The organism is Achromobacter sp. LC458 (assembly GCF_001005835.2).
GTDB classification, from domain to species: Bacteria; Pseudomonadota; Gammaproteobacteria; order Burkholderiales; family Burkholderiaceae_B; genus Achromobacter; species Achromobacter spanius_B.
The window spans coordinates 1-57,671 of sequence record NZ_LBHW02000006.1; the positions used below are offsets into that span (position 1 = coordinate 1).

Here is a 57,671-nt window from a genome sequence, read left to right on the forward strand (position 1 = left end):
CCCCCCAGGAAAAAAGTAAAAGGGTTGGGCCCACCCGCCCCAACCGTCGCCACCCGGGCCAAACCAAAAAAAGCCTTGGGTTACAAAACCCCCCCCCCCCCCCGCCAGCGCCGACCAACCCGCCGCCGCCCCTCCGACAACTCCCGCAATTACTGCCGCTGCGAGCCCCATGGCGCCCTGCGCCGCCAATGCCAACAGGAGACCTCGGCTTGCTTGAGCATTCAGCGCGGCGCGATCCGCGTCGCTAAGCACCAGAACTTTTACTTCGTCATCCTGGTCCAACAAATCTCGCTGCTGGCGCAGTTGCGGTTTTTCACCTGGCTTTTCACCGGTTTTTTCGCCGGTTTTTTCACCATACAACGCGCCTTGCATCGAGCCTTGTGCTGAGCTTTGCGCTGCCTCTACTTCCGACCCGCGCATCTTTTGCATCAAGCATCCCCGCTGCACTACTACCCTGTCAGAACCGGCTTGCCCATGCATGTCAGTGCTTTTCAGCCCCGCTTTTGCATACCCGGCCGCCACGTGTTCTTATCCCGCAAGCGTCAAACCCGCAGAGTATAGCGTGAATCTTTTTGCCCAAGCAAATGAACTTTCGGCCGTTTGTAAGGTGGATGCAACGGCCGCGCAACGCTGAAATTAGGGACGCGAGCAATGCTTGCTCAACGGCCCCGCAAGCCTTGCCCCACGCGGCCCGCGATAAAAAATCGGCCCTTGTTCAAAGGGCCGATTTTAGTTTCGACAAGCGGTGCTAATACACCGACACCGCGCAGATCAATCTTCCTTGACCGGCGGCGGCGCCCACAGGCCGTCCAGCGCGGTGTCCTGCGGCCAGTACAAACGCATGCTCAACAGGAACGGGCCGTCGGCGGCGGGCGAGCTGATCCAGTTGGAACGCTTCTTCTCACCCGGGTCGCGGCGCTGGATGTAGATGTCCAGCGAACCGTCCGCGTTGTACTTCAGGCCGTCGGTGCTGCGCAGCGCGTAGCGGTTGGCCGGGTTCTCGCCAAAGCCGTGCTTGTCGTTATAGACGTGCAGCGACCAGAACGCATTGGCCGGCGGCAGCTGGCCCTTGTCGAAGTGCAGCACGTAGTCTTCATCGGACTTGAGCTGGCGGCCCTTCGAGTCAGACACGGTCACCGGATACAGCACGTCTTCCGGCGTCGGCGCGCCCAAGCCTGCGTAGGCGATGGCGGCGCGGCGCGAATAGTCGGTTCCATAGGTGCCGATGCCGGACAGCACGGTATTCCAGCCGTTGATCGGCGTACCCAGGCGCGCCACGCCATCGGCGATACGGCGACCCGCCAGCGGTTGCGCGTCGGCCAGCGCCTGTTGCACCGTCGGGCTCAGGCGACCATACGAGAACGGTTGACGGCTATCCAGGCCGATGCGGCGCATGCGATCCAGGATGGGCGTGTCGTTGGCGTGCGGCGGGTTGTTGCGCAGCACGTCGAAGAACACCGTGAAGAACGACGCGGCGTCCATGCTGGCGGCTTGTTCGGCGGGCGTGCCGTCCGGAACATTCACCGGCGTCGGCATAGGCAAGCCGCTGCCAATTGGCGCCGAGCCCACGCGCGAACCGGTTTGCGGATACGCGTTGCCGGCGTTGCGGTTGCGGGACGGGGTGGTGGCGGACGCTGCCGGGGCGAGCAGCGGCGACGCGGTCATGCCGGCCTGGATCTGATTCACGGCAGCATAGTCTTGCGGGCCACCGGTTTGGGTCCAGCCGATCAGCCAACCCGTCGAGGTCGGGCTGTGGATGACGTCCATGCCCGTGGGCAGGGTCCCTTGCCAGTTCGGGCCGACGATCGCAAACGACTGCGCGCCGCGACCGTTGGTGCGCGTGCCGCGCGAGGCGAACACGTCGCTCCACATGTCCAGGGCCGACAGCACCGAGTAACGGCCGCCGGTATCGGGCAGGTTCACGATCAGCGGCGCTTGCGACACGTCGAACCACAGGCTGGAGTACAGCGCATCGGCGCTGGGCCACGGCGTATCGGCGGCGCGCGGGTCCGGGAACGCGGTCTTGTGGCCGAACTGGTTGACGGGCGCGCGGCCGTCCAGCGGCGTCTGTACGGCGGTAGCCTTGCGACGCGCCAACTCCATCAGCACCATCGGGTAGGCGTAGACATAGGCGTCGATCGCGGTGTCACGCAATTCCGCTTCGCTCATCTGCGGCGCGGGCGCGGACGAGGCCGGATAAGGCGTTTCGGAAACCAGGCGCAGCGAGGGCTGCGGCGATTGAGCCTGGGTGGCGGTCATGAAGCAGACGCTCAACGCGCCGGCGAGTACCGCGGTCGACCACCGGCGGTTAGCGATAAATGTACGCATGCAAGGCTCCTTCTTGATTTTGTTTGCTAGCGAGCCGCCGCGCGGGACTTGCCAGTGGGGCAAGCCGCTCTGGCGCGGCACCTCTTGATGACGCTTAACCAGCATAGGGAAGAACCCTGCAACAAGGTGCTGCCCAGACGTTTCAAGGCGCAACGTGCCTGCACGCCCTTCGCGCCCATGAAAAAGCGCGCCGGTGCGGGCGCGCTGGGCATCCCGCGACATTGGCGCGGGCGTTTTACTGTCGTAACAAGCCTTAACGGTGTTTAAAGTCCGGTTTGCGCTTTTCGGTGAACGCCGCCATGCCTTCCTTCTGGTCTTCGGTGGCGAACAACGAATGGAACACGCGGCGCTCGAACAACAAGCCTTCGTTCAACGAGCCTTCGAACGCGCGGTTCACGCATTCCTTGGCCATCATCACGGATGGCAGCGACATCGAGGCGATCACGGTGGCCGCATCCAGCGCTTCTTCCATCAGCTTGTCGGCGGCCACCACGCGGGACACCAGGCCGGCGCGCTCGGCTTCTTCAGCGCCCATCATGCGTGCGGTCAATGCCAGGTCCATGGCCTTGGCCTTGCCCACCGCGCGCGGCAGACGCTGCGTGCCGCCCGCGCCGGGGATCACGCCCAGCTTGATTTCGGGCTGGCCGAACTTGGCGGTGTCGGCGGCGATGATGATGTCGCACATCATCGCCAGCTCGCAACCGCCGCCCAAGGCATAGCCGGCCACGGCGGCGATCACGGGTTTGCGAATGCGCTTCAGGGTTTCCCAGTTGCGGGTGATGTATTCGCTGCCATACACGTCCATGTACGACCAGTCTTTCATGGCGCCGATGTCCGCGCCCGCGGCAAACGCTTTCTCGCTGCCGGTGATGACCACGCAGCCGATGTCGGCGTTGGCCTCGAACGCCAGCAGCGCCGCGCCGAGCTCATCCATCAGTTGATCGTTCAGCGCGTTCAGCGCCTTGGGGCGGTTCAGCGTCAACAGACCGACGCGGCCCCGGGTTTCGACCAGCACAAACGACTCGCTCATTGAATGTCTCCAGTAGGAAGTATGAAATAAGATACGAGCATGAAAAAAGACAACGCTTGCCCCGTACTTTACCGCCTGACGCCCTATGACCCGGCCGGACACCGCTACCGGATAACCCTAACGATCGACGCCCCCTCGCCCGACGGCCAGCGCTTGTCGTTGCCGGCCTGGATTCCGGGTAGCTATCTGATCCGCGACTTTTCCCGCCAGATTGAATCCGTGGCGGCGTACTCGGGTTCGCGCCGGGTGATTGTCGACAAAATCGATAACCACACCTGGCAGGCCGCGCCCGTCGACGGCCCCCTGCGCGTGGAATACGTGGTCTATGCCTGGGACTTGTCGGTACGCGGCGCGCACCTGGATGAAACGCATGGCTTTTTCAATGGCACCAGCGTCTTCCTGCGCGTACACGGGCAAGACCACCTGCCTTGCCTGCTTGACCTGGCGCCCCCGCGCGGCATCGACGGCTGGAAGGTCTACACCAGCCTGCCGGAAGCCTCCGGCCAACGGGGCGCGGCACGGCGCCACGGCTTTGGGCTGTACCTGGCGCCCGACTACGATGCGCTGATCGACCACCCGGTGGAAATGGGCCGGCCGCAGGCGGTCAGCTTTACCTCGCATGGCGCCGAGCACGAACTGGTGTTCACGGGCGTGGCGCCCAACCTGGATTTGGCGCGCATCGCGTCCGACGTGAAAAAGATCTGCGACACGCAGATTGAATTCTTCGAGCCGCGCACCAAACGCGCGCCCTTCCTGGACAGCTCGAACCGCTACGTGTTCATGACCATGATCACGGGCGACGGCTACGGCGGCCTGGAGCACCGCGCCAGCACCGCGCTGATGACGGCCCGCAAAGACCTGCCGGTGCTGGGCCAGCAAGGCCAGGGGGAAGGCTATCGCGGCTTTCTCGGTCTGGTCAGCCATGAGTACTTCCACACCTGGAACGTCAAGCGCATCAAGCCGCAGGCGTTTGCCCCCTACCATCTAGAGCAGCCCGACCTGACGCGTTTGTTGTGGGTGTTTGAGGGCTTCACGTCTTACTACGACGACCTGCTGCTGCTGCGTTCCGGCGCAATCACGCAAACGGAATATCTGCGCCTGCTGGCCAAGACCATCACCAGCGTCGCCCGCACCCCGGGCCGCGCCAAACAGTCGGTGGCGGAAAGTTCGTTCGACGCGTGGACGCGGTATTACAAGCAGGACGAAAACTCGCCCAATGCGCTGGTCAGCTACTACACCAAGGGCGCGCTGGTGGCGCTGGGGCTGGACTTGCTGATCCGCCGTGAAAGCGGCGACGCGCGCTCGCTGGACGACGTGATGCGTTTGCTATGGGACCGCTACGGCCGCGACTTCTATCAGGGCAAGCCGCAAGGCCTGCCGGAAGACGCACTGCCGGGGCTGATCCTGGAAGCCACCGGCGTGGACACCCGGCGCTTCATCGCACGCCACGCCTACGGCACGGCCGACGTGCCGCTGGCCGAACTGCTTGCCGATCAAGGCATCACGCTGCACTGGAAAACGTCGGTCAATATACCTACGCTGGACGTGCGCACGCGCAAGCAAGGCGACGCGCTGACGCTTGCCACGGTGCTGGAGGGCGGCGCGGCCCACAAGGGCGGGCTGTCGGCGGGTGACGTACTGGTGGCGCTGGACGGACTGCGGGTGGAAGCGCCGGCGGGCCTGGACATGCTGCTGTCGCAATACCTGCCGGGCGACCGCGTGACGGTGCACGTGTTCCGGCGGGACGAACTGCGCGCCTTCCGCGTCAAGCTCAATGCGCCCGAAGCGCTGGACTGCGTGTTGACGGTGTAGGAAACACGGGCGGGCGCGCTATCGGCCCGCCCCGTCATTTCCCTGGCCACTGATCCCTATTCGTAAAACAGCGTCACGGTGGCGGTGGCATTGATGAGTCCCGCCACCAGCGTGTCGTCCGTCTGGTAATAGCGCGCCACCAGCGGGATAGACAGCCTTTCCTTGTCAACCGTCGTCACGGCGGTTGTCAATGCCGTGCGCGTGCCCAGCGGTTGGACGACGTTGCTGCCCAGATCGCCCTGCAGCAGTTGCACGCCGACGCCGCGCGCCATACCGTCCCCTTGGGCGTTCTTGATGACGTGTTCCGGCGTGCCATCCGCATCGATCCGATAGGCCACCTTGACGCCTTGATCGCATTCAAGATTAATGCCAAACGCCTTCTCCCCGGCCGTGGCGCCGCGATGACCCAGGTGACGGTTGTTGATCGTCAGCAGATCCACCTTTACCGTTTGCCCGTCACGGACCGTGCAACCCATGCTGTTGACCTCGTACGCCACATTGCTGAAGTCCACCATATTGCTGCGCAACGCACCGTAATAAACATCCGCGCGATGCGCGAAGGACACACCGGACTTGATCGGGCCGGTCTTGATGAGTGTGAAGGTGAATTTCTGCGGCGGGTAATACTGCCAGTTCCGGAGCTGAAACCGAATTCTGGGGTAGTTCATGTACACCCCGCCCTCGTGCGTCCAGAATATCCGCATGCCGATGCCTGGAATGCCGCTTTCGTAGACGTCTTTATAGCCAGGCACGGGCTTGGCGCCCGCCTGCAATCCATACGAAAACCACTCGCCGTTGGTGGTGCAGCGCAGATAGCCGTCGCCTTGGTCGATATTCTTGCTGTAAATGATGCTGCCCACGGCCGCGTCACGTGGCGGCTTCATTTCTTTCAAGTCCTGCGCGGTAATGTACGTCGACAGAGATTCACCAGTACATGCTGCCCAAGCCGGGCCTACCGCGCACAACAACAGGGAGATTCCAAAAACTGCGCGTCGCAACCATGTATTCATGACACCGAATCCTGTAGCGCAGCGGGGTGGGCGGACGTGCACGACAGCTCCAGCTGCGGGTAGTAATGCACGTCTTCGGACGCCGCCTGCTCGTCCACCTGATAGATGGCCTGACATTGCTGATCGGCGGCGGCTCCCCACTTGACCGCCAACTCCCCTTGGCCCTGCAAGCCGCGCACAAAGGCCCGGCCGCCCTGGCCCACCAGCGTGACGGCATCGATGCCCGGGATGATGACTTCCGCACCCATCGGGATCGTTGCGCCGTGCTCACGCACCAGCTTCAGCAAGATCGGCCGGCCCGCCACGGTGGGGTAGCGCAGCAACACGACTGCCCCCGCGCGCGGCGCCACCTGCTGCGAGGTAATTTCCAATTCGACGTCACGCGACGTGCCTTTAGGGTCCAGCGCAACCTCGTTGCGGCGGTAGGGCATCAACCCCGCCAAGGCACCATAGCCGTTCGCGCCGATGTACCCGCGCGAGCCCGAGACGATGGCCGCGCCATAGGCGTCGGGCGCCTCAAGCACCGCCATCGTTTCGCCCTGCGCCTGGGTCGCGTTGATGCCGCCGGCGTGGGCGATCAAGGTGCCGCGCATGCCCGCGCCGTATTGGCGATAGCCGTCGCCGCCGCTACCCGACAAGCTGTAGTTGGCGTGCGCCGTGTCGTAGCGCACGCTGCCGCCCTGGTTGCGGCTGCCTTGACCGTTGGTGTGGTTATACGAACCGTATACGTTGTAGCCGAACTGCCCTGACTCGCCGGCAGATCCGCTGACAGACGCATTGGCGCTGCGCTTGCCATTGCCTTCAAGGTTCATGGACGTACTGAGATACGGCGCATTCGATCCGCGTCCCAAGGGCAGGCTGAGGCTGAGCAGATACTGGTTGCCAGCGCGGCCGCGTTCGTCGCGGGCCCGCACCAGGCTGATATTCACGCTGCCCCAAGAATAGCCATTGGCGTAGCTGGCGTAATAGCTTGTGTCGCGGCGCTGGTGTCGGTTCCAGTAGTTTTGCGAAACGCCGGACAGCGTCACGCTGCCCAAGTCATTGCCCAGAGGCTGGCTGATATTGAATTGAAGGCGGCTGCGCTCTTTGCCGCCATACACCGACGGCCGACGCGCTTCGCGGATGCGTGCAAATTCGCCAAGGCTCAAGTAATTTTCACTGGAAAAGCGATACGCCACCACGCTGAAGTTGGTGGAAGTAGGCTCCAGCAGCTTGCTGTAACTGAGCCGCACGCTGCGCCCGCTGGCCGTATCGCGGGTAGAGCCCATCGCGGCGTGAGACTGCGTCAGGTCCGCCGCCAATGCGCCCAGCGGGGTGCTGACCGCCACGCCGCCAAGAATTGCCCGATACTGCTGCGCCACGATGGCGCCGCCATAGCCCGTCACCGTATCGGACAAGCCGCGTTGATAGGTGCCCTGCATGAACGAGGGCGGAGCGTTCAGGGTGTCGTCACGATACCGCCCACCCGTTACGCTGAAGCGCGAACTGCCGGGACGCAGCAACTGGGCCACCGACGCGTAGGGCACCACGAACCGCTTGGTGCGCCCGTCGGCTTCGGTCACCGTCACGTCAAGATCACCGGCGTAGCCTGTGTTGTAAAGGTCGTCGATGGCGAAAGGCCCTGGCGATACGGTGGTTTCGTACAGCAGGTTGTTGCCCTGGCGCACGCTGACCTTGGCCGTGGTGTCGGCCACGCCGCGCACCACCGGCGCAAAACCGCGCATGGAGTCCGGCAGCATGCGTTCGTCGCTGCTGAGCTGGAGGCCCGTGTACGGAACACTGTCAAAAAGATTGCCGGGCGTATAGAACTGCCCAAGCGTCAGTTGGGCACTGGCGGCGGTCACATCACGCTGCGCGTAGGTGCTTAACGCCTGATAACGGCTGCGCTGGCCCGGGCTGGAGCGATCGGTGTAGCTGAACGACCCGTTGTGCCGGAAGCGCCAGTCGCCCAGGTTCAGGCCCGCGTTCGCGCTGCTGTAGAAGGTGCGATCGGTGCGGTTGCCAAAGCGATTGGACGACAGGTTGATGCCGTACCCCAGGAAGCCGGCGTTTATGCCCGCGTCCCATTCTTCAGGTGGAACGTAGCCACGCGCCACCGACTTCAGGTAGATCTGAGGAATGGAAAGGTCGGCGCGCAGATCGGCTATATCCACCTCGAACTGGCTGGCCGCAGGCAGGTCATCGACACCCAGGCAGTCGGTGTCCGGGGCACGCGGGTCGGCAGCGGTGTTCGCGCCGGACAGGTCGACGCCGATGCGCTCAAGCACTGTGGCCGGCAGGCACGGCTGCATGCCGGCATGGACGGTGGCCGAAGAAGACGGCAAGGGCGAGGAGTCGGGCAAGAATGGCGACGTCGTTTTGATCTGGATGCGCTCGCGACCAATGCGGTTGCCGTTCAAATACAAGTCCAGCTGATAGACACCCGCTTCCAGGGCGTTGCCCTGCTGAAATCGGGATAGATCCACCGTTTGCCCTCGACGGCTGGCAAAGAAGGCGGGGTTGAATTCAACCGGTTCGGTCGCTTGAGCCGTGGCGCATGCCAAGCTGGACCAAAGCAGAAGCCAACGGTTGATGGGGGTACGGCGGGCCATGACGCCGCTTAAGGATCAAGACGACTTTCGCGCCGCACCGTTGCGCCGTAGTCGTTGACCGATTCGAATACCACGGCGCCTTTGGCGCCCGCCGCATTCGGCAGCTTTCCACTGCCCAGTTCTGTGACGGACCGGGGGGCCAGCATGCGGCTGGGCACTGATATTGCCCTGCCGTCCTGTAGCGTCAACGACACGGACGTCAACGACACGTGAAACGCGCTGTCGTTGCGCACCCGCAGCGCCGGGCCATTACCTGCCTGCACGATTTGCCAGCGCAATTGCGCGGCCGCGTCGGCGGCGGTACCGGGCAGGCCGACGGGTCGAAAGAACAATTTGATGCGGCTGCGAAAAGCCAGCTGCATGTGGTTTGCCACCTGCGCGGACGGCAGCGGCGGAACGTCCAGCACGTTAAGCCAGAAGACGGACTCGCGGTCGGCGGGCAAGGCGGATGACGGCGCATAAGCGATGCGCAGCGTCTGCCCCTTGCCGGGATTGATGCGAGCAAGCGGCGGCATGATCACGAACGGCGCGTTCACTTCATCAGGCGTGGCGTCCAGGTCGCCATCGTCGATCCAGGCTTGCACCAGCGCCGGCTGGCCGCCGTCATTGGTTAGCCGCAACGTGACTTCGCGTTCTTGGGCGGGATAGACGACGCGCGTGCCACCGATCACCACGTTGGATTGGGCGGAAGGGGGCAGCAGGGTTGCACAAGCCAGGCACAGCAACGCGCAGAAATGGCGAAGCGTGGCCCGGCTTGCGTAGTCCGGAAGCCCCCTGAGCTTGCGCTCAAGGGGAACCGGCTTCATTCGTAGATCAGGTCCAGCAGGACTTCGGTCTGGACCGGGCCGGGCGTGGTGCTGGCGGTGGCCGCCAGGTACTGCGCGTAGAACTCGATCGTTGCGGCATTGCCCGCGATGTTGACCGATTCAGCGCCGTCGTTGGTGAACAGATTGATGGGCTGGTACTTGCTGTTCAGCAGCTGCACCTGTGCGTTGGAGGGGGTGTCGTTCCCGGAGGCAACCGCCCGGTTGATCAGCGCGCCCGTGGTGGGATCGACGTTTCCATCGCGGTTAAAGCGCGTGGTGACCTTGCTGCCGGAGCAGCCGGTCAGATTCAACGTGATGAGCTCGCGTGCGGCCACATCGTTCTGCTTGGCCAGCGCGCTGACGCTGACCGGCTTCAGATTCACCTGTTTGACGCCGCCCTGGCCCACATCCTTGATTTCGCAGGTGGACGATGACACGTAGCCCTCGAACACCAACTTCACATCGGCCGCCAATGCGCCGCCGCACAGCAGCAAGGACGAAAATGCGAGACCTGCCGCAACAATCTTCTTATTCACCGAACTCTCCGACTGACTTGTCCCCAGGGCGCGCAACCCGCGCGCCCTGGGTCCGCCGCGTAGAGTCAGGCTGAAGCCTTCAACGCATCAACGCAGGGACGAGTGCCATTGTTTCGAATCCGTCGGGCCAGAAATATGAGAAAGTTCTCAAAGCAAAATCGCGGCGGGTCTGATGAGGTCGACGCGCAACACATCGGCCGGCTTCTGTCATCGCCGTTAATTCAGTTTGGCGCCCGACACGGTCACGGCCTGCTTCCACGTTTCCAGTTCACGGTCGATATGGCTGGCGAATTCGGCGGGCGTGGATCCCACGGTTTCATAGCCGTAGCCCGCCAGTTGCTGCTTCAAGGCAGGCACCGCTACCGCGTCGGCAATACCGCGACTCAACGCATCCACGATGCCCGGCGGCGTGCCGGCGGGCGCCAGCACGCCATACCAGCCGTTCACGACAAAGCCCGGCACGCTTTCGGCCACCGTCGGCACGTTGGGCAACAGCGGCGACCGGCGTTCGCCCGTTACCGCGATTGCCTTCAACTTGCCGGCCTGCACCTGCGGCAACGACGTTGAGATGCTGTCGAACATCAGCGACACCTCGCCACCCAGCAGTGCCACCACCGCCGGGCCGCTGCCTTTGTAGGGCACATGCATCATGTCCGTTCCAGTCTGATTCTTGAACATCTCGGCGGCCAGGTGGCTGGTGTTGCCATTGCCCGCCGATGCAAAGCTGAGCTTGCCGGGGTGACTCTTGGCGTAGGTCATCAGCTCGGGAATCGTGTTGGCGGGCGTGTTCAACGGCGCGGCCACCAGCATCGGCAAGGTGGCAACGAGCGACACCGGCGCGAAGTCCTTGCGCGTGTCGTAAGGCAATGACGGATACAGGCTGGGGTTGATGGCGTGCGCGGCCAGCACCATCAGCAGCGTATAGCCGTCGGGTTTGGCGCGCGCCAGTTGGGCCGAGGCGATGGCGCCACCCGCGCCCGGCTTGTATTCCAGCACCACCGGCTGGCCCCACATCTTTTGCAATTGCGCGCCCAGGGGCCGGGCCAGCATGTCGGCGCTGCCGCCGGGCGGATACGGGATCAGCAAGGTGATGGGCTTGTCCGGATAGACGGGCGCGGCGTGCGCGGCGGCCAGCGGTAACGCGCATAGCGCGGCGGCGGCCAACAGGGAACGGATCATCAGCGGTCTCCTTGGCCCGGATCGGGCTGGATGGGTCGGGCGATATGGGTCGGGCTTGAGCGGTCGGGCTTGAGCGGTCGGGCTTGAGCGGTCGGGCTTGGCGCGGTCGGGCTTAACAGGTCGGGCTGAATAGGCCGCGCTTGAGCTGCCGGGCTGCGCGCGCGAGGCGATCACGGTTGACGCCATCACGCGTAGCGCGGCGCGCCGGCGGCATCCTGCACGATCACACGCGGCGTCTCTGGAAAGCGCAATGGCGCATCGGTCACCGATCGCAGGTACTCGGGGTCGACGCCATCGGTCATCGCGTAAACGCTCAACCCGGCGGGCGTCACATCGATCACCGCCAGGTCGGTGTAGATGCGCGTGACCACGCCCTTGCCTGTCAGCGGATAGGTGCATTGGCGCAGCACCTTGGGCGTGCCGTCGCGGCCACGGTGTTCCATGGTCACCAGCACCTGCTTGGCACCCACGGCCAGGTCCATGGCGCCGCCCACGGCGGGAATGGCATCGGCCGCATCCGTCTTCCAGTTGGCCAGGTCACCCGTCTCCGATACCTGGAACGCGCCCAGCACGGCATAGTCCAGGTGGCCGCCGCGCATCATTGCAAACGACACGGTGTGCTCGGTGATGGACGCACCGTCCAGCAAGGTGATGGGCTGGCGGCTGGCGTTGATGAGGTCCGGGTCCACGTCCTTGCCGCTGGCAGCCGGGCCCATGCCCAGGATGCCGTTTTCGCTGTGCAAGAGGATGTCCTTGTCGGGCGGCAGGTAATCGCCCACCAGCGTCGGCATGCCGATCCCCAGGTTCACGATGGACCCATCGGGTATATCGCTGGCCAGCAACTGCGCGATCTGCTGCCGGGTCAGCCCGGTGATGGACCGGGCATGTGGGTCGCCGTCGTTGCGCTGGTTGCCTCGGTTGCCTGGAGTGCCTTGATTGCCCTGGTTGCCCTGGTTTCCCTGATTGCCCTGGTTGCCTCGGTCATTTTGATTGCCCTGCATGTCAGCCCTCCACCCGCACCACGGATTTGACGAAGATGCCTTGCGTCATGACCTGCTCAGGCACGAAGGTGCCCAGCGGCACGATCTCGTCCACCTGCGCGATGGCGTGACCCGCCGCCATGCACATCACCGGATTGAAGTTGCGCGCCGCGTGGCGGTACATCAGGTTGCCCCAGCGGTCGCCCAAGTGGGCGCGGATCAGCGCGTAGTCGGCGCGCAGCGGTTGTTCCAGCACATAGCCCACGCCGTCGATGACTTCCTGACGGCGCCCTTCGGCCAATTCCGTGCCGTAGCCGGTGGGGGTATAGAACGGCCCCAGTCCGGCGCCGGCCGCGCGCAACCGTTCGGCCAGGGTGCCTTGCGGCACGCATTCCAGTTCGACCTCGCCTGCCCGATAGGCGTGTGCGAAGGCGTCGGAATTGGGCGGGCGCGGGTGCGAGCAGATGATCTTCCTGACCTGCCTGCGGATCAGCAGCGCGGCAATGCCGCGTTCGAACGTGCCGGCGTTGTTCGAGATGATGGTCAAGTCGCGCCGCCCGGATTGCGCCAGGCATTGCAGCAATTCGTACGGCACACCGGCCTCGCCGAAGCCGCCCACCAGCACCGATGCGCCGTCGGGGATAACAGCCACGGCCTGGGCCATGGACGCCTGGATCTTGTCGATCATCTATTGCTCCTGGGCCAGTCCGGCCGTGTCCACGATCTGTTTCCAGCGCGCGCGTTCCTGGTCGATGAAGGCGGTGAATTCGGCGGGTGTGTTGCCGCCCGCCTGGCCGCCCATGGCCTTGAAACGTCCGCTGATGTCGGGGCTTTGCACCACGTCGCGCGTGGCGGCGTAGAGTTTGTCGACGACGTTTGCCGGCGTGCCCGCCGGCGCGACCAATCCAAACCACGCGGTGACCACCATGTCCTTGACGCCGGCTTCGGCCATGGTGGGCACGTCCGGCAGTTCGGCCAGCCGCTTGTCGCTGGTGACCGCCAGCGCGCGCAGCTTGCCCGACTGGATGTACGGCATGGAGCTGGGCAGGTTGTCGATCATGAAGGTGAACTGCTGGCCCAGCAGCGCGGCCACGGCGGGGCCGGCGCCTTTGTACGGGATATGCGTGCCGGCCACGCCCGCGCGTTGCTTGAACAGTTCGGCGGACAGATGGGGCGATTGGCCGGCGCCGGAGCTGCCGAAGGACACCTTGGACGGGTCGCGCCGCGCTTGCGCCTGCAAGTCGGCCACGCTGCGCACGGGCGACGCTTCGTTCACGACCAGTACATTGGGCACCGATATCACCAACGTGACCGGCGCGAAATCGGCGGGCTTGTAGGGCAGCGTCTTGTACAGCGCGTAGTTGATGGCGTTGGGGCCGATATTGCCCATCAGCAGCGTGTAGCCGTCGGGCTTGGCGCGCGCCAGCGCCTGGGCGCCGATGATGCCGGCCGCGCCCGCGCGGTTCTCGACGATGACTTGCTGGCCCAGCTTGGCCGCAAGCTTGTCGGCGATGAGCCGCGCCGAGATATCGGTGGTGCCGCCGGGCGCGGCCGGGATGATCAGGGTGATCGGCCGTTCCGGCCAGGCGGCGTGAGCCGGACCCGCGATGGCGGCCGCCATCACGCCCGCGGCCAGCCAGCGATGCGCTTGCAACATGCTTGTCTCCGAACGCGGTCATGGATGACCAACTTGTCGGGCAAGTGTGTGCGGCGCGCCCGCAAATGCCAATTCTGCAATCTGGAGGACGGGCTTCGCCTGAGCTTAACGCCGAGGTGGGCGCGCGGATCGGGCAAGCGTGGTCCGGCCGCGTGGCGGCTCCGGGAATTCGGGCTGGGGCTGGGGGCTTGGGCTCAGCCTGCCGCGTTACTCACGAGGGCTTAGTCGCCCGCGCGTTCCCAGCGGCGCTGGATAGCCTTGGCCGCGACCACGCCGTCCGCCATCGACGTCACCACGCAGGGGTGCATGCGGTGGGCGACTTCGCCAATGGCATAGATGTCCGGCACGCTGGTCTCGGCGGTGGCGAAGTCGGTGCGGATGTAGCCGCGTTCGTCGCGGGCCAGTTGCAGGCCGTCGGCAAAGGCGGCCTGCGGTTCCCAGCCGTAGAAGACCAGGATCAGGTCGTACTGCCGGCCGTCCACGCTACGGTGGGCGGGGTCGACGGTGTAGGGGCCGATGCGCACGCCCTCGCGGCCGGCGCGGGTGACCCATTGCTGCTGGGCGCGCACGCTGCGCGCATACAGGTGCACCATGCGCGCGCCGCGATTGCGCACGTAAACGTAATTCTCGAAGGCGTTGTCGCCGCCGCCCAGCACCGCCACCGACAAGCCGGAGTAGTCCTGCGCGACGATGGGCGAACCCGGGCCGACCAGCACGCCGGGCCACGAGGCGCCCGGCGGATGATCGGGCAAGCCCTTGGCGCGCACGCCCGATGCGATGACCAGCGTACGGCCACGCACCTGTTCCTGGCCGCCGTCGGGGCCGGCCAAGGTGGCCTGGACGCCGCCTTTGCAGGGCAGCACGTCGACAACGCGGGAGTTCATGCGCAGCGGCACGTTGGCGGCGCGCACGCTGGTGTCGATATTGGCGGCCACCTGCTGACCGGTCACGCCCGGCAACACGGCGATCCAGTCGTCAGCGAAGGGGTTGTCCTGCGCCAGGCCGCCCAGGCGGGCGCCGGCCTCGACTAATATCGGGGACAAACCAAGCCTGGCCAGCCACAGGGCGCAGGACGCGCCGGCCGGGCCGCCGCCTACAATGACCGCATCGTGCATGTGTTGCATTTCCACCCTTATTGACCGCGCCGGCGCCTCACGGGTGCCAGGACGTGGCGCAATTGTAGCCAGCGCGCCGCCCCCGATCCGCCGTCCCCTTACAATTCCGGCTGTCCCACCCAGGTTTTCATCATGCCCACACGTCGCATCATCCTTTCCGGGCTTGCGCTCGACGCCCGCATCGGCATCCTCGAACACGAGCGCCGCGCCACCCAGCCCCTGCATGTCGACGCCGAATTCGATGTGGACATCCAGCGCTCGGTCGACGACCACGATATCCACAGCGTGCTGGACTACCGCCGTCTGCGCGAGGCCATCGTCGAGGAATGCACGCAGGCGCATGTGAACCTGATCGAAACCCTGTCCGAACAAGTCGCCGCGCGCCTGTTGGCCGACTTCCAGGAAATCCGCTCGTTACGCTTGCGCATCAGCAAGCCCATGGCCTTTTCCGACTGCGCGGCGGTAGGCGTGGAAATCCAGATTTCGCGTTGATCATGAACGATATTGCACCGCCCCCCGCCGTCCGCTCCCCCGAGGTCCGCTTTCGCACCGAGGCCGAGGAAAAGGCCCGCCACGAAGGCAACAAGCTGACCAAGCGCCTGGCCCGCGAGACGACGCGCGCGCTGTCCGACTACAACATGATCGAAGATGGCGACCGCGTGATGGTCTGCCTGTCGGGCGGCAAGGATTCCTATGCCATGCTGGACATCCTGTTGCAGCTGCAAAAGCGCGCGCCGTTCAAGTTCGAGCTGATCGCCGTCAACCTGGATCAGAAGCAGCCGGGCTTTCCCGACCACATCCTGCCCCAGTACCTGAAAGACCTGGGCGTGCCCTTCCACATCGAGACGCAGGACACGTATTCCATCGTCACGCGCGTGCTGGAAGAAGGCAAGACGATGTGCTCGCTCTGTTCGCGCTTGCGTCGCGGCATCCTGTACCGCGTGGCGTCTGAACTGGGCGCCACCAAGATCGCGCTGGGCCACCACCGCGACGACATCCTGGCCACGTTCTTCCTGAACCTGTTCTACGGCGGCAAGGCCAAGGGCATGCCGCCCAAGCTGGTGTCGGACGACGGCCGCCACACCGTGATCCGCCCGTTGGCCTACGTGGCCGAAACGGACCTGATCGCCTACGCCGAACTCAAGCAATTCCCCATCATCCCGTGCAACCTTTGCGGCTCGCAGGAAAACCTGAAGCGCAAGGAAGTGGGCCGGATGATTAAAGACTGGGACAAGCAGCATCCTGGCCGCTCGTGGAACGTGTTCAACGCGCTGTCGCGCGTGGTGCCGTCGCACTTGATGGACCGCGACCTGTTCGACTTCGTCGGCCTGAAACCCACCGGCGTGCCGGACGCCAACGGCGACACGGCGTTTGACGCGGTGGACCCGGACGACAACGCGGACGACGCCTGCGGCGACACGCCCGAAGCGTCCGCCGACGCCAGCGGCATCGTCGAGAAAAAAGTGATGTTTACGCGCGGATAGTTGCGTGGTCGGTAGCAGGGGCAGGCGCAAACGCCTGCGCCCGCGATCACGCCGCCGATGACGGGTTCAACACCCGAATCGGCTTGCCCGCCTGAAACGCCTTCACGGCGTCCAGCGCGTTCTGGTAGAACGCCTCGAAATTCTCGCGGCTGACGTAGCCCAGGTGCGGGGTCAGGATCACGTTGTCCAGGTCGCGCACCGAGTCGGTGGGCGATAGCGGCTCTTCGGGGTAGACGTCCAGGCCCGCGCCGGCCAAGCGGAATTTGACCAGAGCGTCCATCAGGGCCTCGTTGTCGACCAGGCCGGCGCGCGACGTGTTCACCAGATAGGCGGTCGGCTTCATCGCGGCAAGTGCCGCGGCGTCCACCACGTGACGGCTGCGCTCGGACAAGATCAAGTGCAGGCTGACCACGTCGGACGTGGCAAAAAGCGTGTGCTTGTCGACACGCTTGACGCCCGCCGCCTCGGCGCGTTCGTCCGTCAGGTTGGGGCTCCAGGCCACCACGTCCATGCCGAAAGCCAGGCCTACCTTGGCCACGGCCGCGCCCAGCTTGCCCAGCCCCAACACCCCCAGCCGCTTGCCGGCCAATGGCTCGGGCATGGCGGTTTGCCACATGCCGCGGCGCATGGCCGCGTCTTCCGCGGGCAGGTGCTTGAAAAGCCCCAGGATATGCGCCCAGGCCAGTTCGGCCGTGGCGGTGTTGGCGTCGGCACTGCCCGGCGCGCCGCACACGACGATGCCCTGTTGCGTGCAGGCCTGCATATCGATGGCGTTGTTGCGCATGCCGGTGGTGATCAACAGGCGCAGCTTCGGCAGCGCGCGAATGCGCTCGGCCGGAAACGGCGTGCGTTCGCGCATCGCGACGATCACGTCGAAGGGTTCCAGCGTGGCCTCGACCTGTTCGACCGGAATGAAGTTGTTGAAGATCTGCACCTGGGCGTCACCGCCCAGCGAGGTCCAATCCGCATAGCGCCGTGCTACGTCGTGGTAATCGTCCAGTATTGCGATTTTCAAGTGTCTTCTCCGGGTGGCAAGGCGGCTATCGCGCCAGCCACCCGGCCGGCGCGATCAGCGCCGGTCAGTTCAAGCGTTCTTTCAGTTGGTCCAGCGGAATGGCGCCGCTGACGCGCGAGCCGTCGGCAAAGAACAGCGTGGGCGTGCCGCGCACCATCAGGCGGTGGCCCAGTGCAAGCAGCTTGTCTTCAGGCACATCGCAATTGCCGGCGGCCGGCTTCTTGTTGCGCACCATCCAGTCGTCCCAGGTCTTGCCCTGGTCCTTGGCGCACCAGACGTCGCGCACCTTGTCCTTGGAATCGGGCGACAGAATCGGGTACATGAAGGTGTAGACGGTGACGTCGTTCAGGTCTTCCATCGTCTTGCGCAACTGCTTGCAATAGCCGCAGTTGGGATCTTCAAAAATGGCGACCTTCTTTGCGCCGGTGCCCTTGACCTGCTTGATGGCCAGTTCCAGCGGCAGCTGATCAAACGTGACGGCGCTGAGCTTTTCCTGCGCCTCGCGGGTGACATCGCGGCGCGTCATGGCGTCTATCAACGGACCTTCCATGACCCAGGTGACTTTTTCGTCCGTGTAGAGCAGGTCCATGCCCAACTGCACTTCAAAAATGCCGTAAGGCGTCAGGCGCACGGCGGTGACGTCCATGCCGGAAAAGCGTTGTTCGAAGCGTTCCTTGACGGCGTCGAGCTGCGGCGTCGACACGCTTTTTTCGCCGTTGGCCGGTTTGCCGACCGACTCGGTGGAGACGGCCTTGCCTTGGGCCGGCGCCTGCGCCAGAGCCGGGGCGGACAAGCCCAGCCCGCCGGCCAGGAAACAAGCCGCCAGCGTGGCGGAGATGCGGAAAGTCATGGGTGCTCCTGTACTTATCGTGTTCTTTGGGGGAAAGCGTAACTCATCCGGCAAGGAGCCGGGCCGGACGACATGCCGGTTGGACGCGGAAAGGCGAAGTGTCGTTCAGACGCCCGGCACGCTTCAAGGTTCCAAAAGAAAACCTCAAAGCGCGGGGCTGATCGCCCGTGCCGGATCGCCCGCTGCGGGGCGTGCGCCTCAACGCCGCATCAATTGGCCGATGCACCCGCGATCAGGCGGCGTTTGACCAAGGGCGCGCGTTCCACCAGATGCATCCCCGCGTTTCGCAGCCACACCAGCGGCGTCGCGCGCGAGGCGAACAGCTTGTGCAGGCCGTCGGTAGCCAGGCGCATCGCCAGCACCGGTTCGGCGCGGGCGCGCTGGTACCGATGCAGCACGCGGATGTCGCCCGCCGACCGGTAGGACTCGCGGCCAGCCACGGTGCGGGCCAGCGCCTCGACGTCGCCCAGGCCCAGGTTCAGGCCCTGGCCCGCCAGGGGATGCAGCCGGTGCGCGGCGTCGCCGGCCAGCGCGATGCCGGGCGCCACCATTTGCGCGCGTTCCAGCGTCAGCGGAAAGCCGTGCAATTTGCTGCGTACCTTCAAGCGGCCCAGCCGGCCCTCGGCGGCGTCGGCCAGCAAGGTTTCCAGCCGGGCAGTTTGCTGTTCGGCCGGCAAGGCCAGCAGCGCCTGCGCCGGTTCGCTACGCATGGACCAGACCATCGACACTTGCGGACCGTCGGCGGTGTCGGGCAGCGGCAACAGCGCCAGCACGCCGTCGTCACGGAACCACTGGATGGCAGTGCCATGGTGGGCGTGTTCGGCATCCAGATGCACCACCAGGCCCGTGTCGTTGTAGGACACGGTGTCGTGCTTCAAGCCGGCCGCCGTGCGCAGCGGCGAGGCCGCGCCGTCGGCACCCACGAACAATTCCGCCTGAATGCGCGCCCCGCTTTCGGTATCGACCGCGCCATCCTGATAGCCGGTACAGCGGTCTTCCAGCCAGGGGATGCCGAACATCCGCACCGCCTGGATCAACACGCGCTCGATCTCGCCGGATTCGACGATCCAGGCCAGTTGCGGCAACGCCGCCTGCCAGGCGTTCAGGTTGACCTGCCCATCGGCGTCGCCGTGGATTTCCATGGCTTGCACCGGCATCAGCCGGCCGGCGGGCATGGCGTCCCACACGCCCAGCTCGGCCAGGAAACGCTGGCTGGCGGGCGAAATGGCGTAGACGCGGGGGTGGTAATGGTTGGGATCGGCGGCGGGCACGGATGAACGCGGCGCCAGCACGGCAACGCGCTGGCCGCGCCGGGCCAGCGCCAGGGCGGTGGACAGGCCGACGATACCGGCCCCGCATACGACGATTTGATGGCTCATCTTGCCGAGGGCTCCCCAGCTTGCTTAGGCCACAGCACCCACATCTGGCCCCGTTGTTTCATGCGGCCCGCCTGCTGGCCGGCTTCTTCACCGTAACCCCAGTAGAAGTCGGCGCGCGCGGCGCCCCGGATGGCCGTGCCCGTGTCTTGCGCGAAAACCAGCCGTTGCAACGGGCGGTCGGAGGCCGGGAAGGTCGTGGCCAGGTACACCGGGGTGCCCAGCGGCACGAAGGTGGCGTCCACGGCGATGGATCGCTTGGGCGCCAGCGGGATGGCGTAGGCGCCCTTGGGCCCCTGTTCGGGGTCGATGACCGGCTCTTCGCGGAAGAACACCACCGCCGGATTCGCGTTCAGCATTTCAGGCACGCGCTTCGGATTGCGCTGTGCCCAGGCGCGGATGTTCTGCATGGACGCCTGATCGGCGCTGAGTTCGCCCCGGTCGATCAGCCAACGGCCGATGGACACATAGGGCTGGCCGTTATGGTCGGCGTAGGCCACGCGGATGGTCTTGCCGGCGTCGGGACCGTCGGTCAGCTGGACGCGGCCCGAGCCCTGCACTTGCAGGAAGAAGTTATCCACCGGGTCATCCACCCAGACGACGACAGGCGGCTTGCGGCCCGAGGGGGATTCGATGGCGGCGCGGGTGTCGTAGGGCACCACGCGCTTGCCGTCCAGCTTGCCGCGCACGCGCTTGCCGGCCAGGTCCGGGTAGACCGAACCCAGGTCGATGGTGAGCAAGTCGGCCGGCACGGCGTACAGCGGCCATTGGTAGTTACCGCCCTGGCGGCGCGATCCGCGCACCAGCGGCTCGTAGTAGCCGGTGACCGTGTTGGTGGCCGGCTTGCCGTCGGCGGCGTTCAGACGCCACGGCTGCAAATAGGTTTGCAGGAAGCGGCGCACGGCTTCGCCGTCGCCCGCCGCCGGCGCGCGGGCCGGGTCGATGGCCGCGGCGCAGACGGGCTGCCACGCACGCGGCGTGGCGCGCGCCGGGGCGGCCAGATTGCCGCTGGTCGGACGCATCAGCCCACGGCAATTGCGCAGGAACAGGGGCCAGAACTGGGTCAGGTCGTCGGCGGACCAGCCGGGCATTTCGGACCAGGTGCCGGCCTTGAACTTGCCGGCCAGCGCGCGCGGCGGGGTGTCAGGCAACGCCGACAGCGACGGCACCACCAGGGGGCCGTCAGCCGCCGGAGCACGCGAGCCGGGGATGGTGCTGGTTTCGCCGGGGCCGGAAGGAATTTCCGACGGCGTGGAGCATGCCGCCAGCAAGATCGGCAGCAGGGACAGGCTGAGAATGCGCTTCATGAGCTAGGAAAAAAACGAGCGACGGGCGGGGCCATTCAATGCAGGGTGCGAGGCATGGCCAGGACGAATTCGGAGATCGGCACTTCGAACGGGATGCCGTTCTCGCCAACGCAGTGATAGGTGCCGCGCATGGTGCCCACGGGGGTGGGCAGCGGACAGCCGCTGGTGTATTCGAAGGTTTCGCCGGGCGCCAGCAACGGTTGCTGGCCCACGATGCCCAGCCCGCGCACTTCCTGCACGCGCTGGTTGCCGTCGGTGATGACCCAATGGCGGCTGATCACCTGGGCGGGATGTTCGCCGGTGTTGGTGATGCGAACGGTATAGGCAAACACGAATTGCTGTTCGCCCGGATCGGACTGTTCAGGCACGAAGCGCGGAGAGACAGAGACGCTCAGGTCGTAAGGTTTCACAGTCCTTCCCTGTGTGGCTGGACGCGGGGGCCGGAGATCGGCGCCGGGCGTTCGGGAGACGTTTGGACAACGCAGAATTGGGAGCCGTGGAACCGGGCCTTTCCCGAACCCGCGCCTCAAACTGCAATAATGGCACATTATGCCCTCCCCGATCCCGAACATCATGTCTACCTCCACGGCCTCCACCCGCATCACCCCCAGTATCCTGTCGGCTGACTTCGCCCGCCTGGGCGAGGAAGTCCGCAACGTCGTCGCCGCCGGTGCCGACTGGATACACGTGGACGTGATGGACAACCACTATGTCCCCAACCTGACCATCGGCCCGATGGTGTGCGCGGCCATCCGGCCCCATGTGCAAGTGCCGATCGACGTGCATTTGATGGTCGAGCCGGTGGATGACCTGGTCCCGATGTTCGCCAAGGCAGGCGCCGACTACATCAGCTTTCACCCGGACGCCAGCCGCCACGTGGACCGCACGCTGTCGCTGATCCGCGAAAACGGCTGTAAGGCCGGGCTGGTATTCAACCCCGCCACGCCGCTGTCCTACCTGGACTACGTCATGGACAAGATTGACCTGATCCTGATCATGTCGGTGAACCCGGGCTTTGGCGGCCAGAGCTTCATTCCCGGCACGCTGGCAAAGTTGCGCGAAGCACGCGCCCGGATCGACGCCTGGACGCAGGCCGGCGGCCAGGAAATCGTGCTGCAGGTGGACGGCGGCGTCAAAATCGACAACATCGCCGAAATCCGCCGCGCGGGCGCCGACACCTTTGTGGCCGGCTCGGCCATTTTCGGCAAGCCCGACTACGCCGGCATCATCAAATCCATGCGCGAACAGATCGCCATCGGCGAAACCACCGCCGTTTAAACCACCAGGAAACCTCGACATGACCGCTTTTCGCGCCGCGCTGCTGGACCTGGACGGCACCCTGCTGGACTCCATCCCCGACCTGGCGTTCGCCGCCAACGCCATGCGCGTCGACCTGGGCCTGACCGTGCTGCGTGAAGACGTGGTCGCCACGTTCGTCGGCAAGGGCGTGGACAACCTGGTCCGCCGCAGTCTGGCGGGCAGCCTGGACGCACCCGACCCGTCGGCCGAGGAATTCGCCCGCGCCCGCGACTCCTTCTACCGGCACTATCACCTAGTGAACGGCGAACGCGCCCAGGTCTACCCCGGCGTGATCGACGGCCTGAAGCACATGCGCGACCAGGGCCTGAAACTGGCGGTGGTCACCAACAAGCCCACCGAATTCACCCTGCCGCTATTGCAGCGCACGGGTTTGGCGGGCTTTTTCGACGCCGTGGTCTGCGGCGACACCTGCGTGCGCCGCAAGCCCGACCCCGACCAGGTGCTGCACGCCTGCGAACTGCTGGGCGTGGCGGTGACCGAGGCCGTCACCATCGGCGACTCGATCAACGATGCCCAGGCGGGCCGCACGGCCGGTACGCAAGTGCTGGTGGTGCCTTATGGCTACAACGAAGGCCGGGACGTGCGGGAGCTGGATGTCGATGGTATAGTTGACACGCTTGTCAACGCCGCTCAGTGGGTTGCGCTCTGGAACCAAAACCAGAACGCCGCAAAAATCGCTTCCTGAATCGCTTCCTGAATCGCTTCCTGAATCGCTTCCTGAATCGCCTCCTGAATTGCGTCGGCAAACACCTGAACAACCGAACACTGCACCTCATCAAGACACACCCGGATCAATGAACGCTTACCCCCAGAACCAAATGCTCGGCGCCTCGTGGCGCTGGTGGCGTTTGTCTTCCGGGTGGCGATGATCCCTCCCGGCCCTGGACGCGTATGCCGCCTAGTGCCGTAGCTGTGTAAACACAGAGCCAAGCCCGGAACCAGACACCTGGACCGGGCTTTTTTGTTGTGCGCCCGGTCTGAAAGCAAACCAAAAACGCTTACGAGACCCCGACATGACCGAAATCGAATTCAAGGCCCTCGCCGCTCAAGGCTACAACCGCATCCCGCTGGTGGCCGAGACCTACGCCGACCTGGACACCCCGCTGGGCATCTACCTGAAGCTGGCGCACGCAGGCCCCTTGGCCGGCCGCATGACCTGCCTGATGGAATCGGTGGTGGGCGGCGAGCGCTTCGGGCGCTATTCCTTCATCGGCCTGCCCGCCCGCACCGTGATCCGCGCCAGCGGCACGCTGACCGAAGTGCTGCACGACGGCAAGATCGTGGAAACGCACGAAGGCGATCCGCTTGCCTTCATCGAGCAATACCAAAGCCGTTTCAAGGTGGCGCTGCGCCCCGGCATGCCGCGCTTTTGCGGCGGCCTGGCTGGCTACTTCGGCTACGACACGGTGCGCCACATCGAGCCCTGCCTGGGCCCTGCCGTCAAGCCGTTCCCGGCCGGCATGGAGGGCGGTACGCCCGACCTGATGCTGATGCATGTGGACGAATTGGTCATCGTCGACAACCTGGCGGGCCGCATCTACCTGATGGTGTACGCCGACCCGAGCCAGCCCGAATCCTACAGCCGCGCCCAGCAGCGCCTGCACGATCTGCGCGCGCGCCTGCGACGCCCCGTGGAAATTCCGTACAGCCACGCCAGCATGCAGACCGAAGAGCGGCGCGATTTCAAGAAAGAAGACTATCTGGCCGCCGTACACCGCGCCAAGGAACACATCGCCGCCGGCGACCTGATGCAGGTGCAGATCGGCCAGGTCATCGCCAAGCCGTTCCGCGATTCGCCGCTGTCGCTGTACCGCGCGCTGCGCTCGCTGAACCCCTCGCCCTATATGTACTTCTGGAACTTCGGTGACTTCCAGGTGGTGGGCGCCTCGCCCGAGATCCTGGTGCGCCAGGAGCGCGTGGTGGACAACGGCGTGCCCAAGTCGCAGATCACCATCCGCCCGCTGGCCGGCACCCGCAAGCGCGGCGCAACGCCCGAGGAAGACGCGGCACTGGCCGCCGAATTGAAGGCCGACCCCAAGGAAGTGGCCGAACACGTGATGCTGATCGACTTGGCGCGCAACGATGTGGGCCGCGTGGCCGAGGTGGGCTCGGTCAAGGTCAGCGACACCATGGTCATCGAACGCTATTCGCACGTGATGCACCTGGTGTCCAACGTGACGGGCAACCTGAACCCCGGCATGAGCAGCATGGACGTGCTGCGCGCGTCCTTTCCCGCCGGCACGCTGACGGGCGCGCCCAAGGTCGAGGCCATGAAGATCATCGACGAACTGGAACCGGTGCGCCGTGGCATCTACGGCGGCGCGGCCGGCTACCTGAGCTATGGCGGCGAAATGGACGTGGCCATCGCTATCCGTACCGGCGTCATCAAGGACGGCACGCTGTATGTGCAGGCCGCCGCCGGCATCGTGGCCGACTCGAACCCCGAGGCCGAATACGCCGAAACCGAAGCCAAGGCCCGCGCCGTACTGCGCGCCGCCGAACAGGTCCAGCACGGCCTGGACGAACCCATCTGATCCCGGCCCGGCCCCGCCGCACGCCCCCCGCCCGCACGGAGAAAAAAATGCTGTTGATGATTGATAACTACGATTCGTTTACCTACAACCTGGTCCAGTACTTTGGCGAACTGGGCGAAGACGTGCGCGTGGCGCGCAATGACCAGATCACCCTGGAAGAGATTGCCTCGCTGAACCCGGACCGCATCTGCGTGTCCCCCGGCCCGTGCTCGCCCGCGGAAGCCGGCATCTCGGTGGCCGCCATCCAGGCCTTTGCCGGCAAGAAGCCGATTCTGGGCGTGTGCCTGGGCCACCAGGCCATCGGCGCGGCCTACGGCGGCAACATCGTGCGCGCCCAGCAAATCATGCACGGCAAGACGGTGCAAATTTCGCACACCGGCACCGATATCTTCACCGACTTGCCCACGCCCTACACCGTGATCCGTTACAACTCACTGACCATCGACCCCGCCACCCTGCCCGACTGCCTGGCGGTCACCGCCACCGCGCCCGACGGCGACATCATGGGCGTGCGTCACAAGACCCTGCCGCTGTACGGAGTACAGTTTCATCCCGAGTCGGTGCTCAGCGAACATGGCCATGCCCTGCTGCGCAATTTTCTGAACCTCGCCTAAGACAAGAAGGACGCATCGTGACCATTTCCCCCACCGAAGCCCTGACGCGCTGCATCGAACACCGCGAAATTTTCCACGACGAAATGCTGCATCTGATGCGCATGCTGATGCGCGGCGAGATGTCGCCGCAGATCGCCAGCGCGCTCTTGATGGGTCTGCGCGTCAAGAAGGAAACCATCGGCGAAATCACCGCCGCCGCGCAGGTCATGCGTGAATTCGCCACGCCCGTGGTCACGCCCAATCCGCAAGACCTGCTGGATATGTGCGGCACGGGCGGAGACGGCAGCCACACCTTCAACATCTCGACCACCGCCATGTTCGTGGCGGCGGCGGCTGGCGTGCCGATCGCCAAGCACGGCAATCGCAGCGCGTCTTCGTCCAGCGGCAGCGCCGACGTGCTGGAAGCGCTGGGCGCCAACCTGGTCCTGTCGCCCGAGGAAGTGGCCGAATGCATCCAGGCCACCGGCATCGGCTTCATGTTCGCGCCCGCGCATCACGGCGCCATGAAGAACGTGGCCGCCGTGCGCAAGGAATTGGCCGTGCGCACCATCTTCAATATTCTTGGCCCCCTGACCAACCCGGCCGGCGCCGCCAACCAGTTGATGGGGGTGTTCCACCCGGACTTGGTGGGCATTCAGGTGCGCGTGCTGGAACGCCTGGGTTCGCGCCACGTGCTGGTGGTGCACGGCAAGGACGGGATGGACGAAGCGTCGTTGGGCGGGGCCACGCTGGTGGGCGAGCTGAAAGATGGTCAAATACGGGAATATGAAATCCATCCCGAAGACTACGGGCTATCCATGATGTCCAACCGGTCCATCAAGGTGTCCAATCGCGAGCAGTCACGCGAACTTGTCATCGAGGCGCTGGAAAATGTCGAGGGCACGGCCCGCGACATCGTCGCCCTGAACGCAGGACTTGCCATCTACGCCGGCAATAAAGCCGATTCCATTCCCGAAGCCTTAGCGCTAGCATTTGAAATGATCGCCACCGGCGCGGCGCGAGCCAAGCTGGAAGAATTCTGCGCATATACCCGGAAATTCCAGAAATGAACGATATTCTTGCGAAGATCCTCGCCGTCAAGGTCGAGGAAGTCGCCGCCGCCCGCCAGATGCGCAGCGAAGCCGAAGTCCTGCGTGAAGCGCAGGCGCGACAGGACGTGCGCGGCTTTGCCCAAGCCATCGAAGACAAGATCTCGCAAGGCAAGGCCGGCGTCATCGCTGAAATCAAGAAAGCCTCGCCCTCCAAGGGCGTGCTGCGCGACACCTTCGCCCCCGCCGACATCGCCTCATCCTATGCGGTGCATGGCGCGGCCTGCCTGTCGGTGCTGACCGATGTGCAGTTCTTCCAGGGTTCGCACGACCACCTGCGCCAGGCGCGCGCGGCGTGCTCGCTGCCCGTGCTGCGCAAAGACTTCGTGATCGATTCCTACCAGATCATCGCCGCGCGCGCGATGGGCGCCGACTGCGTGCTGCTGATCGTGGCCGCCCTGACGCCGACGCAATTGCGCGACTACGAAACGCTGGCGATGGAACTGGGCATGGACGTGCTGGTGGAAGTGCACGACGCCCGCGAACTGGACGTGGCATTGACGATGAAGACGCCGCTTCTGGGCATCAACAACCGCAACCTGCGCACCTTCGAAACCAGCCTGAAGAACACGCTGGACCTGCTGCCCAACATTCCGGCGGGCAAGCGCGTCGTCACGGAAAGCGGCATTCTCAAGCCCGAAGACGTCAAGCTGATGCGCGACAACAAGGTCAATGCCTTTCTGGTGGGCGAAGCCTTCATGCGCGCCAAGGACCCCGGCGCGGAACTCGCGCGTCTGGTCGGCTAGGGCCGCTATCGCGGACGCGGCACAACCAGATTGCCCGCGCGCCGATACACGGTGCTGCGGTGCACACCCAACGCGCGCGCCGCTCGGCTGACGTTGCCGCCATGCGCGGCCAGCGCATCCCGAATGGCGGTATCGGTCATCGATTGCAGATCCGCCGCGCCGCTGTCCGTCGTCGGCGCGTCTTGCGTGGGGTCGGATGTGGCGGGTGACTGCAACAGCTCGGCGGGCAGCATGTCGACATCGACCACGCCCGACGGACCGGCCAACACATGCAAGGTGCGCAGCACCGCTACCAATTGCCGGTAATTGCCCGGCCACGAATACCCGGCCAGCCGGGCCTCGATTGACGGTGGCAGCACCGGCCCCGGGCCTTGCGCCGCCCACAACGCGCGCAGCAATTCCAGGCGGTCGGCGCGGGCGCGCAGCGGTTCCAGCGTGACCGTGTATTCGGCAATGCGGAAATACAGGTCCGGGCGCACCGGCGCATCGGACCCTTCGTGCGCCAGCGGGCGATGGGTGGCGCACACCAGCGCGAAGTCCACCGGCACCGGCCGCGCCGCCCCCAGCGGCGACACTTCGCGCGTTTGCAGCACCCGCAGCAAGCGTGATTGCAGCAGCAGCGGCATGTCGCCAATTTCATCCAGGAACAACACCCCGCCATGCGCCTGGCGCAGCAAGCCCTTGCTGCCTTGCCGGCGCGCCCCGGTGAAGGCGCCGTCTTCGTAGCCGAACAGTTCGGATTCAATCAGGCTTTCGGGCAGCGCCGCGCAATTGACCGCCACGAAAGGCCCCGATGCGCGCTTGCCTCGCGCGTGTACTTCGCGGGCGAACACTTCCTTGCCGACGCCGGTTTCGCCTTGCAGCAATAGGGAAACGCCCGCGTCCGACAAATGCACCGCACGCGCCAGCGCACCCAGCGTGGCGGCATCAAAGCTGGGCGCCGCCGGCCGGACGGCGGCGGCGGGCAGAGCCGGCGCCGTGGGCTGCGGCGGCCGCGAACGCGGCTGACGCAAGCGCGCGTGGTAGCCGGCGCCCGATCGCGCCAGCACCCGGCCGGACGCGTCGGGGCAGCGTTCCAGTTCGCCGTCGAACACGTCGGCGTAGCGATACACGCCCAGTGCGGTCGGAGCCAGACCCAATGCCTGCAACGCACGGCGGTTCGCGCCGATCAGCAGATCGCCCTGAAATGCCAGCAAGCCTTCGCCGGGCGCGCCCAGCCCGGTCGGGTCGTCGTGCAGACGCAGCACCGCGTAGTGTTCATAAGCCTGTTCAAACAGGCGGTGTTCGATGACGTCCACGGCCGCGCGCACCAGCGCCAGCACGTCGGGGCGGACATCGCGCGCCTGGCTGGACAAATCCAGCACGCCCAGCGTGCGCCCTTCGCTGTCGGTGATGGGCACCGCCGCGCAGGTCAGGATGCGATTGGGTTCGAAATAATGTTCCGCGCCATGCACGGCGATGGGTCGGCCTTCGACCAGAGCCGTGCCGATGGCGTTGGTGCCCGCCGCCGCTTCATCCCACGGCGCGCCCGGCATCAGCGCCACGCGCGATGCGCGGCTGGCAAAACCGCTATCGCCGTCGCTATCCAGCACCAGGCCCTGGGCGTCCGACAGAATCACAAGATTGCCGCTGCCGCCGGCCTGGCGGCGCAGGTAGGACATGGCGGGTTCAGACAAGCGGCGCAGCGCTTCGTTGCGCTGCTGGGCCTCGCGCAGTTCGCCTTGCGTCATGAGCTCGGCACGCCGCACGCCGCGCATGTCAAAGCCCAGGTCGGCGCATCGGCGCCAGGACCGCAGGATGGGCTCGGCAACGATGCCGCCGGGCACGGCGCCCTGCTGGTTGAACAGCAGGCGCGCTTGCGTCAGCGCGTGCTGACGAGATTGACTGGCCATGCTTGTCTCCTTGGACAGGCGCTTCTGCGACACCTGTTCCGCGACAACGTCGCAAATAACGACATCTCGAAGGGGCAAAACTGTTGCACGCCGGACAGGGCGCGTCGAAGTCAACTTTCGCACGCGAGGGCGCGCGCTGTCCAGCGGGGAAGCCCGCACGTTGGCATGTTCCTTGCTTGATACCAGGCAGGCAGCTCACTGCCGCTATCCCACAAAATCGGAGACAAGCATGGACATCGCGACCCGCATCACCCCGGACACGTATGGCACCCGTCTGGACCTGAAAACGCAGTACGACAACTTCATCGACGGCAAGTGGCAAAAGCCGGCGGATGGCGAGTACTTTGACAACGTCACGCCTGTCACCGGCCAGGTGCTGACGCGCAACGCGCGTTCGAAGGAGCGCGACGTGGACCTGGCGCTGGACGCCGCCCACCGCGCCGCGCCGAAATGGGGAGCGACCCCGGCCGCTGAACGTGCCCGCATGCTGATGCAGATCGCCGACGTGATGCAAGCCAACCTGGAACGCCTGGCCACCGCCGAAACCTGGGACAACGGCAAGCCCATCCGCGAAGCGCGCGCCGCCGACATCCCGCTGGCCATCGACCACTTCCGCTACTTCGCCTCGTGCATCCGCAGCCAGGAAGGCGGCCTGTCGGAAATCGATAGCGACACCGTGGCCTACCACTTCAACGAGCCGCTGGGCGTGGTCGGACAGATCATTCCGTGGAACTTTCCCATCCTGATGGCGGCGTGGAAGCTGGCACCCGCGCTGGCCGCGGGCAACTGCGTGGTGCTCAAGCCCGCCGAGCAGACCCCGCTGGGCATCCTGCTGCTGATGGAACTGATTGGCGACATCCTGCCCCCGGGCGTGCTGAACGTGGTGACGGGCTTCGGTCTGGAAGCCGGCAAGCCGCTGGCCTCCAGCAAGCGCATCGCCAAGATCGCCTTCACCGGCGAGACCACCACCGGCCGGCTGATCATGCAGTACGCGTCGCAGAACATCATCCCCGTCACGCTGGAGCTGGGCGGCAAGTCGCCCAACATTTTCTTTGCCGATGTGGCGGCGCAAGATGACGACTTTCTGGACAAGGCGGTCGAGGGCTTCGTGATGTTTGCGCTGAACCAGGGCGAGGTGTGCACGTGCCCCAGCCGCGCGTTGATCCAGGAATCGCTGTACGACAAGTTCATGGAACGCGCGCTTAAGCGCGTGGCCGAGATCAAGCAGGGCAACCCGCTTGACGGCGACACCATGCTGGGCGCGCAGGCGTCCACCGAGCAACTGGAAAAAATCCTGTCTTACCTGGATATCGGCAAGCAGGAAGGCGCCGACGTGCTGGCGGGCGGCTCGCGGGCGCAGATGCAAGGCGCGTTGGAAGGCGGCTACTACGTGCAGCCCACGGTGTTCAAGGGCCACAACAAGATGCGCGTGTTCCAGGAAGAAATCTTCGGGCCGGTCGTGGCGGTAACCACGTTCAAGGATGCCGACGACGCGCTGGCGCTGGCCAACGACACGCTGTACGGCCTGGGCGCGGGCGTGTGGTCACGCGATGCCAACACGTGCTACCGGATGGGGCGCGCGATCAAGGCGGGCCGCGTGTGGACGAACTGCTATCACGCCTATCCCGCGCATGCGGCATTTGGCGGATACAAGCAGTCGGGCATCGGGCGTGAAAATCACAAGATGATGCTCAACCACTATCAGCAGACGAAGAACCTGCTGGTGAGCTATTCGCCCAAGAAGCTGGGTTTCTTCTGACGCGAAAAGCGTGAGCAACGCGCGCCGGGCCTTCGGGCCTGGCGCGCGGGAACTTCGGAGCGCAAGATCGCCGGGACGCCCCACCGCCGGGCCGCCGGACCGCGGCCCCTACACAGGACACCGAAATGGAAGCACCCACCCCGCGCGTCGTCGCCACCGACCAAGCGCGCCAACTGATCGACACCTTGCGCGCCAAGCACGGCCCGCTGATGTTCCACCAATCGGGCGGCTGCTGCGATGGCAGCTCACCCATGTGCTATGCCCAGGGCGAATTCATGGTCGGGGGCTCGGACGTGCTGCTGGGCCAGCTGGAAGGCTGCCCGTTCTACATGGGCGAGGACCAGTTTGCGTACTGGGAGCACACCCAGCTCATCATCGACGCGGTGCCCGGGCGCGGCGGGGCATTCTCGCTGGATAGCGCGGAAGGCAAGCGCTTCCTGCTGCGATCGCGCCTGTACTCGGACGAGGAATGGGCGCGCGTGGCGCCCGTTACGAAGGGCTGACGGAATTGTCCTGGTCACCCAAGGCAACGTCGCCGGCGCCTACCCGATCGCGCGCCCATTGCAGCGCGTCTTCCAGGCGATCATTGCCCCAGAACATTTCGCTGCCCGCAAAAAACGTGGGCGCGCCGAACAGGCCCAGGTCCCGCGCGCGGTCCACCTGACGGCGCAGCGCTTCCTTGGCGGCTTCGGACTTGCCGCGCGCGATCAGCGCATCGGCGTCCAGCCCCAGGTCTTGCAGCAGGCCATGCACCACGTCTTCGGACTGGATGTCCAGGTCGTCCTGGAAATTCGCGCGAAATACCGCCACGCAGAAATCGCGGCACCACGGTTCGTCCTGGCCCAGCAGGGCGATGCGCGCCGGCAGCACGCTCATGCGCGGGAACAGTCGCGGGCGGTTGTAGGTAATGCCGTATTTGTCGGCCAGGCGGGCAATGTCCCGCATCATGTAGGCGCCCTTGCCCGGGAACAGGCGAAACGGAGAATCGTTCCAGCCCTGGGCCTGGAAAATCGGCCCCAGCAAAAAGGGGCGCAAGTCCACCACCACGCCCGCGCTTTCCGCCAGCGCCTGCACGCGCAAGATGGCCAGATAGCTGTAAGGGCTGGCGAAATCGAACCACATCTGCATGCGGGGCGAGTCGGGCAAAGACGCGTTCATCAGGCAACTCCGGCAGGCTGGGCTGCGACCAAGGCCCGGCTGGCGCTTGTCGCAGGCTTCTATTGAACGCTGCGGGCGTACTATTGCTCAAGCAACATTTCCGCCCGATACGCATGAGTTTCACGAATGTCATATCCGCTGGCAAAACTCCCGCCGCTTGATCTGGTACGGGGCTTCGTCGCTGTGGGCCGCCGCATGAGCATCACCCTTGCCGCGCAGGATCTGCATGTGACGCAGTCCGCCGTCAGCCGCCAGATCCGCGCCCTGGAAGCGCATTTGGGCGTACCGCTGTTGGTGCGCGGCTTTCGCAGCGTGTCGTTTACCTCTGAAGGCGCGCAGCTATTTCGCATGGCCGACGTGTGGCTTAGCCAGTTGGGCGACCTGACCGAACAGCTGCGCGCGCCCGAGCGCCGCACACCGGTCACCGTTACCACGACCATTGGCGTGGCTTCCCTGTGGTTGCTTCCGCGCCTGGGCGCCTTCCAGGCGGCGCACCCGCATATCGACGTGCGCGTGGCTGCGGACAACCGCCTGATCGATATCGACCGCGAAAGCGTCGACATCGCCATTCGCTACAGCCTGCGCGACAGCGTCCCGGATACCGCGGCCTGGATGTTCGGAGAGTCGGTGGTGCCCGTGGCGCACCCGTCGCTGAATGCCCGCGAGCTGGATGCGCGCGAGCTGCAACGCCATGTGCTGCTTGAATTCGACGACCCGACCCGGCCCTGGCTGCAATGGTCGGAATGGCTGAATGCGCGCGGCCTGAACCGGGCGCGCGCCAAGGGCATGCTGCGCTTTAATCAATACGACCAGATCGTGCTGGCGGCGCTGGCCGGCCATGGCATCGCGCTGGGCCGGCTGGCGCTGATTGCGCCGATGCTGGCCGACGGGCGCTTGCAACCGGTGGGCGGGCAGGCCGCCTTGGCCACCGAGCACGCCTATTGGCTGGTCCGCAACGCGCGGCGCAGCACCGCCGACGCCGATGTGGTCGCCGCGTGGCTGATGCAACAGGCGGCGACGACGGCCCGCGACCTGTCCGGCCAATCCCCCCCCGGCTCTGCCCGCTGACCGCCGGCCATCCGACCCCGCCACGGTTCGTACACGCCACTCACAAAGCTATACAAACCTTTGTACATTTCGGGTCCTGCTCGAGTACAGTTCGCGCTGCATGGCGAACAGCGGCCATAACCCGAACCACGAAAGCCGCCTGTTCTATCCCAGCCACTCCGGTGCGCCTTGTGGGATCCCCGCGATCCCCGCAACCCGGAAATCGGGGCCGGAGTTCCATCATGCATTCATCCCCTGATGGCCCATCAAGCCCGGGCCAGGGACGCTTTGTTGCCGCAACCCCCGTTTTTCGCCTGGCCCCCCCACTGATGCAGATAAAGCGTTTACGCCTGACCGACACCGACACCTGGCAAGACTGGTTTCACAACGTGCAGCGCGCATTCCTCGTGATCCTGGCGCCCTGGCTGGTCAGCGTCCTGGCGCAGTTCATCGGACGCAGCTATCTACTGGTGAAGTACGCGCCGTCGGCCACCTATTCCGCGCTGCCACAAGACGTGGGGCGCACACTGGGGATCGGCCTGCTGTTCGACATCAAGGTCACCAGCATCGCGTTTTCGGCGTTGCTGTTGATGGCGATGCTGGTGGCCGGCAGCCGCCCCCTGTATGCCCGCTGGCTGCGCCTGACGCCGGGCGTCGGGGCGGCCATGGCCGCGTTGATTGCCGGTTCCACCGTGGTCAGCGTCTGTTACTTCGCCACGTTTTCCCGATCGATCGATATCTTCGTGTTCGGCATGATCGACGACGATACCCGCGCCATCCTGATGACGCTGTGGCACGGATACCCGGTGGTGCAAGCAGGCGTGCTGCTGTCGGCGGTGCTGGTCTGCACGTGGTGGCTGGGGACACGCTGGCGGCGCCGCGTGCTCAGCCTGCCGTTGCGGCGGCGGGCGCTGCTTCCCACCGCGCTGCAATTGTTGTTCATCGTTGCCGTTACCGTGTTGGCCTGCCGGGGGTCGCTGGGCCGGTTTCCGCTGAACAAGGACGACACCAGTATCTCGACCATGCGCTTGTTGAACGCCATTGCGCCCAACGGCATCTCTGCTTTCTCGTGGGCGCTGCGCGAGCATGGCAACGACAAGCGTTTCCTGCCCGCCACCGCCGCCGAAGGCGAAGCGCTGTACGCACGGTTTCTCGGGCACCCGGTAAAACCCGACCTGACGCCCTTCAACGCGGTGACCGGCGCCAACCCGGCGGCGCTGGCGCGGCCGCCGCATGTTGTGCTGCAAGTCATGGAAAGCATGGGTCACCACCTTAATGCCTATGACCAACCGGGCCGCGATCTGCTCGGTGCGCTGCGCCCGCATTGGGAACAGGACTGGCGCTTTGACCGCTTCCTGTCGGAAGGCAACGGCACGATCGATTCCCTGGCCCGCCTGCTGGTACGCAGCCCGGTGCCGGCCATCGGCCAATCGTCGGCCGCCGACGACACCTTCGCCAGCAATGCCTTCGCACCGTATCTGGCACGCGGCTACCGTGTGTTGTTCGTGACGTCCGGCGCGGCCACCTGGCGCAACCTGGGCACCTTCGCCACGCACCTGGGCGCCCACGAATTCATCGACCAGCAGACCTTGCGCGCCAAGTATCCCGAAGCCCAGGCAGGCACGTGGGGCGTACCGGACGAATACATGTTCCGCTACATCGAAAGCCGCCTGGCCGATGCCGATCGGGATGGCCAGCCGCTGTTCATCGTTGCGTTGTCCACCACGCACCATCCCCCGTTCATCGCGCCCGACGGCGCGCAGCGCAGCGGCCTGGACTTGGCCGATGTGACGCGCCAGCCGTACTTTAAAAGCTGGAGCTCGGTGCAAGACGCGTTCTACACGCTGCGCTACGCCAACGATCAGTTGGGCCAGTTCCTGACGCGCGTGAAGGCCTCGGCCAGCGGCGCCCGCACCATCATCGCGGTCACGGGTGACCACAACATGCAGGGCCTGAATTACCAGGACGCGCGCGAAGCCGCGCTGGCCCGCGCCGTGCCCTTCTACCTGTACGTGCCGCAAGCGTACCGGGGCCAATCGGTGTTCGACCCGGCCCGCGTGGGCGGCCACAAAGACATATTGCCCACGCTGTATCAGCTGAGTCTGCCCGCCACGCCTTACTACCGCACGGGCTGCGATCTGCTGGCGGCGCAGCCGGACCCGGTCTGGTGCTTCGGTATCAACGACCCGCATCTGACGATCACGCAAGACGGTGCGTACCGGCGCGACCGCCCAGGCAAGATCCTGCCCTGGGCCAACGCGCAGGGCCTGGCGCTAGGCGCCGAACAACCAACCACGCCGACGCAGCGCGCCCAGCAAGAGCGGTTGGCCGCCTATCCCAAGCTGATGCTCTGGCAGATTAATTACCAGGTGCAATCGCAAGCCCAGCCGTAAGGTTGCACTGCCGCGCCCGAAAGCCGGCGCGGCGCGGCATGCCGCAGCGCCAGGCTGCCACGATCAGCCCAGCGGCGGCTCGGAACCGCCCCTGACCGATGCACGGTCAGCCAACCTGCACTTGCCCGTCGCCCGCGATCATCTCGCCCACGACGGTTGCCTGGTCAAAGCCCTGCTCACGGAATAGCGCCAGCACCGCGTCGGCCACTTCCGGCGCGCAGGACACCAGCAGTCCGCCCGAGGTTTGCGGATCGGTCAGCAAGGCGCGCTGCGCGTCGGTGACGCCCGCGGACAGCTGCACGGCGTTGCCGTACGAGGCCCAATTGCGGCCCGATGCGCCCGTGATGACGCCCTGGGAAGCAAACGCTTCCACGCCGGGCAGCCAGGGCAACGCATCCAGGTCAAGGCGCGCGGTCAGTTTTGCGCCGCGCGCCATTTCCAGCGCGTGGCCCAGCAAGCCAAAGCCCGTGACGTCGGTCACCGCGTGCACGCCGTCCAGCGCGGCCAACGCGGCGCCGGGCCGGTTCAAGCGGGTTGTCGTGTCGATCATGACGCGGTAGCCGGCTTCGTCCAGCTGGTTCTTTTTCAGCGCGGCCGACAAGATGCCCACGCCCAACGCCTTGCCCAGGATCAGCACGTCGCCCGCACGCGCATCGGCGTTGCGCTTGACGCGGCTGGGATGCACCAGGCCCATCACCGCCAGGCCATAGATGGGTTCGACCGAATCAATGCTGTGCCCGCCCGCCACCGGAATGCCCGCTTCGGCGCAGACCGATTCGCCCCCGCGCAGAATGTCCGCGATGACGCTGTGCGGCAGCACATTGATCGGCATGCCCACGATGGCCAGCGCCATGATTGGCGTGCCGCCCATCGCATAGACGTCCGACAGCGCGTTGGTCGCGGCGATGCGGCCGAAGTCGTGCGGGTCGTCAACGATGGGCATGAAGAAATCGGTGGTGGCGATGAGCGCCTGCTCGTCATTAAGCCGATACACTGCCGCGTCATCGGCGGTCTCGGTGCCCACCATCAGGTTGGGGTAGCTGGCGGCGGGGCCGAAACGCTTGAGCAGTTCGGACAGAACGCCCGGCGCGATCTTGCAGCCGCAACCGCCTCCGTGCGAAAGCGAAGTCAAACGCGGCACTGCCGCGGACGCTACATCGTGGGTCATTTCAGTCTCCGGATCTCAATCGAAAAAGGATAGCATCGCGCCCGCCCTTCGCCCTATGATGTTTCGGCGACGCGCGCGGTGGCGGTATGCCGGGCAGGACCCGCGCGACGCCCGCCATCCAAGCCCGTTTCCCTTTGACCTTTGCGAAGGACGCCGTCTTGATCAGCCGCCGCCGCCTGCTTCAAACCGGCCTGTCCGTGGCCGCCCTGCCATATCTGCCCAAGCTGGCACGCGCCGCCGATGACGCCGCGCTCAAGGCCGCCACCGGCCCCGATTGGGCGCCATGGACCTTGCCCACCCCCGCCCTGGTACTGCCCGACCTTTCCGGGCGCGAGCAAAAGCTGTCGGCCTGGCGCGGCAACGTGGTCATCGTCAGCTTCTGGGCCACCTGGTGCGAGCCGTGCCGCGACGCCATCCCGTTGATGTCCACCATGGCCAAGCGGCATCGTGAAGAAGGCCTGCGGCTGGTGGCCGTCAATGTGGGCGAAGCGCTGGGCAAGGTTTCGACCTTTCTGGCCAAGTCGCCGGTGGCCGGCACGGTAATGCACGACCGCAACAGCGCGGCGTCAAAGAAATGGGATGCCATCGCCTTGCCGGCCAATTACCTGGTGGACCGAGGCGGGTCGATCCGATATTGGCATCTGGGCGAGCTGGACTGGAAGTCTGAACAGGTGACGGCCGTGGTGACGCGCATGTTGCGGCGGTAGACGCGCAGGGGCGTGCGTGGATGAAGCCGTGGCGGGGGGTGTGGCGGGGGGTGTGGCGGAAGGCAGCAGGAGTCGAACCTACCTGGGAACGTCTGACGCCCCCAACTGGGTTTGAAGCCCAGCCGTGCCGCCGGGCACGGATGCCTTCCGCAGCGAAGGTGCCTATGATACCGGCTGCGGCGCCTCTTGCGTCGAAGCAAAAGCGCTGTCGCCGCGCAGCACGTGGGTGTCGCGCACACGCCGCGTGTAGCCCACGCGATCAAAGAATTCCAGGATCTGGATGGCGCGCTTGCGTCCCAGGCCCGTGGCGTCGCGGAACACCGCCGCGTTCAGGCCGCGCGCCTGGCTTGCCAGGTCCGCCGCCATGCTGGCCAGCACACGCACCTGATCGCGGTGATAGAACAAGTCCTTGACCACTTGCGCGACTTCGCCGCGACGCAGCAGCTTGCGCAGCAGCAGGCGCACGCGCTCTTCGGGTTCGGCCAGCGCGCGCGCCACGTCGCGCACCCATGGCGGGTCGAACGCGCCGGCGTTCAATAGCGGCAGCACACGCGCGGCCAGCGCATTTTCGTCGTCGGCGAGCGTGGACGTGTGCGACGGCAGGTGCAGCCAAGGGCCGTTGCGCGAAAGGCGCCCATCGCGTTGCAGCGCGTCGAGTACGGCGGTCCACAACGCATCGGGGCCCACCGGCATCGCCATGCGACGCAGGCGTGCACTGTCCGGGCCGGGCTCGTCCGGCGCGCCGTGGTGAAAGGATGCCAGCGCCTGTTCGACGCGGGCAAGCAGCGCCTGCCAGTGCGCGGCCAGGATCAACGTGCGGGGCGCCTGCGCGTTGCGCGTTTCGACCCACAGCGCGCCATGAGGGGCGGCGATGTCGCGCACCGGCATGCCCGTCAGGCGTTGCAACGCGGCTTCGTCCAGGCCCAGCGGCGCGTGCGCCAGCACCGGTGGCAAACCGCCGCCATCCAGCATGTCGGACAGGGCCTGCAACGCTTGCATGCGAGCGGCGGCGCGGCGCTTGCGGTCGGGTGCGTTGGGGTCCAGCACGCGTCCGCCACCGACCGTGCGCGTGGCCTGCGCGTTGCGCACGATGTAGCGGTCGCCCGGCATGGCGCACACGGGCTCATCGAACACCAGTTGCACCCAGCCGGACTGCCCGGGCGCCAAGGTCTCGGCGCTGATCGGCACCACGTGCGCCACGTGCCGCGCCGCGCCGATGTGCACGTGCAACGGCGCCCATGCACGCAAGGGCGCGTCGGCGGACGGCAACAAGGTCAGGGCCACATCCAGATGGCGCGACGGCAAAAAACAGCGGGCGTCCGCGATCCAGTCGCCGCGCGCGATGGCATGCTTGTCGATGCCCGCCAGATTCAGTGCGCAACGCTGGCCCGCCGCGCCGGTTTCACTGGGCCGGTTCTGCGCATGAATGCCGCGCACCCGCACGCGCGTGCCGGCGGGCATCAGGCGCAGGTCGGCCGCCTCGTCGCCGGCGCGCGCCACGCCCGAATGCGCCGTGCCGGTGACCACGGTGCCGTGGCCGGCCAACGTAAACACGCGGTCCACGGCCAGCCGGAACAAGCCGGCCGCGTCGCGCCGTTGCAGGTCTTGCGCCTGACGGTGCAGATAGTCTTTCAACTTCGCCGTGCCAACGTCGTCGGTCTGCGTGGCGCTTACGGCATGGACCGGCGCGCCGTCCAGAAACGTGCCCGCTGCCAGCGCGGCGATATCGGCGCGCACGGCGGCCAGGCGTTGGGCGTCGGCGCGGTCGGCCTTGGTCAGTGCCACCGCGCCGCGCGAGACGCCCAGCAGCGTCAGGATGGCCAGGTGCTCGCGGGTCTGGGGCATGACGCCGTCGTCGGCGGCCACCACCAACAGGCCGAAGTCGATGCCGCTGGCGCCGGCGGCCATGGTGTGCACCAGCTTTTCGTGACCAGGCACGTCGATGAAACCCAGCACGTCGCCGTTGTCCAGCGGCGTGTAGGCGTAGCCCAATTCAATGGAAATGCCGCGCGCCTTTTCTTCCTTGAGCCGGTCGGTATCTACGCCCGTCAGCGCGCGCACCAACGTGGTCTTGCCATGGTCGATGTGTCCGGCGGTGCCGATGATCATGCCAGCGGCTCCGCCAGTTGCGCGGTGAAGGCGGCTTCGTCACGGGCTTCAAGGCAGCGCAGGTCCAGCCACAGCGCGTCGTCGGCAATACGGCCGATGACGGGAGTGGGCAGACCGCGCAGCCGGGTTTCCAGCTTGTCCAGATGGCGGCCGGGGCGCCCGCTGCCGGTGTAGCGCAGCGCAAGGCCGAAGCTGGGCAACTGGTCCACCGGCAACGCGCCGCTGCCGATCTGGCTGAACATGGGAACGGCCTGCACGGCGTAGTTCGCACCGACCGCATGCGCCAAAACGTCGCGCAGCCGGTCGGCCAGCGGCTGGATATCGCGTTGCGGCCGGGTCAACAGGCGTAGCGTGGTGAGCCGCTGCGCCAGGAATTCGGGCGCGCGATACAGGTGCAGCACGGGTTCCAACGCCGCCAGCGTCAGCTTGCCGACGCGTAGCGCGCGCTTGAGCGGGTTTTTCTTGATCTTGCGGATCAGGTCGGCGCGGCCGACCAACAGGCCGGCTTGCGGGCCGCCCAGCAGTTTGTCGCCGCTGAAGGTGACCAGGTCGGCGCCTGCCGCGATGGTGTCGCGCACCGTGTCTTCGCGCGGCAGGCCGAACTCCGTCAGGTCCACAAGCGTGCCGCTGCCCAGGTCTACCGTGGCGGGCAAGCCCTTAGCATGCGCCAGCGCCGCCACCTCGGCCACGCCGACGCTCTTGGTGAAGCCGGTGACCGCGTAATTGCTGCAATGCACCTTCATCAGCATCGCGGTGCGCGGCCCGATGGCGCCGTCGTAGTCGGCGGCATGCGTGCGGTTGGTGGTACCCACTTCAACGAGCTTGGCGCCGGCGCGTTTCATGATGTCGGGGATGCGGAACGCGCCGCCGATTTCAACCAGTTCACCACGCGACACCACGACCTCGCGCCGGTCCGCCAGGGCGTTCAGCATGAGCAGCACGGCGGCGGCGTTGTTGTTGACGACGGTGGCGGCTTCGGCGCCCGTCAGTTCGCACAGCAGGTCGTCGATGAGATCGTCGCGATCCCCGCGGCCACCGGTATCCAGATCGAATTCCAGATTGGCCGGCGTGGTCAGCGCGCGCAGCACCGAGGCCACCGCTTCGTCGGGCAACAGCGCCCGGCCCAGGTTGGTGTGCAGCACGGTGCCGGTCAGGTTATAGACCGCGCGCAGGCGGGGTTGCGCGGCCTTGTCCAGCGCTGCCGTCACGCGGGAGGCCACCGTGCTGGCATTCAGTTCGCGCTGCATCAAGCCGCCGGCCAGCGCGCGTTGACGCAGCGTGTCCAGGTGGCGCCGCAATGCCGCCACGACCTGCGTGCGCCCGTGCGTGTCCAGCGCGGTGCGCATCGCGTCCGCGTTCAACAGGCGGTCCAGCGGCGGGATGTCGGACGCAGCAGCGGCAGTATCGGCGGCGGCGGTTTCAGCGGCGACAGTCCCGACGCCGGCAGCCCCAGCGGCGGCGGTTTCAGCAGCGGCAGTCTCAGCGGCGACGGCGCTGTCTTCTGACGGAAGCTCGGCCATGCGGCTAGTCCTCGTTGCCATGCCACAGCAGCGGGTTGCCGCTGGCGCGCGAATAACCTGCCTCGCCCACCAGCACGTCCAGCATCAGGCTGGCCAGGTCATCGGCCACGGGTTCCACGTGCAGGTCCTTGTCCTGGTAGAAGATCTTGCGATAGGTGTGGCAGTGGTCGCAGGTTTCGGCCTTGATGGCGGGTGCGCGGCCGTCGATGGCCTGGTACGCCACCGATTCCACGTCTTCGCAATGCGTGCACTTGACGCGCACCATGTGCCATTGCGTGGCGCACAGGCTGCAACACAAGTAGCGGTAGCCTTCGAACTGGCCGCCCACGCGCACTACGCTGGCCACCGGCAAGCTGGCGCAAACGGGGCACACGCCGAACGGGCTGACCACGGGCAATTGCTTGGCGTCGAAGCGGCTGGCCAGATCGGTCCAATAGACTTGCAAGGCCGCCATGACGAAGGGCGCGGCCGCGCCGTCCACGCCCTGGTCCTGTTCGGCCAACACGGCTTCGGCCAGGTCTTCGAGGGATTCGGGGTCTTGGTCGATTGCGCGGCGCAACGCAGTACAGACTTCGACGGCTTCGGCAGGCACCCCCGCGGTACGCGATACGTCATCGACCAGGCGCGCCAGGATGCCGCGCCACATCGGGTCGCGCGGCCAGCCCACCGCCTGTAGCGGCGGCATGCCATGCGCCTGCGCCAGCGACAGCCGGTCTTCGGATACGCCGGGCGCGGCGCAGGCCTGCAGGGCGCGATGCTGGGCGTCGACCAGATGCGCCATCAGCAGCAGGTAATCGGCCACCGGGCTATCCGACGCCAGTTGCCGCAGGCGCGCCGCGCGCGTTGAAAAAATCGAGCCGCGTTCAGGCAGGCTGACGCGGGGGATGACATTGTGGTCTAGCGCTTCGATTTCACCGCGCGGAAGAATTCGCTGCAATTGCGTCTCCAAAAAAACAAACACGGCTGCCAGCCTTCGAAGAAGGATAGCAGCCGTGCGATCAGGATAAAACCGGCGCTACTTCCGGATCTGTTCGCGGAACCAGGCGCGATGGTGCTTCCACGCCCAGCCCGCCGTGACATAACCGCGCAGCATGGCCGTCAACGAGCCCTTGACCCAGATCGCGGCGTAGATGTGCACGATGATCGAGCAGATCAGCACCAGCGCACTGACGGCGTGCACCACGGACGCGACCCGCACCACCCAGATCGGGAAATAGAACGCGAAATATTCGCGCCAGATCACGATACCGCTGGCGAACAGGCCCAGCATGCACAACACCAGCACGTAGAACAGCAGCTTCTGGCCGGCGTTGTACTTGCCGACTTCGGGCAGCTTTTCCTCGCGGTTCTCGACCACGTCGTTCAGCTGCTTGAGCCACTGGCGATCAGCGCGCGTCATCAGGTTGTGCCGCCACATATGGCCGGCGAACACGACGAAGCAGACGAACATCACCACCCCGATGATGGGGTGCAGAATGCGCGTCCAGGGGCCGCCGCCGAACAGGTTGGTCAGCCAGTACATCGACGGGTGAAACAGCGCCAGCCCGGACAGCGCCAACAGAATGAACGTGAAGGCGATGATCCAGTGGTTGGTGCGCTCACCCGGCGAATAGCGCTTGATGCGACGGTGACGGTGGTCTTCAGTCATGGCGGATCTCCTCTTCGGCGCGGCGCTCGTCTTCCTCCGACACCTCGTTACGGCCCACGCGGGCGTAGTGGAAGAATCCCGCCAGGGCGGTCAGGGCCATCGCGGCCACACCCAGCGGTTTGGCCAAGCCCTTCCACAGCGACACCATGGGACTGATCTTCGGGTCCTGGGGCAGGCCGTGATACAGCCCGGGCTGGTCGGCGTGATGCAGCACGTACATGACGTGGGTGCCGCCCACGCCTTGCGGGTCGTACAGCCCGGCTTGGTCGAAACCGCGGGACTTCAGGTCCACGATCCGTTCCTCGGCATGCTGCTTCATGTCTTCCTTGGTGCCGAAGACGATGGCGCCGGTGGGGCAGGCCTTGACGCAGGCCGGCTCCTGGCCGACGGCCACGCGGTCGGAACACAAGGTGCACTTGTACGCCTTGTGGTCTTTCTTGGAGATGCGCGGCACGTTGAACGGACAGCCGGTGATGCAGTAGCCGCAGCCAATACAGTTTTCCTCGTGGAAGTCCACGATGCCGTTGGTGTATTGGATGATGGCGCCCGGCGAGGGGCAGGCCTTGAGGCAGCCCGGGTCCTCGCAGTGCATGCAGCCGTCCTTGCGGATCAGCCATTCCAGGTCGCCGGCGGGGTTCTCGTATTCCGAGAAGCGCATGACGGTCCAGGAGTGCTCGGTCAGGTCGGCCGGGTTGTCATAGACGCCCACGTTGGTGCCGATCTCGTCGCGCAGATCGTTCCATTCCATACAGGCGCTTTGGCAAGCCTTGCACCCGATGCACTTGGAGACGTCGATCAGCTTGGCGACCGAGCCGGTGATGGGTTCACGGATACCGGGCGGCGGCGTGGTGGTGGCCGAGCGCCGCTTGATGTCTAGGGATTGCATGGACATGTCGGTTCTCCTAGGCCTTCTCGACCTTGACCAGGAACGACTTGAATTCCGGTGTCTGGGAATTGCCGTCGCCCACGAATGGCGTCAGGGTATTGGTCAAAAAGCCGGGTTTGGCCAGGCCCACGAAACCCCAGTGGATCGGAATGCCCACGTGGTGCACCGTCTTGCCTTCGATGGTCAACGCACGCAGGCGCTTGGTGACCAGCGCCACCGCCTTGATGTAGCCGCGGTTGGACGACACCTTGACCCGCGACCCGTTGGCAATACCCAGTTCCTTGGCCAAGGCATCGCCGATCTCGACGAATTGCTCCGGCTGGAGAATCGCGTTGATGCGGACGTTCTTGGTCCAGTAGTGGAAGTGCTCGGTCAGGCGGTAGGTGGTGGCCACGTACGGGAACTTGTCGACCGTGCCCATCGCGGCCAGGTCGTCCTTGAAGACGCGCGCGGCCGGGTTGCTGGTCACGCCCTTGGCCTTCGGGTACAGCGGGTTGTATCCCAGCGGCGTTTCGAAGGGTTCGTAGTGTTCCGGGAACGGCCCTTCGGCCATGCCCGCCCGCGCGAAGAAGCGCGCCACGCCTTCCGGGTTCATGATGAACGGCCCCATGCCGCCGTCGGGGTTTTCGTCGCCCTTGAAGTCGGGGATGTCGGCACCGGCCCAGATCTTGCCGTTCCAGCCGATCAGCTTGCGGCGCGGATCAAAGGGCTTGCCCGCCACGTCGCAAGATGCGCGGTTGTACAGGATGCGGCGGTTGGCCGGCCACGCCCAGGCCCAGTTCAGGGTCTGGCCGATGCCGGTGGGGTCGCTGTTGTCGCGCCGCGCCATCAGGTTGCCGCCGGGCCCCCAGGCGCCGGCGAAGATCCAGCAGCCGCTGGCGGTGGAGCCGTCGTCGCGCAGTTCCGCAAAACCCGCCAGTTGCTCGCCGCCCTTGCGGGTGACCTTGGTGGGGTCCTTGGGGTCGACCAGGTCCACCAGGGCGCGCCCGGAGTATTCCTTGGCCAGTTCCTCGGCGGTGGGGTTCTGCGGGTTCGAGTACGGCCAGGACAGGTTGACGATGGGGTCGGGATACGTGCCGCCTTCGTCCTGGTACATCTTGCGCAGGCGCGTGAAGATCAGCGACATGATTTCGATGTCGCTCTTGGCTTCGCCCGGAGGCTCGGCGCCCTTCCAGTGCCATTGCAGCCAGCGCCCGGAGTTCACCAGCGCGCCGTCTTCCTCGGCGAAACAGGTGGTGGGCAGGCGGAAGACTTCGGTCTGGATCTTGGACGGATCCACATCGTTGGCCTCGCCCGCGTTGCGCCAGAATTCGGAGGTCTCGGTGACCAGCGGGTCCATGATGACCAGGAATTTCAGCTTGGCGAAACCGTCATTCAACTTGGCCTTGTTGGGCGCCGCCGCCAGCGGGTTGAAACCCTGCGCGATGTAGCCGTTCATCTTGCCCTGGACCATCAGCTCGTAGACCTGGAGCATGTCGTAAAGCTTGTCCAGCTTGGGCAGGTAGTCGAACGCCCAGTTGTTTTCCGCCGTGGCGGCGTTGCCCCACCAGGCCTTCATCAGGCTGACGTGGAACTTGTTGTAGTTCTGCCAGTAGCTGAGTTGGTTGGGACGCAGCGGCTTTTGCGTACGGGTCTCGATGTACTTGGCGTAATCCTGCTCGGGTTCGTTGGGCAGCGTCATGTAGCCCGGCAGCAGGTTCGACATCAGGCCAAGATCGGTCAGGCCCTGAATGTTCGAGTGCCCGCGCAGCGCGTTCATGCCGCCACCGGCGATGCCGATATTGCCCAGCAACAGCTGCACCATCGCGCCGGTGCGGATGATCTGCGAACCGATGGAATGCTGCGTCCAGCCCAGCGCATACAGGATCGTGCCCGCGCGGGTGGGGCTGGCGGTGGACGCCAGCATTTCGCACACCTTCAGGAACTTGTCTTTGGGCGTGCCGCACACGCGCTCGACCATGTCTTCGGTGTAGCGCGAATAGTGCTTCTTCATCAGTTGGTAGACGGTGCGCGGATGCGCCAGCGTCGGGTCCGTCTTGACGAAACCGTCGTCGCCGCGCTCGTAGTCCCAGCTGGCCTTGTCGTAGGAACGCTTGTCGGCGTTGTAGCCGGAATACAAGCCTTCCTCGAACGTGAAGTCCTCACGAACGATGAAAGAAAAGTCGGTGTAATTGCGCACGTACTCGTGCTGGATCTTGTCGTGATCCAACAGGTACTTGATGACGCCACCCAGGAAGATGATGTCGGTGCCGGTGCGTATGGGCGCGTAGAAATCCGCCACGGATGCCGAACGCGTAAAGCGCGGATCCACAACGATCAGCTTCGCCTTGTTATGGGCTTTTGCTTCCGTGACCCATTTGAACCCGCACGGGTGGGCCTCGGCGGCATTGCCACCCATGATCAGCACTACGTCCGCGTTCTTGATGTCGACCCAATGGTTCGTCATCGCTCCACGGCCAAACGTCGGGGCAAGACCTGCCACCGTCGGGCCGTGTCAGACACGTGCTTGGTTATCGAACGCCAACATCCCCATGCTGCGCACGGTCTTGTGCGTAACGTAGCCCACCTCGTTGCTGCTTGCAGAGGCGGCCAGCATGCCGGTGGTCAGCCACCGGTTGACTGTCTTGCCGTCCGCGGTCTTCTCGACGAAGTTCGCGTCGCGGTCGGCTTTCATGAGTTTGGTGATGCGGGTCAGCGCGTCGTCCCACGACATCCGCACCCATTTGTCCGACCCGGGCGCCCGGTATTCCGGGTACTTCAGGCGGTTGGGGCTGTGGATGAAGTCGATCAGCGCCGCGCCCTTCGGACAGAGCGTGCCGCGGTTGACGGGGTGATCAGGGTCGCCTTCGATGTGCATGATGCTGGCGCGCGCGTTCTTGGCGCCGTCGCCCAGACCGTACATCAGCAAGCCACAGGCGACCGAACAGTAGGGACAGGTGTTGCGCGTTTCAGTCATGCGCGCAAGTTTGTACTGGCGCACTTCAGCCATGGCCGTGCCGGGGGCTACCCCGAGCAATGCCAGGCTAGAGCCTGCCAGGGTGGCACCTGTCACCTTGAAGAACTGGCGGCGATTCATGTTGACCATGAAGCACTCCTCTCCTGGTGAATGACGAAAGCCGGTGGCTTGCCCAACGCGGAAAAGCCCTACAACTTCCAAGGATATTTCAATAAGTATATTCGCAAGACCAAGTCGCGCGCCACGGAAAAAGCCCGGCTAACGCCGATTTGGCGGCGAAATGGGAGTTGTTCGCAGATTTTGGAGTGTCTGGCGGCTGCTACATTCCTCGTTCACGCTTGACCGTTGGAATGCCCGATGCGCCGTTTTGTTCCCTTGGCTTTGTGCCTGGCCTGCCTGGCCGGGACGCCCGCCCCCACCGCACTGGCCGCGCCCGCATCCGCGCGGCTCACACCGGCCGCCGCCGCAACCGAAGTCGCCCAGCAAGCGGCCATGGAAGGCTACCTGTACTTCTATCCGCTGGTGACGATGGACTTGAACCGGCGGCAGTTCACGCATCCGTCGCGAGGCGCCCAGGGTGCGGCCGCCAACACGTTCCTGCATGGTCGCGGCCTGCCCCCGGCCGGCGAGGCGGCCCCGTGGGCCAACCCCGACATGCTGCGCAGCACCGGCTGGATCGACCTGACGGCCGGCCCCGTCGTGCTGTCGGCGCCCGACACCCAGGGCCGGCTGTATTCGTTGACGCTGGTGGACATGTGGACAGACGCCTTCGCCATGCTGGGCAAGCGCACCACCGGCACGGGCAAGTCCAACACCGTGATCGTGCCGCCCGGCTGGACGGGCACGCTGCCCTCCGGCATGGCCCGCATTGACGCACCGACCCCGCACGTCCTGGCCAAGCTGCTGATCCAGGCAGACCGGCCCGCCGATTTCGCCGCCGTGAATGCCTTGCAGGACGGCTACGCGCTGACGCCGCTGTCACAGTGGAACTTGCCGGCGCAGTCGCAGCGGGTGAAGTCGGACCCCAATCTGGACCTGAAGATAGCCGTGCGCGAGCAGGTGGAATCCATGCCGACCGACGCGTTCTTCACCTACGCCGCCGAGCTGCTGCGCAAGAATCCGCCGCACGCAACCGACCAGCCGATGCTGGCCAAGCTGCGCCAGGCAGGCCTGATTGCGGGCCGTCCGTTTGATTTCGACAAGCTTGACCACCCCGCCAAACAAGGCATGCGACGCGGACTGCGCGCGGCGCGTGAGCGCATGCAGGCCGCCGCGGGCGCCTCGCTGCGCAACCTGAACGGCTGGCAACAGGAAACAGCCAGCGTGGGCGTGTATGGCAACGCGTACCTGCGCCGCGCGCTGGCCGCGCAAGCACAGCCTGGCGCCAGCCTGCCCGAGGATCTGGCCGTGCTGCTGCTGGCTGCCGACAACCAGGGTGCCCCGATCAACGGCGCGCATCGTTACTTCTTGCACTTTGAAGGCGGGCAGCTCCCGCCCGCTGGCGCGCTGTGGTCATTGGCCGCTTACGACAGCCAGGGCATGCCCGTTGCCAACATGCTTGGCCGTCATACCCTGGGCGACCGTCAGCCGTTGCGCTACAACGCCGATGGCTCACTGGACCTGCATTTCAGCCAGACGCCGCCCGCCCCCGAGGACCAAGCCAACTGGCTGCCGCTGCCCGCATCGGGCGCCGTGACGATGTTGTTGCGTATGTACGAACCGCAGCCGGTTTTGTTGGACGGGCTGTGGATGCCGCCCGCCTTGGTGCGCGATGATCCGCAGCCGCCGGCGGAAGTGGATTCGGATGTGGATGTGGAGCCCGCCGCCAGCGCCGCCCAGCCTTCCGAGAAGAAACCCTAGCACGTGGCCGGATGACGGCTCGGTGACAGGCGCCTGCCGCTACCATAGGCGTTTTATTTTTCAATGATGAGCGCCCGCCATGGACGACGCCTTTAGCCACCAATTGTCGATGACCATCCTGATGACGCCTGACATGGCGAATTTTTCAGGGAACGTACACGGCGGAACCATCTTGAAGTACCTGGACCAGGTGGCCTACGCCTGTGCCAGCCGCTACGCCGGCCAATACGTGGTCACGCTGTCGGTGGACCAGGTCGTGTTCCGCGAACCCATCCACGTGGGCGAATTGGTCACTTTCCTGGCGGCGGTGAATTACACCGGACGCACGTCGATGGAAATCGGCATCAAGGTCGTCACCGAAGACATCCGCAAGAAGCTCGTGCGCCATACCAACAGCTGTTATTTCACGATGGTGGCGGTGGACGACAACGGCGCACCCACCGCTGTGCCGCCGCTGGCCCCGCGCAACCTGGAAGAAAAGCAACGCTTCGAAGCCGCGCGTCTGCGCCGCGAACTGCGCCAGGAAATGGAACGCCGCCACGACGAAATCAAACGGGAAACGACGCACGACGCGCCGTAACGGCTGGCGGACCGGCGGGGGCTATTTCTCTGTGCCGGGTTCGCTGGCGATAAAGTCATCCAGGGCTTTTCGGGCCGCTTCCGCCTGGGCGGGGGTAGGTCCACGCGTAGCGCTTTGCGGCTCGACGCGGGGCGGAGCAACGGCCCCGTAACGCGGGCGCAGTGAACGCATAGCGTGATCCCAGATTGCCAGCGCCTGATCCTTGCTCAATGTGGAGTCGACAGGTGGACGGGGCCTTTTTCTTTGCCACAACGGAGGATCGCCCCGAGGGACAAAGTTGGGCAAAAGCCAATTAAGCAACTTGTCCGGTGTGACCTCCGGGTTGGCGTGCAGTCGGGGCACGCCGCCCGCGGTCAGGCGGAAATTAACCGATGGACTCGCCAACGAACGACTATCCCTGTAGTTTTCAGCCACAAACAAGAACCCGCGATGGTCTTTCGTTTCATACCGCATCAGGTATTCCTCCGCGGGATTCCCAGCCAGCGTGGTATGCCCCTTGCGCACCACATCGGGGTCCCAGACGCGAAAGGCTTTGAAGTCACGGACCATGCGTTCGATGAGGCGAGGCGACTCATTGCGCGCGGAGTCACTGAAGTAGATTTCCAGTTTGACGTTCGAGCCTCGCGCCATGAAGCTCACGATGCCCATCTCGTGGTCGTGCGTACCCCGGATGATGACGGGGCCCAGCGAAAGGCCCGGGCCGGCCGCTTCGGCTTGCTTGACGCCGACAACTTGCGCAGCGAGCTCAAGCAGGCGCGACTCGACCTGTGCATTGCTGCCCTCGTACGAGTTTGCTGCCAGCTTGACGTGCGTGCCGTTCACCAGCAGATGCAGTTCATAGGTTTGCGACCCCGTGCTGCCCAGGCTCCGGTGAAATTGGAACAGCCACTTCCCCCGCGCCAATTCCTCCGCACCGAGAAGCACGGATTTGCCGGTTTCAGAACTGTTGACGGCGCCGATGCGGCGGGCGCGTTCTGATAGAGCCTCGTCAAGCTGAGCCAACGTGATGTCTTGCCCCAGAATATCGATTTGAACGCTCGTATGATCGGCCCCTCCTCCGTAGTAGAGCTTCGCGAACGCCCTGGAAGGCGGCCCCCAGTCGGCGGGAAGTTCGATCAGTTGTCTGCCTACCGCCCACGTTCGCATGGGGCCGGTAATCTCGTTCACGGCGGATTCCTCTTTTGAATGAAATAGGGCCATCACGCCCGCGGCGAGCCCGGCCGACAGACAAAGCAGCGGGATCAAGCGACGCATGACGGACGCTTGGCTTGAGCAGCGATCTTGATGAGGCTATACAGCGTGAAGTGGCGGGTCTGCATCACTTTGAATGCGCCCTCATGGTCAAAGCCCGTGGCGCTGACTTGCACCCGCACTTGGCCTTCGCGCGCCTGCGCGGCCGGCGCCTGGCCTGAACTGACCGGAACCGTGCCATCACCGATGCCGTCCTGCATTTCGCAGTGCAGTTCCCAATGGCTGACTTCCATGGATACGGCTAGCCGGCCTGCTCTGACCGGCACGTGTTCCACGACGCGACTGCCGCCAACGTACAAGGGGCTTGATCCTTGATCTCGCACCTGCGCCATCTGCATGGTGGACACAACGAAGGCATCCGGGGGCACGCCCAAAGGCCGATTCAGATCGCCCCGTCCGGCTCGCATTTGCCAGGTAATGGTTTCGAAACTCGGCTGTTTGGCGTCAGCCCCGTAATACACGTAGGTGTTGGGGTGATAGGCGGCGTCTATCCTTTCGTGAAACAGCTTCGCCAGTTCGATATTTTCCGCGTAGTCCTTCCACTCGGCGGGAGCCCCATCCTTCGGCTTTAACCACTCTTCGCGCAGCAACGCCCACCAGCGATCACGGCGCAAATAGATTTCCTGGTACGGGTCTGCCTCAGGACGCGCAGGCATGGCGGGCGCGTGGTCGGGGTCTCGCAGGCGTAACCATCCCGGCGAATAGTTCTTGGTGGGCAGCAATTGCAGTGCACCCGGCGACTGGGCGAATACCGCTGTGACGTCCTGGCCTGTCACGCCGATCACGGCGGCGGCCATCGCGCTTTCTTGCTGCATGCCCACTTTGCAGCGCCGGTATGCCACCGGGGCGCCATGGGTCGGCATCACGCCGTGCACCACGCCTGCAATGGCTTCGCTCATGCCGGGTAACTGCGCGCAACGCCGTGCCACCAGCCCGCCCATCGAGTGTGTGACCAGGATGACCTGCTGGCACTCGGACCCGTACTGACGCCTGATTTCGTCGATACGCTCGGCCAGCTTGTTTGCCGCCACGTTGTTGTCCGCCAGCCAGTTGTAGCCAAACGCGTGCACCGGCATCCGGTATGCGGCGCGGGCGGACAGGTCGTCCGTCTTCAGATGCGGCAGCTGGCGCAGCAGGTGTTCGCCCAGGCCTGCCAGCGGCACCTCCAGCCCGGGCTTCAGGCGCGGCTGCAACGAGGGGTCGTCGGGCACGTCCAGGTGCATGGACTTCAGTTGGAATTCCGGCCACTCGTGCGGCCGATAGGAGCTGTTCAGCGAGTCTTCGAGCCAGATCAGGAACGGGTGATAGCTGCTTTCGCCGACTTCGCCCCAGCCCCGTTCGCGATAGCGATCGATAAGCGCCTGTTTGCTTTGCGTGGCCGATTCGACGGAAGGCACGATCACCGAACCCACGCGACGCTCGGGCACGGCGCCGGCGTCATCGACGGTCACGCGGTCGGGGTGCAACACCGCCTGACGGGTCCCTGCGGGAACGCCGTTCCAACGCCGGAACAAATCAACAGGTTTGCCTGCCAAGCCTGCATCCAGCCGCCAGACGGGTTCGGCTTCTTGCCCGTCATCAGGCACGGACTTCAGATTCGAGCCCATGATGCCCGGAACGAATACGACCGGCAGGATAGCGTCCGGCGGGATCCGCAGGATGACCGGATCGCACTGCTCGGCGGGCGTCAGGGTCCACTGAAACACGGGCTGGCCCCGGGCGTTGTAGGACATCGGGGCGAAACGCTGCGCGGGCGCTGCGGTGTCGGGCACGGCGGGCTCCTGAGTGGGGCACGCGCGTGGCCTTGGCGGATTGCGTGGCGCTGCGCGAGCGAATCACTTGACCCGCAACAGTGATGGCGATCCGACAAAAAGGCTATTGGACGAGTCTGATTTCCGGTTCAGATTGCTAAGAACCCGCGTGGCGAATCAGGCCCGCTCCGCCGCTCCGGGCGGTGGCGGCGGCGCCGAGGCCGGTTCGCGGTCTCGGCCCACCATGCGCTTCAGACCCAGCCATTGCTGCGACCAGAACCCGCGGCCGTAGTCGCGGCCGCCCAATTCGGCCTGCTGGTCGTGGATGCCCGTGGGGCCATAGCCCACGCCAAAACGGGCGGTGCGAAACAGCACGTCCCAGATGGGGAACAGCGCGGCAAAGTTGTAGCCGCCGACGGGGCCGGGCGTGGACGCGTCGTAGGCGATGGAGTGGTGATGCCGATGGAAACGCGGACTGACCAGCAGGCGTTCGCCCAGCGCGCCGAAGTGCATGCGCAAATTGGCGTGCGAGAAGCTTTGCGCCAGCTGCGTAATGGCCACCACCGCCACGAACTGCGCCGGCGGCACGCCCACCAACTGCGACACGAACACAACCAGCACGTCGCGCAGCATGTCGTCCAGCAGGTGGTTGCGGTCGTCGCTCCAGATGGTCATCTGGCGCTGGCTGTGATGCACGGCGTGCAGCGCCCACAGCCAGCCGAAGCGGTGCTGCGCACGGTGGTAGACGTAGTCGACCGCGTCGAACAGCAGCAGATAGATGATGAGGCTGACCCAGGCCTTGTCGGTCACGCCCGGCCAGTACTGGTCCAGCTGGAAAGGCGCAAAGCCCCACACGTGCAGCTGGCCGAAGACGCTGTCCCAGAACGGGTCGATGGTGAAGAACAGCGCCAGGCGAAAAACGCCCAGGCGGTGGATCAGCGTGTACAGCACGTCGATGCCGATCTGGCGTCGGTCGGTCACGGCTTCGACGGGCCGCAGGCGTTGCAGCGGGCCGAACACCAGCACCAGCACGGCAACCTGCACCAGACCGACCAGCAGCCACATGGTGGCGTCATAGCCGTCCTCGATGAAGTTGCTCATTCCGAGGTGAAACAGCGCGGGCTGGATCAGCGTTTCGAAGAGCCATTGCTGGCATGCCCCGAAGAATTGGCTAAGCGTTTCCATGATCAATGATGCGTGGCGATCCAGTCGCGATAGGCCGGATGCGTGTCCAAGGTGGCAAAACAATAGCCCTTCTGCTGCAAGCCCACAATCAAGGGCTCCAGCACGGCGGGCGCCCAGGGGTCCTGGCGCGACCAGATGCCCAGGTGGGCAAGCAGGATATCGCCGGGCTTGATGGTGCGCAGCGCCTGATCCAGCAGCTTGGCGTTGGGAAATTTATCGCTGGGCAGTTCATCGCCCAGGAAGCCGGCCGGCGACCAGCCCACGTGTTCGTAGCCGCAGGCCTTGGCGGCCTGGAGCAGGGCGGGCGACGTCTTGCCGCCCGGTGCGCGGTACAGCGGCAGCATCCTGGCGCCCGTCATCTGGTGAAAGCGGGTGGCCGAACGCTTGATTTCGGCGCAGTACTGTTCGGCCGTCCATTCGGCGCGCTTGCCGGTGTCCGGGCCCGCGCTAGGCTTCACGCGAAACTTTCCGCCCGGCAGGTCGGCCTGCCAGTAGACGTGGTCGTAGGTATGCGATCCGAAAGCATGCCCTTCCGCCGCGCGCGCCTTCCACCACGGCGCCCAGACGTCATCCAGGCTGGAGCCGTCGGTCTTGGTGCGTTCGTTGGCCAAAAAGAAAGTGACCTTGACGTGATGGCGGTTAAGCACATCGGCGATCAGCGGCGCGACCCCCATGTGACCGGTGTCCAGGGTCAGGTAGACGGGCTTGTCGCAGGTGCCCGGCGCCGCGGCATTCGCCACCGGCACGGCACACGCCAGCGCCAGCGTCATGGCCAGCAAGCGCACGCCAGCGGGCGCAGCGGGCGCAGCGTGGGGGCGACGCCTCGCCGCCGGGCCGCCCCAAGGCGAGGCAGCCCCCTCGGGGGGCAGCAAGCTCGCGCCAGCGAGCGCAGCGTGGGGGCAACAATCCCTATCGGGTCGGCGCATGGTTCAGCGTCCAGACGCCGTGCGGCGACTTGCCCACCGGGACCTGGTTCACGACCTTTTTCTGCTCCAGGTCCACCACCGTCAACTTGCGCGCCCAGCGCGAGGTCACCAGCAGCGTCTTGCCATCGGCCAGCACATCCATGCAGTCCGGGCCGCCCGGCACCGCGAAGGTGTCGGTCACGGTCAGCGACAGCATGTCGATGCGGCTGATGGAATTGGCCGTGCGGTTGCTGACGAACAGGTGGCGCTTGTCGCCCTGCGCGCGAAACGCGTGCGCGCCCGCGGCGGTGGGAATGCGCTTGACCAGCTTGGCCGGGCCCTTGCTGACGTCATAGGCTTCCACGAAGGAATCGCCCGTCAGCGCCACCAGCAGGGTCTTTTGATCCGGCGTCAGAAACACGTCGGCCGGCGTCTTGCCCACCGATACCGTCCACTTGGGCGTTTGCGTCGCCAGGTCGATGGCGATCAGCTGGTCGCTGTCCTGCAAGGTGACGTAGGCCGTCGTGCTGGTCTTGTCGATCATGATGTGGCTGGGCGTCTTGCCCGCCTGCACCCGCTTGACCAGCTTCAGCTCGGCGCCCTTTTGCTGCGGCTGCCACGCGTAGATGTCGATGTGGTCCAGCCGGTTGGCGGCCGTGACGAACCACTTCATGTCCGGCGAAAACTGCAACTGGTAGGGGTCGACGATGTCGGTCAGCGTGCGCTGCACTTCGCCCGTCTTCGGGTCCATCATCGTGATCGTGTTGCCCGTGGCGTTGGCCACCATCAGCGACTTTTCGTCGGGGGTCAGATACAGGTGGTGCGGTTCCTTGCCGGTAGGCACCCGGCGCAGTTCCTTGTAGGACACCGGGTCGACGATGCTGACGTTGGCGTCCAGGGAATTCAGGACGAAAATCGGGGCGGATGCCGCCGCTGCGCTAAGCGCCATCCCTACGCCGGCCAAGGCGTAGCGGACAAAATGCAAGGGGTTCAATTTCAAGGTCCGGCAAAAGAGGATCGGGCACCGATCCCAGTGCTCGCCATTTTAGGCACAGCCACCTTTCAAAAGGGCAACAAGCGGGGCTTTGGCGGCATTCGCTTGCGCCTGTTGCGACTTGGCAACATCCCCGCCGGCCCTGCCCCCGAAATGCCAAAAAGTCATTTGGCGCCAACGGGTTGCGCGTCGGCGTCCACCCACGCGCCGGCAGCGATATCGCGTTCCCGCAGCGCCTGCGCGCGGCTGGCGGAAGCCGGCCCCAGGTCAGACTCCAACACCCCGCCTTGCGGCCCAATCACAAAGGTGCCGATACCGGTCTGCCCGTATCGCGCGGGCCACGCAACAATGCGGTAAGCCGTGCTTTCGGAGCCGGGCAGGATCTTGTAGCGATAACCAAAATACGCGTCCTCGGCCGGCACCTCGGGGCCCATCGCCAGCGCATCGGGACCAAACGCCTGGGGCGGGGCGCCCGGCACTTCGGGCCAGTACAGACCGTCCATGGCACCGGGGCGGCTGATCAGGCGGCTGGCATAGCGGCCCTGCCCCACGCCCTGTTGATACCGCGTCTGGGCCGCTTGCAGCTGTTGCAGCGTCTCGATGGCGGCCAGTTCGTTGCGGCCGATCGCGCGGCGGGTCAGTTCGGCCTTGCCCGCCACCGGGTCGAAGCGCCAGCCCTTGCCGACCTGGGCGATAGGCACGGGCATCGTCCAGCCGGAATCGCCCACGGCCAGCCAGGAACGGCCGCCATCGGCGATGACTTCATGTTTTTTTGCCCACGCCGACAGGAAGCGATAGATGTCGTCTTGCGAGACGCCGCCCGGCACCAGCTGTTTGTGATTGGGTCCCAGCACCTTGGCCATGGCCGACGAATCGCTGGTGGCCAGCGCGTCGGTGAAGGCGTCAGCCGCGGCCTGCGCGGTCGGATACACGCTTTGCGCGGCCGTCGGCGCGGCAACGCAAAGCGCCAACAGCGACACGGCGCCCAGCGCGCGCGCACGAACCCAGGCATTCGTCATGAAAGCTCCCTTGTTCATGGTGCTACCTCCGGCCGCCGATATGGCCGCCACCGCCACCGCCACCGCCTCGATGCCCGCCGCCGCCGCTTGCCCGATGACCACCGCCCCCGCCCCCGCTGCGATTCATATCGCTACGGTGGCTTTGCTGGCGCATGCGGTCGCCGTTGCCCGCGTCGCTTAACGCGTTGCTGGTGTTCGTTGTCCGGGCGCGATCGCGAGCCGCCGATTCGTCCGCGCGCTGGCGTTGCGCCGCGGCCTGGCGATCGTTGGTGGACACGCTGGACGAACGGGGCGTGTGCGAGCCTGCGCCCTGTCCGCCGGTGCCGGCGCCTGAGTGATTCTGCGCGCGGTTTTCCCCGCGATCCTGCCCCCGGTCGGCCGCGCCCTCGCCACTGCGGCCCGCCGCGCCCTGGCCGCCCCGGTTGGCGGCGCCCTGGCCACGGCCGGCGCTGTCGCCATGGCCGGCGATGGGTTGCCCGGTACGCCCTTCAAACGATTGCGCCGCGCGGTCACGTGCCGCCTCGCGGGAACCGGCAGCGGGGGCCGCGCCGGCCGCGCGCGCGCCCTGCCCCTGACCCGCCCGCTGGCCGGATTGCCGGTTCTGCACGCCTGCCTGGCGCTGGCTGTCAAAACGCTGCCGGCTGGCCGAATCGGCATACGGCGTATTGCCGCGATTTTCAGGGTTGTGCTTCCACGACACGTTGTTGTTACGGGCGTTGTCGATGCGCTGGTTCACGTTGATGTTGTTGTACCGGTTCACATCGATATCGACATCGTTGTGTCCCCAGTCAAAGCCGCCCCACATCGAATTGACGGCCGCCACCCCCAGGCCGAAGCCGATGCCCGACACCAGCGCCGTCCCAAAGACGGACCCCGGCGGCGGCGGGTAGTAATAAGGCGGATAAGTGGGATAGGCCCAGGCCCCGTACACCACGCTGGGGTTGTAGCTGGGCACGTAGACAACTTGCGGATCGGTGGGCTGGATCACCACCACCGTCTTTTCGTTCGTGGTGCTGGAGGTGACCGTCTGCTGCGGCGTGCTTTTCAGGTTGCCCGCCTTTTGTGCCTGCGTGCGCAAGCGCTGCACGGAATCCATCACCGCATCGGGCTGCGCCAGGAAGGCATCGCCCACGGATTTCACCCAATCCGGCTGGCGCCCCATCATGTCCATCACGGAGGGAAACGCCACCAGGGATTTCACGCTGGGATCCCAGGGCTCGGCCTCGACGGCCTTGACCGCCTGGTCACCCGATTCCGAGGTATGGGCCGCCGACCATTTGGCCGCGGCGGCGATGTCGTCGGGGTACGTGGACCCCATGAGGATTTGCGACAGCAAGGAATCAGGGTACAGCGCCACCGGCGCCATCAACTGATCCAACTGCCCCTTGTCCAGCTGGGTTTGGGCCACCGCCGGCAGACAGACCGCCAGCCCCAGGCACAACCAGCCAATGAACCACCCTTGCAGTCGACGCATGAACCGTTCTCCGTGAGGCAACGCATGAAGC

At 65.5% G+C, this 57,671-nt stretch carries 48 protein-coding genes, 1 tRNA gene and 1 pseudogene; 16 read left to right on the forward strand and 34 right to left on the reverse strand.

Annotated elements, in window-relative coordinates; all coding sequences use genetic code 11:
* From YH64_RS30335 to YH64_RS06910, 3 genes and pseudogenes are all read right to left on the reverse strand, one after another.
* Nucleotides 1-429, reverse strand: a pseudogene (locus tag YH64_RS30335) (hypothetical protein); the annotation flags it as partial.
* Nucleotides 430-771: 342 nt separating this feature from the next.
* Nucleotides 772-2,328, reverse strand: a complete 1,557-nt coding sequence (locus YH64_RS06905) for a DUF1254 domain-containing protein (protein ID WP_046805630.1) — start codon at nt 2,326-2,328, stop codon at nt 772-774.
* 253 nt (nt 2,329-2,581) lie between these two features.
* Nucleotides 2,582-3,358, reverse strand: a complete 777-nt coding sequence (locus tag YH64_RS06910) for an enoyl-CoA hydratase (RefSeq protein WP_008167478.1) — start codon at nt 3,356-3,358, stop codon at nt 2,582-2,584.
* Nucleotides 3,359-3,397: 39 nt separating this feature from the next.
* On the opposite strand from YH64_RS06910, the gene YH64_RS06915 reads away from it, so the two are divergent.
* A complete protein-coding gene (locus tag YH64_RS06915) occupies nt 3,398-5,170 on the forward strand; it encodes a M61 family metallopeptidase (protein ID WP_046805629.1) in 1,773 nt (590 codons plus the stop codon).
* Nucleotides 5,171-5,226: 56 nt separating this feature from the next.
* On the opposite strand, the gene YH64_RS06920 is transcribed toward YH64_RS06915, so the two are convergent.
* From YH64_RS06920 to YH64_RS06960, 9 genes are all read right to left on the reverse strand, one after another.
* Nucleotides 5,227-6,054, reverse strand: coding sequence for a fimbrial protein (locus tag YH64_RS06920; RefSeq protein WP_046805628.1), 828 nt, complete (start codon nt 6,052-6,054; stop codon nt 5,227-5,229).
* Nucleotides 6,055-6,176: 122 nt separating this feature from the next.
* Entirely contained in the window at nt 6,177-8,771 is a 2,595-nt protein-coding gene (locus YH64_RS06925) for a fimbria/pilus outer membrane usher protein (protein ID WP_052946043.1), read from the reverse strand.
* A gap of 8 nt (nt 8,772-8,779) precedes the next feature.
* Nucleotides 8,780-9,577: a fimbria/pilus periplasmic chaperone gene (locus YH64_RS06930; RefSeq protein ID WP_082134527.1), complete on the reverse strand. Its 798-nt coding sequence runs from the start codon at nt 9,575-9,577 to the stop codon at nt 8,780-8,782.
* A complete protein-coding gene (locus YH64_RS06935; protein WP_046805627.1) occupies nt 9,574-10,113 on the reverse strand; it encodes a fimbrial protein in 540 nt (179 codons plus the stop codon). The genes YH64_RS06930 and YH64_RS06935 overlap by 4 nt, the downstream gene beginning before the upstream one ends.
* A 216-nt stretch (nt 10,114-10,329) precedes the next feature.
* A complete protein-coding gene (locus tag YH64_RS06940; RefSeq protein ID WP_046805626.1) occupies nt 10,330-11,292 on the reverse strand; it encodes a tripartite tricarboxylate transporter substrate binding protein in 963 nt (320 codons plus the stop codon).
* A 185-nt stretch (nt 11,293-11,477) separates the two neighbouring features.
* The gene (locus YH64_RS06945) at nt 11,478-12,293 is read right to left on the reverse strand and encodes a 3-oxoacid CoA-transferase subunit B (RefSeq protein WP_255444174.1); all 816 of its coding nucleotides are present in this window, start codon (nt 12,291-12,293) and stop codon (nt 11,478-11,480) included.
* A 1-nt stretch (nt 12,294) separates the two neighbouring features.
* Entirely contained in the window at nt 12,295-12,960 is a 666-nt protein-coding gene (locus tag YH64_RS06950) for a 3-oxoacid CoA-transferase subunit A (protein ID WP_046805625.1), read from the reverse strand.
* Nucleotides 12,961-13,929, reverse strand: a complete 969-nt coding sequence (locus tag YH64_RS06955) for a tripartite tricarboxylate transporter substrate binding protein (RefSeq protein ID WP_046805624.1) — start codon at nt 13,927-13,929, stop codon at nt 12,961-12,963.
* A 221-nt stretch (nt 13,930-14,150) separates the two neighbouring features.
* Nucleotides 14,151-15,053, reverse strand: coding sequence for an NAD(P)/FAD-dependent oxidoreductase (locus tag YH64_RS06960; RefSeq protein ID WP_046805623.1), 903 nt, complete (start codon nt 15,051-15,053; stop codon nt 14,151-14,153).
* 123 nt (nt 15,054-15,176) lie between these two features.
* Here YH64_RS06960 and folB point away from each other — a divergent pair, with 123 nt between their 5' ends.
* Together folB and ttcA are read left to right on the forward strand one after the other, a co-directional pair.
* Nucleotides 15,177-15,536, forward strand: coding sequence for a dihydroneopterin aldolase (gene folB / locus YH64_RS06965; protein ID WP_046805622.1), 360 nt, complete (start codon nt 15,177-15,179; stop codon nt 15,534-15,536).
* Between the two features lie 2 nt (nt 15,537-15,538).
* On the forward strand, nt 15,539-16,528 hold the full coding sequence (gene ttcA / locus YH64_RS06970) for a tRNA 2-thiocytidine(32) synthetase TtcA (RefSeq protein WP_046805621.1): 990 nt from the start codon (nt 15,539-15,541) through the stop codon (nt 16,526-16,528).
* A gap of 46 nt (nt 16,529-16,574) precedes the next feature.
* On the opposite strand, the gene YH64_RS06975 is transcribed toward ttcA, so the two are convergent.
* The 5 genes from YH64_RS06975 to apaG form a co-directional block, all read right to left on the reverse strand.
* Nucleotides 16,575-17,543, reverse strand: coding sequence for a D-2-hydroxyacid dehydrogenase family protein (locus YH64_RS06975; RefSeq protein WP_046805620.1), 969 nt, complete (start codon nt 17,541-17,543; stop codon nt 16,575-16,577).
* A 64-nt stretch (nt 17,544-17,607) separates the two neighbouring features.
* Nucleotides 17,608-18,393, reverse strand: a complete 786-nt coding sequence (locus YH64_RS06980) for a DsbC family protein (protein WP_046805619.1) — start codon at nt 18,391-18,393, stop codon at nt 17,608-17,610.
* Between the two features lie 209 nt (nt 18,394-18,602).
* Nucleotides 18,603-19,772: a UbiH/UbiF family hydroxylase gene (locus YH64_RS06985; RefSeq protein ID WP_046805618.1), complete on the reverse strand. Its 1,170-nt coding sequence runs from the start codon at nt 19,770-19,772 to the stop codon at nt 18,603-18,605.
* Complete coding sequence (locus YH64_RS06990; protein ID WP_046805617.1) at nt 19,769-21,076, reverse strand: murein transglycosylase A; 1,308 nt, start codon at nt 21,074-21,076, stop codon at nt 19,769-19,771. The genes YH64_RS06985 and YH64_RS06990 overlap by 4 nt, the downstream gene beginning before the upstream one ends.
* Before the next feature lie 35 nt (nt 21,077-21,111).
* Nucleotides 21,112-21,486 (reverse strand): Co2+/Mg2+ efflux protein ApaG, encoded by a 375-nt coding sequence (gene apaG, locus YH64_RS06995; protein ID WP_046805616.1) that lies wholly within the window; start codon nt 21,484-21,486, stop codon nt 21,112-21,114.
* Between the two features lie 139 nt (nt 21,487-21,625).
* Here apaG and rpe point away from each other — a divergent pair, with 139 nt between their 5' ends.
* The 6 genes from rpe (at nt 21,626) to trpC (ending at nt 27,378) form a co-directional block, all read left to right on the forward strand.
* On the forward strand, nt 21,626-22,354 hold the full coding sequence (rpe, locus tag YH64_RS07000) for a ribulose-phosphate 3-epimerase (RefSeq protein WP_046805615.1): 729 nt from the start codon (nt 21,626-21,628) through the stop codon (nt 22,352-22,354).
* Between the two features lie 19 nt (nt 22,355-22,373).
* Nucleotides 22,374-23,081 (forward strand): phosphoglycolate phosphatase, encoded by a 708-nt coding sequence (locus YH64_RS07005; protein ID WP_046805614.1) that lies wholly within the window; start codon nt 22,374-22,376, stop codon nt 23,079-23,081.
* Between the two features lie 328 nt (nt 23,082-23,409).
* Nucleotides 23,410-24,930 carry an anthranilate synthase component I gene (gene trpE / locus YH64_RS07010; RefSeq protein ID WP_046805613.1) on the forward strand — a complete coding sequence of 507 codons (1,521 nt, stop codon included), beginning with the start codon at nt 23,410-23,412 and terminating at the stop codon, nt 24,928-24,930.
* A gap of 47 nt (nt 24,931-24,977) precedes the next feature.
* The gene (locus tag YH64_RS07015) at nt 24,978-25,544 is read left to right on the forward strand and encodes an aminodeoxychorismate/anthranilate synthase component II (RefSeq protein ID WP_046805612.1); all 567 of its coding nucleotides are present in this window, start codon (nt 24,978-24,980) and stop codon (nt 25,542-25,544) included.
* A 17-nt stretch (nt 25,545-25,561) separates the two neighbouring features.
* Nucleotides 25,562-26,593 (forward strand): anthranilate phosphoribosyltransferase, encoded by a 1,032-nt coding sequence (gene trpD, locus YH64_RS07020; RefSeq protein WP_046805611.1) that lies wholly within the window; start codon nt 25,562-25,564, stop codon nt 26,591-26,593.
* Nucleotides 26,590-27,378 carry an indole-3-glycerol phosphate synthase TrpC gene (trpC, locus tag YH64_RS07025; protein WP_046805610.1) on the forward strand — a complete coding sequence of 263 codons (789 nt, stop codon included), beginning with the start codon at nt 26,590-26,592 and terminating at the stop codon, nt 27,376-27,378. The genes trpD and trpC overlap by 4 nt, the downstream gene beginning before the upstream one ends.
* A gap of 5 nt (nt 27,379-27,383) precedes the next feature.
* Here trpC and YH64_RS07030 read toward each other — a convergent pair whose 3' ends face one another.
* Nucleotides 27,384-29,270, reverse strand: a complete 1,887-nt coding sequence (locus YH64_RS07030) for a sigma-54-dependent Fis family transcriptional regulator (protein WP_046805609.1) — start codon at nt 29,268-29,270, stop codon at nt 27,384-27,386.
* A gap of 229 nt (nt 29,271-29,499) precedes the next feature.
* On the opposite strand from YH64_RS07030, the gene adh reads away from it, so the two are divergent.
* On the forward strand, nt 29,500-31,029 hold the full coding sequence (gene adh, locus YH64_RS07035; protein ID WP_046805608.1) for an aldehyde dehydrogenase: 1,530 nt from the start codon (nt 29,500-29,502) through the stop codon (nt 31,027-31,029).
* A gap of 125 nt (nt 31,030-31,154) precedes the next feature.
* Nucleotides 31,155-31,532, forward strand: a complete 378-nt coding sequence (locus tag YH64_RS07040) for a DUF779 domain-containing protein (RefSeq protein ID WP_046805607.1) — start codon at nt 31,155-31,157, stop codon at nt 31,530-31,532.
* Here YH64_RS07040 and YH64_RS07045 read toward each other — a convergent pair.
* A complete protein-coding gene (locus YH64_RS07045) occupies nt 31,519-32,187 on the reverse strand; it encodes a 2-hydroxychromene-2-carboxylate isomerase (RefSeq protein WP_046805606.1) in 669 nt (222 codons plus the stop codon). The two genes, YH64_RS07040 and YH64_RS07045, sit on opposite strands and share 14 nt — an antisense overlap.
* A 126-nt stretch (nt 32,188-32,313) precedes the next feature.
* Here YH64_RS07045 and YH64_RS07050 point away from each other — a divergent pair, with 126 nt between their 5' ends.
* Both YH64_RS07050 and YH64_RS07055 read left to right on the forward strand, forming a co-directional pair.
* A complete protein-coding gene (locus YH64_RS07050) occupies nt 32,314-33,255 on the forward strand; it encodes a LysR substrate-binding domain-containing protein (RefSeq protein WP_046805605.1) in 942 nt (313 codons plus the stop codon).
* Nucleotides 33,256-33,476: 221 nt separating this feature from the next.
* On the forward strand, nt 33,477-35,627 hold the full coding sequence (locus tag YH64_RS07055; RefSeq protein ID WP_255444175.1) for an LTA synthase family protein: 2,151 nt from the start codon (nt 33,477-33,479) through the stop codon (nt 35,625-35,627).
* A 106-nt stretch (nt 35,628-35,733) separates the two neighbouring features.
* Here YH64_RS07055 and selD read toward each other — a convergent pair whose 3' ends face one another.
* A complete protein-coding gene (gene selD / locus YH64_RS07060; RefSeq protein ID WP_046805603.1) occupies nt 35,734-36,795 on the reverse strand; it encodes a selenide, water dikinase SelD in 1,062 nt (353 codons plus the stop codon).
* A 158-nt stretch (nt 36,796-36,953) separates the two neighbouring features.
* Here selD and YH64_RS07065 point away from each other — a divergent pair, with 158 nt between their 5' ends.
* The gene (locus tag YH64_RS07065; RefSeq protein ID WP_046805645.1) at nt 36,954-37,502 is read left to right on the forward strand and encodes a TlpA disulfide reductase family protein; all 549 of its coding nucleotides are present in this window, start codon (nt 36,954-36,956) and stop codon (nt 37,500-37,502) included.
* Between the two features lie 53 nt (nt 37,503-37,555).
* Here YH64_RS07065 and YH64_RS07070 read toward each other — a convergent pair.
* The 7 genes from YH64_RS07070 to fdnG form a co-directional block, all read right to left on the reverse strand.
* Nucleotides 37,556-37,651 (reverse strand) — tRNA-Sec (locus YH64_RS07070).
* 13 nt (nt 37,652-37,664) lie between these two features.
* Nucleotides 37,665-39,611 (reverse strand): selenocysteine-specific translation elongation factor, encoded by a 1,947-nt coding sequence (gene selB, locus YH64_RS07075; protein ID WP_046805602.1) that lies wholly within the window; start codon nt 39,609-39,611, stop codon nt 37,665-37,667.
* Nucleotides 39,608-41,131, reverse strand: a complete 1,524-nt coding sequence (gene selA, locus YH64_RS07080) for an L-seryl-tRNA(Sec) selenium transferase (protein ID WP_255444176.1) — start codon at nt 41,129-41,131, stop codon at nt 39,608-39,610. The genes selB and selA overlap by 4 nt, the downstream gene beginning before the upstream one ends.
* A gap of 4 nt (nt 41,132-41,135) precedes the next feature.
* Nucleotides 41,136-42,068 carry a formate dehydrogenase accessory protein FdhE gene (gene fdhE / locus YH64_RS07085; protein ID WP_046805601.1) on the reverse strand — a complete coding sequence of 311 codons (933 nt, stop codon included), beginning with the start codon at nt 42,066-42,068 and terminating at the stop codon, nt 41,136-41,138.
* Nucleotides 42,069-42,146: 78 nt separating this feature from the next.
* Nucleotides 42,147-42,779 (reverse strand): formate dehydrogenase subunit gamma, encoded by a 633-nt coding sequence (locus YH64_RS07090; protein ID WP_046805600.1) that lies wholly within the window; start codon nt 42,777-42,779, stop codon nt 42,147-42,149.
* Complete coding sequence (fdxH, locus tag YH64_RS07095) at nt 42,772-43,671, reverse strand: formate dehydrogenase subunit beta (RefSeq protein ID WP_046805599.1); 900 nt, start codon at nt 43,669-43,671, stop codon at nt 42,772-42,774. The genes YH64_RS07090 and fdxH overlap by 8 nt, the downstream gene beginning before the upstream one ends.
* Nucleotides 43,672-43,681: 10 nt before the next feature.
* Complete coding sequence (gene fdnG / locus YH64_RS07100; RefSeq protein ID WP_143215278.1) at nt 43,682-46,750, reverse strand: formate dehydrogenase-N subunit alpha; 3,069 nt, start codon at nt 46,748-46,750, stop codon at nt 43,682-43,684.
* A 228-nt stretch (nt 46,751-46,978) separates the two neighbouring features.
* Here fdnG and YH64_RS07105 point away from each other — a divergent pair, with 228 nt between their 5' ends.
* Nucleotides 46,979-48,481, forward strand: coding sequence for a DUF1254 domain-containing protein (locus tag YH64_RS07105; protein ID WP_046805596.1), 1,503 nt, complete (start codon nt 46,979-46,981; stop codon nt 48,479-48,481).
* Nucleotides 48,482-48,560: 79 nt separating this feature from the next.
* Entirely contained in the window at nt 48,561-49,061 is a 501-nt protein-coding gene (locus tag YH64_RS07110) for an acyl-CoA thioesterase (protein WP_046805595.1), read from the forward strand.
* Nucleotides 49,062-49,082: 21 nt separating this feature from the next.
* On the opposite strand, the gene YH64_RS07115 is transcribed toward YH64_RS07110, so the two are convergent.
* From YH64_RS07115 to YH64_RS07145, 7 genes are all read right to left on the reverse strand, one after another.
* The gene (locus YH64_RS07115; RefSeq protein ID WP_052946042.1) at nt 49,083-50,315 is read right to left on the reverse strand and encodes a T6SS immunity protein Tli4 family protein; all 1,233 of its coding nucleotides are present in this window, start codon (nt 50,313-50,315) and stop codon (nt 49,083-49,085) included.
* The gene (locus tag YH64_RS07120; RefSeq protein ID WP_052946041.1) at nt 50,303-52,084 is read right to left on the reverse strand and encodes a triacylglycerol lipase; all 1,782 of its coding nucleotides are present in this window, start codon (nt 52,082-52,084) and stop codon (nt 50,303-50,305) included. Before YH64_RS07120 ends, YH64_RS07115 begins: the two co-directional genes overlap by 13 nt.
* Before the next feature lie 156 nt (nt 52,085-52,240).
* A complete protein-coding gene (locus YH64_RS07125) occupies nt 52,241-53,248 on the reverse strand; it encodes a sterol desaturase family protein (RefSeq protein WP_046805594.1) in 1,008 nt (335 codons plus the stop codon).
* A gap of 2 nt (nt 53,249-53,250) precedes the next feature.
* On the reverse strand, nt 53,251-54,018 hold the full coding sequence (locus YH64_RS07130) for a polysaccharide deacetylase family protein (RefSeq protein ID WP_046805641.1): 768 nt from the start codon (nt 54,016-54,018) through the stop codon (nt 53,251-53,253).
* 139 nt (nt 54,019-54,157) lie between these two features.
* Nucleotides 54,158-55,102 (reverse strand): YncE family protein, encoded by a 945-nt coding sequence (locus YH64_RS07135; protein ID WP_046805640.1) that lies wholly within the window; start codon nt 55,100-55,102, stop codon nt 54,158-54,160.
* Nucleotides 55,103-55,311: 209 nt separating this feature from the next.
* On the reverse strand, nt 55,312-56,184 hold the full coding sequence (locus YH64_RS07140; RefSeq protein WP_082134531.1) for a DUF2950 family protein: 873 nt from the start codon (nt 56,182-56,184) through the stop codon (nt 55,312-55,314).
* Between the two features lie 4 nt (nt 56,185-56,188).
* The gene (locus YH64_RS07145; protein WP_046805593.1) at nt 56,189-57,640 is read right to left on the reverse strand and encodes a DUF3300 domain-containing protein; all 1,452 of its coding nucleotides are present in this window, start codon (nt 57,638-57,640) and stop codon (nt 56,189-56,191) included.
* Nucleotides 57,641-57,671: the final 31 nt, after the last annotated feature.

What these genes read in the sequence shown, in the direction of transcription:
- YH64_RS06905 (WP_046805630.1), bottom strand. Translation starts at nt 2,328, where the DNA reads ATGCGTACATTTATCGCTAACCGCCGGTGGTCGACCGCGGTACTCGCC.
- YH64_RS06910 (WP_008167478.1), bottom strand. Translation starts at nt 3,358, where the DNA reads ATGAGCGAGTCGTTTGTGCTGGTCGAAACCCGGGGCCGCGTCGGTCTG.
- YH64_RS06915 (WP_046805629.1), top strand. Translation starts at nt 3,398, where the DNA reads ATGAAAAAAGACAACGCTTGCCCCGTACTTTACCGCCTGACGCCCTAT.
- YH64_RS06920 (WP_046805628.1), bottom strand. Translation starts at nt 6,054, where the DNA reads ATGAAGCCGCCACGTGACGCGGCCGTGGGCAGCATCATTTACAGCAAG.
- YH64_RS06925 (WP_052946043.1), bottom strand. Translation starts at nt 8,771, where the DNA reads ATGGCCCGCCGTACCCCCATCAACCGTTGGCTTCTGCTTTGGTCCAGC.
- YH64_RS06930 (WP_082134527.1), bottom strand. Translation starts at nt 9,577, where the DNA reads ATGAAGCCGGTTCCCCTTGAGCGCAAGCTCAGGGGGCTTCCGGACTAC.
- YH64_RS06940 (WP_046805626.1), bottom strand. Translation starts at nt 11,292, where the DNA reads ATGATCCGTTCCCTGTTGGCCGCCGCCGCGCTATGCGCGTTACCGCTG.
- YH64_RS06945 (WP_255444174.1), bottom strand. Translation starts at nt 12,293, where the DNA reads ATGCAGGGCAATCAAAATGACCGAGGCAACCAGGGCAATCAGGGAAAC.
- YH64_RS06950 (WP_046805625.1), bottom strand. Translation starts at nt 12,960, where the DNA reads ATGATCGACAAGATCCAGGCGTCCATGGCCCAGGCCGTGGCTGTTATC.
- YH64_RS06955 (WP_046805624.1), bottom strand. Translation starts at nt 13,929, where the DNA reads ATGTTGCAAGCGCATCGCTGGCTGGCCGCGGGCGTGATGGCGGCCGCC.
- YH64_RS06960 (WP_046805623.1), bottom strand. Translation starts at nt 15,053, where the DNA reads ATGCAACACATGCACGATGCGGTCATTGTAGGCGGCGGCCCGGCCGGC.
- folB (WP_046805622.1), top strand. Translation starts at nt 15,177, where the DNA reads ATGCCCACACGTCGCATCATCCTTTCCGGGCTTGCGCTCGACGCCCGC.
- ttcA (WP_046805621.1), top strand. Translation starts at nt 15,539, where the DNA reads ATGAACGATATTGCACCGCCCCCCGCCGTCCGCTCCCCCGAGGTCCGC.
- YH64_RS06980 (WP_046805619.1), bottom strand. Translation starts at nt 18,393, where the DNA reads ATGACTTTCCGCATCTCCGCCACGCTGGCGGCTTGTTTCCTGGCCGGC.
- YH64_RS06985 (WP_046805618.1), bottom strand. Translation starts at nt 19,772, where the DNA reads ATGAGCCATCAAATCGTCGTATGCGGGGCCGGTATCGTCGGCCTGTCC.
- YH64_RS06990 (WP_046805617.1), bottom strand. Translation starts at nt 21,076, where the DNA reads ATGAAGCGCATTCTCAGCCTGTCCCTGCTGCCGATCTTGCTGGCGGCA.
- rpe (WP_046805615.1), top strand. Translation starts at nt 21,626, where the DNA reads ATGCCCTCCCCGATCCCGAACATCATGTCTACCTCCACGGCCTCCACC.
- YH64_RS07005 (WP_046805614.1), top strand. Translation starts at nt 22,374, where the DNA reads ATGACCGCTTTTCGCGCCGCGCTGCTGGACCTGGACGGCACCCTGCTG.
- trpE (WP_046805613.1), top strand. Translation starts at nt 23,410, where the DNA reads ATGACCGAAATCGAATTCAAGGCCCTCGCCGCTCAAGGCTACAACCGC.
- YH64_RS07015 (WP_046805612.1), top strand. Translation starts at nt 24,978, where the DNA reads ATGCTGTTGATGATTGATAACTACGATTCGTTTACCTACAACCTGGTC.
- trpC (WP_046805610.1), top strand. Translation starts at nt 26,590, where the DNA reads ATGAACGATATTCTTGCGAAGATCCTCGCCGTCAAGGTCGAGGAAGTC.
- YH64_RS07030 (WP_046805609.1), bottom strand. Translation starts at nt 29,270, where the DNA reads ATGGCCAGTCAATCTCGTCAGCACGCGCTGACGCAAGCGCGCCTGCTG.
- adh (WP_046805608.1), top strand. Translation starts at nt 29,500, where the DNA reads ATGGACATCGCGACCCGCATCACCCCGGACACGTATGGCACCCGTCTG.
- YH64_RS07040 (WP_046805607.1), top strand. Translation starts at nt 31,155, where the DNA reads ATGGAAGCACCCACCCCGCGCGTCGTCGCCACCGACCAAGCGCGCCAA.
- YH64_RS07045 (WP_046805606.1), bottom strand. Translation starts at nt 32,187, where the DNA reads ATGAACGCGTCTTTGCCCGACTCGCCCCGCATGCAGATGTGGTTCGAT.
- YH64_RS07050 (WP_046805605.1), top strand. Translation starts at nt 32,314, where the DNA reads ATGTCATATCCGCTGGCAAAACTCCCGCCGCTTGATCTGGTACGGGGC.
- YH64_RS07055 (WP_255444175.1), top strand. Translation starts at nt 33,477, where the DNA reads ATGCATTCATCCCCTGATGGCCCATCAAGCCCGGGCCAGGGACGCTTT.
- selD (WP_046805603.1), bottom strand. Translation starts at nt 36,795, where the DNA reads ATGACCCACGATGTAGCGTCCGCGGCAGTGCCGCGTTTGACTTCGCTT.
- selB (WP_046805602.1), bottom strand. Translation starts at nt 39,611, where the DNA reads ATGATCATCGGCACCGCCGGACACATCGACCATGGCAAGACCACGTTG.
- selA (WP_255444176.1), bottom strand. Translation starts at nt 41,131, where the DNA reads ATGGCCGAGCTTCCGTCAGAAGACAGCGCCGTCGCCGCTGAGACTGCC.
- YH64_RS07090 (WP_046805600.1), bottom strand. Translation starts at nt 42,779, where the DNA reads ATGACTGAAGACCACCGTCACCGTCGCATCAAGCGCTATTCGCCGGGT.
- fdxH (WP_046805599.1), bottom strand. Translation starts at nt 43,671, where the DNA reads ATGTCCATGCAATCCCTAGACATCAAGCGGCGCTCGGCCACCACCACG.
- YH64_RS07105 (WP_046805596.1), top strand. Translation starts at nt 46,979, where the DNA reads ATGCGCCGTTTTGTTCCCTTGGCTTTGTGCCTGGCCTGCCTGGCCGGG.
- YH64_RS07110 (WP_046805595.1), top strand. Translation starts at nt 48,561, where the DNA reads ATGGACGACGCCTTTAGCCACCAATTGTCGATGACCATCCTGATGACG.
- YH64_RS07115 (WP_052946042.1), bottom strand. Translation starts at nt 50,315, where the DNA reads ATGCGTCGCTTGATCCCGCTGCTTTGTCTGTCGGCCGGGCTCGCCGCG.
- YH64_RS07125 (WP_046805594.1), bottom strand. Translation starts at nt 53,248, where the DNA reads ATGGAAACGCTTAGCCAATTCTTCGGGGCATGCCAGCAATGGCTCTTC.
- YH64_RS07130 (WP_046805641.1), bottom strand. Translation starts at nt 54,018, where the DNA reads ATGACGCTGGCGCTGGCGTGTGCCGTGCCGGTGGCGAATGCCGCGGCG.
- YH64_RS07135 (WP_046805640.1), bottom strand. Translation starts at nt 55,102, where the DNA reads ATGGCGCTTAGCGCAGCGGCGGCATCCGCCCCGATTTTCGTCCTGAAT.
- YH64_RS07140 (WP_082134531.1), bottom strand. Translation starts at nt 56,184, where the DNA reads ATGAACAAGGGAGCTTTCATGACGAATGCCTGGGTTCGTGCGCGCGCG.
- YH64_RS07145 (WP_046805593.1), bottom strand. Translation starts at nt 57,640, where the DNA reads ATGCGTCGACTGCAAGGGTGGTTCATTGGCTGGTTGTGCCTGGGGCTG.